The sequence below is a fragment of the Streptomyces sp. NPDC002911 genome (assembly GCF_053591835.1).
Genome location: NZ_JBSFUO010000031.1, coordinates 1 through 56042 on the forward strand (window position 1 = coordinate 1; position 56042 = coordinate 56042).

General features: G+C 70.8%; 55 protein-coding genes, 1 pseudogene and 1 riboswitch (1 of these 57 running past the window's edge). Of the genes and pseudogenes, 29 read left to right on the forward strand and 27 right to left on the reverse strand.

All coding sequences use genetic code 11. The annotated features are described in order from the left end of the window. Window positions 1-203 precede the first annotated feature (203 nt). Both ectA and ACWD04_RS29085 read right to left on the reverse strand, forming a co-directional pair. Complete coding sequence (gene ectA / locus ACWD04_RS29080) at window positions 204-728, reverse strand: diaminobutyrate acetyltransferase (RefSeq protein ID WP_451136715.1); 525 nt, start codon at window positions 726-728, stop codon at window positions 204-206. Window positions 729-1086: 358 nt separating this feature from the next. Then, on the reverse strand, window positions 1087-2193 hold the full coding sequence (locus ACWD04_RS29085; protein ID WP_451136716.1) for a pyridoxal-phosphate-dependent aminotransferase family protein: 1107 nt from the start codon (window positions 2191-2193) through the stop codon (window positions 1087-1089). Between the two features lie 101 nt (window positions 2194-2294). On the opposite strand from ACWD04_RS29085, the gene ACWD04_RS29090 reads away from it, so the two are divergent. Continuing rightward, a complete protein-coding gene (locus tag ACWD04_RS29090; RefSeq protein ID WP_451136717.1) occupies window positions 2295-3395 on the forward strand; it encodes an amidohydrolase family protein in 1101 nt (366 codons plus the stop codon). A gap of 320 nt (window positions 3396-3715) precedes the next feature. Next, window positions 3716-4717, forward strand: a complete 1002-nt coding sequence (locus tag ACWD04_RS29095; RefSeq protein WP_451136718.1) for an SCO1860 family LAETG-anchored protein — start codon at window positions 3716-3718, stop codon at window positions 4715-4717. Window positions 4718-4737: 20 nt separating this feature from the next. Here the strand turns inward: ACWD04_RS29095 and cobC are convergent, their stop codons facing one another. Further along, entirely contained in the window at window positions 4738-6249 is a 1512-nt protein-coding gene (gene cobC, locus ACWD04_RS29100; RefSeq protein WP_451136719.1) for an Rv2231c family pyridoxal phosphate-dependent protein CobC, read from the reverse strand. A 104-nt stretch (window positions 6250-6353) separates the two neighbouring features. Here cobC and ACWD04_RS29105 point away from each other — a divergent pair, with 104 nt between their 5' ends. After that, window positions 6354-7076 carry a ZIP family metal transporter gene (locus ACWD04_RS29105; protein ID WP_451136720.1) on the forward strand — a complete coding sequence of 241 codons (723 nt, stop codon included), beginning with the start codon at window positions 6354-6356 and terminating at the stop codon, window positions 7074-7076. A 2-nt stretch (window positions 7077-7078) separates the two neighbouring features. On the opposite strand, the gene ACWD04_RS29110 is transcribed toward ACWD04_RS29105, so the two are convergent. From ACWD04_RS29110 to ACWD04_RS29140, 7 genes are all read right to left on the reverse strand, one after another. Next, a complete protein-coding gene (locus ACWD04_RS29110; protein ID WP_451136721.1) occupies window positions 7079-8425 on the reverse strand; it encodes a cobyrinate a,c-diamide synthase in 1347 nt (448 codons plus the stop codon). Next, complete coding sequence (gene cobO / locus ACWD04_RS29115; protein ID WP_451136722.1) at window positions 8419-9027, reverse strand: cob(I)yrinic acid a,c-diamide adenosyltransferase; 609 nt, start codon at window positions 9025-9027, stop codon at window positions 8419-8421. Before cobO ends, ACWD04_RS29110 begins: the two co-directional genes overlap by 7 nt. Beyond that, window positions 9027-11057 carry a putative cobaltochelatase gene (locus ACWD04_RS29120; RefSeq protein WP_451136723.1) on the reverse strand — a complete coding sequence of 677 codons (2031 nt, stop codon included), beginning with the start codon at window positions 11055-11057 and terminating at the stop codon, window positions 9027-9029. Before ACWD04_RS29120 ends, cobO begins: the two co-directional genes overlap by 1 nt. After that, the gene (locus tag ACWD04_RS29125; RefSeq protein WP_451136724.1) at window positions 11054-12640 is read right to left on the reverse strand and encodes a cobyric acid synthase; all 1587 of its coding nucleotides are present in this window, start codon (window positions 12638-12640) and stop codon (window positions 11054-11056) included. The genes ACWD04_RS29120 and ACWD04_RS29125 overlap by 4 nt, the downstream gene beginning before the upstream one ends. Then, window positions 12637-13581: a cobalamin biosynthesis protein gene (locus ACWD04_RS29130; RefSeq protein ID WP_451136725.1), complete on the reverse strand. Its 945-nt coding sequence runs from the start codon at window positions 13579-13581 to the stop codon at window positions 12637-12639. The genes ACWD04_RS29125 and ACWD04_RS29130 overlap by 4 nt, the downstream gene beginning before the upstream one ends. A 128-nt stretch (window positions 13582-13709) precedes the next feature. Then, a riboswitch (cobalamin riboswitch) is annotated at window positions 13710-13838 on the reverse strand. Between the two features lie 148 nt (window positions 13839-13986). Further along, a complete protein-coding gene (locus ACWD04_RS29135) occupies window positions 13987-14211 on the reverse strand; it encodes a hypothetical protein (protein ID WP_451136726.1) in 225 nt (74 codons plus the stop codon). 12 nt (window positions 14212-14223) lie between these two features. Continuing rightward, the gene (locus ACWD04_RS29140; RefSeq protein WP_451136727.1) at window positions 14224-15486 is read right to left on the reverse strand and encodes an anion permease; all 1263 of its coding nucleotides are present in this window, start codon (window positions 15484-15486) and stop codon (window positions 14224-14226) included. A 244-nt stretch (window positions 15487-15730) separates the two neighbouring features. Between ACWD04_RS29140 and ACWD04_RS29145 the strand changes: the two genes are divergently transcribed. The 3 genes from ACWD04_RS29145 (at window position 15731) to ACWD04_RS29155 (ending at window position 19083) form a co-directional block, all read left to right on the forward strand. Then, a complete protein-coding gene (locus ACWD04_RS29145) occupies window positions 15731-16390 on the forward strand; it encodes a class II aldolase/adducin family protein (RefSeq protein WP_451136728.1) in 660 nt (219 codons plus the stop codon). 69 nt (window positions 16391-16459) lie between these two features. Beyond that, on the forward strand, window positions 16460-17599 hold the full coding sequence (locus tag ACWD04_RS29150; protein ID WP_451136729.1) for an alpha/beta hydrolase: 1140 nt from the start codon (window positions 16460-16462) through the stop codon (window positions 17597-17599). A gap of 185 nt (window positions 17600-17784) precedes the next feature. Then, window positions 17785-19083 (forward strand): hypothetical protein, encoded by a 1299-nt coding sequence (locus ACWD04_RS29155; RefSeq protein ID WP_451136779.1) that lies wholly within the window; start codon window positions 17785-17787, stop codon window positions 19081-19083. Between the two features lie 29 nt (window positions 19084-19112). On the opposite strand, the gene ACWD04_RS29160 is transcribed toward ACWD04_RS29155, so the two are convergent. After that, a complete protein-coding gene (locus ACWD04_RS29160; protein WP_451136730.1) occupies window positions 19113-19523 on the reverse strand; it encodes a VOC family protein in 411 nt (136 codons plus the stop codon). Between the two features lie 406 nt (window positions 19524-19929). Here ACWD04_RS29160 and ACWD04_RS29165 point away from each other — a divergent pair, with 406 nt between their 5' ends. The 3 genes from ACWD04_RS29165 (at window position 19930) to ACWD04_RS29175 (ending at window position 23051) form a co-directional block, all read left to right on the forward strand. Further along, entirely contained in the window at window positions 19930-21528 is a 1599-nt protein-coding gene (locus ACWD04_RS29165) for an ABC-F family ATP-binding cassette domain-containing protein (RefSeq protein WP_451136731.1), read from the forward strand. Between the two features lie 357 nt (window positions 21529-21885). Next, window positions 21886-22107, forward strand: a complete 222-nt coding sequence (locus ACWD04_RS29170; protein ID WP_006123601.1) for a helix-turn-helix domain-containing protein — start codon at window positions 21886-21888, stop codon at window positions 22105-22107. Window positions 22108-22259: 152 nt separating this feature from the next. Next, window positions 22260-23051, forward strand: a complete 792-nt coding sequence (locus ACWD04_RS29175; RefSeq protein WP_451136732.1) for an enoyl-CoA hydratase/isomerase family protein — start codon at window positions 22260-22262, stop codon at window positions 23049-23051. Between the two features lie 52 nt (window positions 23052-23103). On the opposite strand, the gene ACWD04_RS29180 is transcribed toward ACWD04_RS29175, so the two are convergent. Next, window positions 23104-23799, reverse strand: coding sequence for a hypothetical protein (locus ACWD04_RS29180; protein ID WP_451136733.1), 696 nt, complete (start codon window positions 23797-23799; stop codon window positions 23104-23106). A 94-nt stretch (window positions 23800-23893) separates the two neighbouring features. Here ACWD04_RS29180 and ACWD04_RS29185 point away from each other — a divergent pair, with 94 nt between their 5' ends. The 5 genes from ACWD04_RS29185 to amaP are packed head-to-tail and all read left to right on the forward strand — an operon-like array spanning window position 23894 to window position 26228. Beyond that, window positions 23894-24388 carry an Asp23/Gls24 family envelope stress response protein gene (locus ACWD04_RS29185; protein ID WP_451136734.1) on the forward strand — a complete coding sequence of 165 codons (495 nt, stop codon included), beginning with the start codon at window positions 23894-23896 and terminating at the stop codon, window positions 24386-24388. Window positions 24389-24420: 32 nt separating this feature from the next. Further along, window positions 24421-24612, forward strand: a complete 192-nt coding sequence (locus tag ACWD04_RS29190; RefSeq protein ID WP_451136735.1) for a hypothetical protein — start codon at window positions 24421-24423, stop codon at window positions 24610-24612. Continuing rightward, complete coding sequence (locus ACWD04_RS29195) at window positions 24609-24962, forward strand: hypothetical protein (protein ID WP_451136736.1); 354 nt, start codon at window positions 24609-24611, stop codon at window positions 24960-24962. The genes ACWD04_RS29190 and ACWD04_RS29195 overlap by 4 nt, the downstream gene beginning before the upstream one ends. Continuing rightward, window positions 24959-25645 carry a DUF6286 domain-containing protein gene (locus ACWD04_RS29200; protein ID WP_451136737.1) on the forward strand — a complete coding sequence of 229 codons (687 nt, stop codon included), beginning with the start codon at window positions 24959-24961 and terminating at the stop codon, window positions 25643-25645. The genes ACWD04_RS29195 and ACWD04_RS29200 overlap by 4 nt, the downstream gene beginning before the upstream one ends. Window positions 25646-25649: 4 nt before the next feature. After that, window positions 25650-26228: an alkaline shock response membrane anchor protein AmaP gene (amaP, locus tag ACWD04_RS29205; RefSeq protein WP_451136738.1), complete on the forward strand. Its 579-nt coding sequence runs from the start codon at window positions 25650-25652 to the stop codon at window positions 26226-26228. A 22-nt stretch (window positions 26229-26250) separates the two neighbouring features. Here the strand turns inward: amaP and ACWD04_RS29210 are convergent, their stop codons facing one another. The 5 genes from ACWD04_RS29210 to ACWD04_RS29230 form a co-directional block, all read right to left on the reverse strand. Beyond that, window positions 26251-27006 (reverse strand): SDR family oxidoreductase, encoded by a 756-nt coding sequence (locus ACWD04_RS29210; protein ID WP_451136739.1) that lies wholly within the window; start codon window positions 27004-27006, stop codon window positions 26251-26253. A gap of 4 nt (window positions 27007-27010) precedes the next feature. Beyond that, window positions 27011-28804 (reverse strand): glycoside hydrolase family 15 protein, encoded by a 1794-nt coding sequence (locus ACWD04_RS29215; RefSeq protein WP_451136740.1) that lies wholly within the window; start codon window positions 28802-28804, stop codon window positions 27011-27013. 63 nt (window positions 28805-28867) lie between these two features. Next, window positions 28868-29662 (reverse strand): SURF1 family cytochrome oxidase biogenesis protein, encoded by a 795-nt coding sequence (locus ACWD04_RS29220; RefSeq protein WP_451136741.1) that lies wholly within the window; start codon window positions 29660-29662, stop codon window positions 28868-28870. A 67-nt stretch (window positions 29663-29729) separates the two neighbouring features. After that, entirely contained in the window at window positions 29730-29963 is a 234-nt protein-coding gene (locus tag ACWD04_RS29225; protein ID WP_359476263.1) for a hypothetical protein, read from the reverse strand. A gap of 63 nt (window positions 29964-30026) precedes the next feature. After that, entirely contained in the window at window positions 30027-31034 is a 1008-nt protein-coding gene (locus ACWD04_RS29230) for a DEDDh family exonuclease (protein ID WP_451136742.1), read from the reverse strand. A gap of 142 nt (window positions 31035-31176) precedes the next feature. On the opposite strand from ACWD04_RS29230, the pseudogene ACWD04_RS29235 reads away from it, so the two are divergent. Next, window positions 31177-31811: pseudogene (locus ACWD04_RS29235) on the forward strand (VIT1/CCC1 transporter family protein). A 9-nt stretch (window positions 31812-31820) separates the two neighbouring features. On the opposite strand, the gene ACWD04_RS29240 reads toward ACWD04_RS29235, so the two are convergent. Continuing rightward, complete coding sequence (locus ACWD04_RS29240) at window positions 31821-31967, reverse strand: hypothetical protein (protein WP_451136743.1); 147 nt, start codon at window positions 31965-31967, stop codon at window positions 31821-31823. Between the two features lie 418 nt (window positions 31968-32385). After that, window positions 32386-33915 (reverse strand): S8 family peptidase, encoded by a 1530-nt coding sequence (locus tag ACWD04_RS29245; protein ID WP_451136744.1) that lies wholly within the window; start codon window positions 33913-33915, stop codon window positions 32386-32388. A 315-nt stretch (window positions 33916-34230) separates the two neighbouring features. Here ACWD04_RS29245 and ACWD04_RS29250 point away from each other — a divergent pair, with 315 nt between their 5' ends. The 3 genes from ACWD04_RS29250 (at window position 34231) to moaA (ending at window position 37382) form a co-directional block, all read left to right on the forward strand. Further along, a complete protein-coding gene (locus ACWD04_RS29250) occupies window positions 34231-34596 on the forward strand; it encodes a DUF485 domain-containing protein (protein ID WP_451136745.1) in 366 nt (121 codons plus the stop codon). Then, window positions 34593-36233, forward strand: a complete 1641-nt coding sequence (locus ACWD04_RS29255; protein WP_451136746.1) for a solute symporter family protein — start codon at window positions 34593-34595, stop codon at window positions 36231-36233. Before ACWD04_RS29250 ends, ACWD04_RS29255 begins: the two co-directional genes overlap by 4 nt. 159 nt (window positions 36234-36392) lie before the next feature. Next, window positions 36393-37382 (forward strand): GTP 3',8-cyclase MoaA, encoded by a 990-nt coding sequence (gene moaA / locus ACWD04_RS29260; RefSeq protein ID WP_451136747.1) that lies wholly within the window; start codon window positions 36393-36395, stop codon window positions 37380-37382. On the opposite strand, the gene ACWD04_RS29265 is transcribed toward moaA, so the two are convergent. Together ACWD04_RS29265 and ACWD04_RS29270 are read right to left on the reverse strand one after the other, a co-directional pair. Continuing rightward, complete coding sequence (locus ACWD04_RS29265) at window positions 37365-37613, reverse strand: hypothetical protein (RefSeq protein WP_451136748.1); 249 nt, start codon at window positions 37611-37613, stop codon at window positions 37365-37367. The genes moaA and ACWD04_RS29265 overlap by 18 nt on opposite strands. A gap of 234 nt (window positions 37614-37847) precedes the next feature. Then, on the reverse strand, window positions 37848-38225 hold the full coding sequence (locus ACWD04_RS29270) for a DUF3099 domain-containing protein (RefSeq protein ID WP_451136749.1): 378 nt from the start codon (window positions 38223-38225) through the stop codon (window positions 37848-37850). Between the two features lie 211 nt (window positions 38226-38436). Between ACWD04_RS29270 and ACWD04_RS29275 the strand changes: the two genes are divergently transcribed. Beyond that, window positions 38437-38721, forward strand: coding sequence for a GlsB/YeaQ/YmgE family stress response membrane protein (locus ACWD04_RS29275; RefSeq protein WP_451136750.1), 285 nt, complete (start codon window positions 38437-38439; stop codon window positions 38719-38721). Window positions 38722-38837: 116 nt separating this feature from the next. Here the strand turns inward: ACWD04_RS29275 and tyrS are convergent, their stop codons facing one another. Together tyrS and ACWD04_RS29285 are read right to left on the reverse strand one after the other, a co-directional pair. Next, window positions 38838-40106, reverse strand: a complete 1269-nt coding sequence (gene tyrS, locus ACWD04_RS29280) for a tyrosine--tRNA ligase (RefSeq protein WP_451136751.1) — start codon at window positions 40104-40106, stop codon at window positions 38838-38840. A gap of 53 nt (window positions 40107-40159) precedes the next feature. Then, window positions 40160-41557 (reverse strand): metallopeptidase TldD-related protein, encoded by a 1398-nt coding sequence (locus ACWD04_RS29285; RefSeq protein WP_451136752.1) that lies wholly within the window; start codon window positions 41555-41557, stop codon window positions 40160-40162. A gap of 556 nt (window positions 41558-42113) precedes the next feature. Between ACWD04_RS29285 and ACWD04_RS29290 the strand changes: the two genes are divergently transcribed. After that, window positions 42114-42923, forward strand: a complete 810-nt coding sequence (locus tag ACWD04_RS29290; protein ID WP_451136753.1) for a tyrosine-type recombinase/integrase — start codon at window positions 42114-42116, stop codon at window positions 42921-42923. Here ACWD04_RS29290 and ACWD04_RS29295 read toward each other — a convergent pair. Beyond that, window positions 42892-44418, reverse strand: coding sequence for a TldD/PmbA family protein (locus ACWD04_RS29295; RefSeq protein WP_451136754.1), 1527 nt, complete (start codon window positions 44416-44418; stop codon window positions 42892-42894). The two genes, ACWD04_RS29290 and ACWD04_RS29295, sit on opposite strands and share 32 nt — an antisense overlap. Before the next feature lie 571 nt (window positions 44419-44989). Between ACWD04_RS29295 and ACWD04_RS29300 the strand changes: the two genes are divergently transcribed. The 4 genes from ACWD04_RS29300 to ACWD04_RS29315 all read left to right on the forward strand — a co-directional run bounded on the left by ACWD04_RS29300 (window position 44990) and on the right by ACWD04_RS29315 (window position 48097). Beyond that, window positions 44990-45940, forward strand: a complete 951-nt coding sequence (locus tag ACWD04_RS29300) for a helix-turn-helix transcriptional regulator (protein ID WP_451136755.1) — start codon at window positions 44990-44992, stop codon at window positions 45938-45940. Window positions 45941-46071: 131 nt separating this feature from the next. Then, a complete protein-coding gene (gene fabG, locus ACWD04_RS29305; protein WP_451136756.1) occupies window positions 46072-46791 on the forward strand; it encodes a 3-oxoacyl-[acyl-carrier-protein] reductase in 720 nt (239 codons plus the stop codon). A 5-nt stretch (window positions 46792-46796) separates the two neighbouring features. Then, window positions 46797-47564, forward strand: a complete 768-nt coding sequence (gene fabI, locus ACWD04_RS29310; protein WP_451136757.1) for an enoyl-ACP reductase FabI — start codon at window positions 46797-46799, stop codon at window positions 47562-47564. A gap of 161 nt (window positions 47565-47725) precedes the next feature. Continuing rightward, window positions 47726-48097: a hypothetical protein gene (locus ACWD04_RS29315; RefSeq protein ID WP_451136758.1), complete on the forward strand. Its 372-nt coding sequence runs from the start codon at window positions 47726-47728 to the stop codon at window positions 48095-48097. 9 nt (window positions 48098-48106) lie between these two features. Here ACWD04_RS29315 and ACWD04_RS29320 read toward each other — a convergent pair whose 3' ends face one another. Next, the gene (locus tag ACWD04_RS29320; RefSeq protein WP_451136759.1) at window positions 48107-48781 is read right to left on the reverse strand and encodes a FadR/GntR family transcriptional regulator; all 675 of its coding nucleotides are present in this window, start codon (window positions 48779-48781) and stop codon (window positions 48107-48109) included. 142 nt (window positions 48782-48923) lie between these two features. Between ACWD04_RS29320 and ACWD04_RS29325 the strand changes: the two genes are divergently transcribed. The 4 genes from ACWD04_RS29325 to ACWD04_RS29340 all read left to right on the forward strand — a co-directional run bounded on the left by ACWD04_RS29325 (window position 48924) and on the right by ACWD04_RS29340 (window position 51282). Continuing rightward, window positions 48924-50186, forward strand: coding sequence for a CynX/NimT family MFS transporter (locus ACWD04_RS29325; protein ID WP_451136760.1), 1263 nt, complete (start codon window positions 48924-48926; stop codon window positions 50184-50186). 17 nt (window positions 50187-50203) lie between these two features. Next, window positions 50204-50320 carry an SGM_5486 family transporter-associated protein gene (locus tag ACWD04_RS29330; RefSeq protein WP_086010434.1) on the forward strand — a complete coding sequence of 39 codons (117 nt, stop codon included), beginning with the start codon at window positions 50204-50206 and terminating at the stop codon, window positions 50318-50320. A 137-nt stretch (window positions 50321-50457) separates the two neighbouring features. After that, a complete protein-coding gene (locus ACWD04_RS29335) occupies window positions 50458-50664 on the forward strand; it encodes a hypothetical protein (RefSeq protein ID WP_451136761.1) in 207 nt (68 codons plus the stop codon). 99 nt (window positions 50665-50763) lie between these two features. After that, window positions 50764-51282 carry a SixA phosphatase family protein gene (locus ACWD04_RS29340; RefSeq protein ID WP_451136762.1) on the forward strand — a complete coding sequence of 173 codons (519 nt, stop codon included), beginning with the start codon at window positions 50764-50766 and terminating at the stop codon, window positions 51280-51282. Between the two features lie 59 nt (window positions 51283-51341). Here ACWD04_RS29340 and serB read toward each other — a convergent pair whose 3' ends face one another. Then, window positions 51342-52598 carry a phosphoserine phosphatase SerB gene (serB, locus tag ACWD04_RS29345; RefSeq protein WP_451136763.1) on the reverse strand — a complete coding sequence of 419 codons (1257 nt, stop codon included), beginning with the start codon at window positions 52596-52598 and terminating at the stop codon, window positions 51342-51344. Window positions 52599-52876: 278 nt separating this feature from the next. Here serB and ACWD04_RS29350 point away from each other — a divergent pair, with 278 nt between their 5' ends. Further along, entirely contained in the window at window positions 52877-55447 is a 2571-nt protein-coding gene (locus ACWD04_RS29350) for an FHA domain-containing protein (RefSeq protein WP_451136764.1), read from the forward strand. A gap of 127 nt (window positions 55448-55574) precedes the next feature. Here ACWD04_RS29350 and ACWD04_RS29355 read toward each other — a convergent pair whose 3' ends face one another. Further along, window positions 55575-56042, reverse strand: the 3' portion of a protein-coding gene (locus tag ACWD04_RS29355) for a transglycosylase SLT domain-containing protein (RefSeq protein WP_451136765.1). Its footprint extends 246 nt past the window's final position; only the last 468 of its 714 coding nucleotides appear in the window; its start codon lies beyond the right edge, outside the window; it ends in the stop codon at window positions 55575-55577.

Consider the following 56042-nt stretch of genomic DNA (forward strand, 5'->3'; position numbering starts at 1 on the left):
GGGCACCCTGCGCACGGTCGAAGACCGCGGGCCAACCGCGGCAGTAGCTCCGTACTTCCGATTCCAGGCTCTCGAAGACACTCAGGGCGGGCGGGGTGATGGTCACAGCTGATCTCCTGCTCGAGGCGGGTTGTGACGGGCGGCGGGTCAGGCACGCCCAGGAAGTCGCGCCGGGGCGGGGCGCGGAAGGGTACCGAGGGGTCCTAGAACGGTCCTATGCGGTAGAGAACCTCCGGCAGATGCGTCCCGTCGGGGAACAGAGCACCGTCGAAGAGCACCTCGCGCTCCAGTGGCACGTCGTGGCGCTGCGCGAACGACGTGAACAGCCGGTCGGAGGCGGTGTTGTCCGGAGTGACGGTCGTCTCGACCGAGGCCAGTCCCTGGTCGGAGGCCACGCGGGTGGTCAGCGCGTCCAGCAGCGTGGCCGCCAGTCCCTTGCCACGGTGAGCCCGGTCGACGGCCACCTGCCAGACGACGAGCGTCTCGGGGCGGTCGGGGCGGATGTAGCCGGTCACGAAGGCGATCGGGTCGCCGTTCTCGTCGCGGGCGACCACGGAGGTCGCTGCGAAGTCACGGCACCACAGCAGGTAGCTGTACGAGGAGTTGAGGTCCAGGACCTCGGAGTCGCGGGCAATGCGCCAGATCGCGGCTCCGTCCTCCACTCGCGGGGTGTCGATTCTGAGGAATTCGCTTCGGGCACGTGCAAAATCTGCTGGTGCGGCGGTCATGCGAATTGAATTTACCTAGCAAAAATCAAAATTGCATCGTCGAAAGGGGTTGGGTGGACGAGTCTGCTGTGTTATCACGCGGGCGCGGGCTGAGCTCGATCGGGCGGATTATTGCCCCTGTATGTCCTGGATTTATCGGTCATAACGAACCGCGTGTGGGGTCGGTCACATCGCTGTAACTCCAGTGACGCTTGTTCGGATTACGTGGATCGGCCCAGCGGAAACTGGGGTGTTTAGGTCCGGAGGACGGGGGAAGAAGAATGTGGGGAGCTGCTCCCGATAAAGCAGCTCCCTTTTTCCCTTCGCTGGGCGTCGATTCGGCTCCGAATAAGTCGTCCCGCGTAGGGAAGCAATTAATTCAGGTGTTCAGCCAGGTTTCCGCGACGGCTGCACGGGCAGCATCGATATCGCTCTCCCGGCCCACCTCGGCCAGGGCCGCGCCCAGGGCGGCCAGCGAGGACAGCACCGCGCCTCGCGTCGCGTCCACGCCGTAGTGATTGACCCGGATCATCTCCGTGGACAGCGCCCCGCCGCCCGCGATCAGCGGCAGCGACGGGTCGGCCGCCAAGGCACGCGAGACCAGCGCGGCGGCGTCGACACCCGCCGGCGTACGCAGCGTCGTGGCGACCGGTGCCGCATCACGGGCGTCCCGGACGTACGGCTCCAGCCCGCCACCGAGCGCAGCGGCACCCGCCCGGGTCGCCGCGGCCGCCGACGCGTGCCGCGCCATGACGGTGTCCAGGCCGTCCGCCTGGATCCGCTCCAGACACGCGTCGAGCGCCAGCATCTCCAGCTGGGCGGGAGCGTGCGGCAGCGCCTTGCGCCCACCGTCGATCCAGCGGGCCTTCCAGTCCAGCAGGGAGAGGTACGACTGGCGCGGGGCCCGAGGGTTGGCGGCCATCCGCTCCCATGCCCGCGCGCTCACCGATACCGCGGACACCCCGGCAGGACCGCCCATGGCCTTCTGCGCGCCGATGACGCACAGGTCCACGCCCCAGGCGTCCACCAGCAGCGGCTCCGCGCCCACGGACGCGACGGCGTCCACCATGAACAGCGCACCGTGCGCCCGGACCACCTCGCCGATCTCCGCGACCGGGTTGGTGTTGCCGGTCGCCGCCTCCGCGTGCACGAGCGACACGAAGTCGATCTCGGGGTGTTCCGCCAGCACCCGCTCCACCTGCTCGGCGGTGACCGCCGAGTGGAACGGCACCGCGAGGTCGACGACCTCGGCGCCGCAGTCGCGCAGCCAGTTACCGAAGGTCTGGCCGTACGGCCCGGTGACGACGTTCAGCGCGGTCGAACCGGGCCGCGCGCCGCCCCGGATGCAGCCTTCGAGGGGCAGCAGCGCCTCGCCCTGCATGATGACGACGTCCTGCTCGGTGGTGAGGAGGCCGGCCACCCGCCGCTCGATCGCTGCGAAACGCGCGGCGGTGAGCGGGGCGAGGTCGAGGAACGGGTGCGTCACGGTGGTGCTCTCTTCGGGTCGGCGGGTGCGCGTCAGCGCCTGCGTCGAGGGTACTAAGCGCCTCCCCGGCCCCTGGGCGGACCGCCTCGTACAGTGCTGTCATGAGTGATCACGAGGTGGCGCCGGTGCTGCGGATCGAAGGGCGGGTGCTCGTGGGGCCCGACGAGGTGAGGGACGGACTCTGGGCGGCCGACGGGCGCATCACCTACGAGAGGCCGCCGGGCGCGGACGACGCCGTGACGCTCACCGGATGGGTGCTGCCCGGCCTCGTCGACGCGCACTGCCATGTAGGGCTCGGCCACCAGGGGCCCGTCGACGCGGCGACCAGCGAGAAGCAGGCCCTCACCGACCGGGAGGCCGGCACGCTGCTCATCCGGGATGCGGGGTCGCCCTCCGACACCAGGTGGGTGGACGAGCGTGAGGATCTGCCGAAGATCATCAGGGCCGGGCGGCACATCGCCAGGACTCGTCGTTACATCCGCGGCTTCGCCCATGAGATCGAGCCCGGCGACCTCGTCGCCTACGTCGCCCAGGAGGCGCGGCGTGGCGACGGCTGGGTGAAGCTGGTGGGCGACTGGATCGACCGGGACGCGGGAGACCTGACCGCCTGCTGGCCGCGCGGCGAGGTCGAGGCCGCGATCGCCGAGGCGCACCGGCTCGGCGCCCGGGTCACCGCCCACTGCTTCGCCGAGGACGCGCTGCGGGATCTGGTGGAGGCCGGTATCGACTGCGTCGAGCACGCGACGGGGCTGACCGAGGACACCATTCCGCTGTTCGCGGAGAGCGGCGTGGCGATCGTGCCGACCCTGGTCAACATCGCCACCTTCCCCGTCCTCGCGGCAGGCGGCGAGGCCAGGTTCCCCCGCTGGTCCGCCCATATGCGGCGGCTCCACGACGCCCGGTACGACACCGTGCGCGCGGCGTACGACGCGGGAATCCCGGTCTTCACCGGTACCGACGCGGGCGGGTCACTGGCCCACGGTCTGATCGCGGAGGAGGTCGCCGAGCTGGTGAAGGCGGGCATCCCGCGCCTCGACGCGCTCTCCGCGACGGCCTGGGGCGCGCGGCGATGGCTCGGCAGGCCGGTGCTCGAGGAGGGGGCCCCGGCGGACCTGGTGATGTACGACGAGGACCCGAGGGCGGACGTACGGGTGCTGGCGTCCCCGCGGAGGGTGGTGCTCAACGGGCGAGTGATGGGCTGATCACCGGTTGACCCCGCAGTGGGTGCCGTGTTGACCGGCGGTGACTCCGGGACCCACGTCTCGTTGACCACCTGGGTACGTCGTCGGGGGTGCCGTTATACGCGCCTCACGTGCAGTGAAACGGGTGATCCAGAGGAACTCCTGTACCGGTGGAATCGAATGCGCACACGAAAACCTCTCTTTGGGGTGAACTGGCGGAAGGTAGTCGCCAGTTCACTCCCTGTGCGTAAAGATGCACGGAGTCGAGGCCGCCGGCGCCCGCGATGTCCCCCATTGGACGGCGCCGGTGGCTCCATGTCTCTTGTGGGGGTTCCACCATCTTGAACAGCAACACCTTCCGTTCGGCCGCCCTGGCGTTCGCAGCCGCTCCCGTCGCTCTGCTCGTCGCTGTCCCCGCGCACGCAGCCACCGCGACGACCCCGGCCGCTCCGGCCGGTGGCCACGGAAAGGCGAGCGCGGCCGTGCTCCGCGCCGGGCTCGACGTCTCGCTCCTGGACAAGTCGGTCCAGGTGCCGCTCAAGGCCACGCTCAACGAGGTCAACGCTCCGGCGAGCGCGGAGAAGACCGCGCTCAGTGTGGAGCTCGACGGCGCGGAGCAGGGCCGTCCCATCCATGTGCTGAAGGCCGATGTGGCCACGGCGAACGCATCGGTGGACGAGCACAGGGCAGAGGGGTACACCAACCTCGCCGAGGCGCGGGTGCACGTGCCGGGGCTGCCGTTGCTCTCGCTGATCGAGGTCCAGAAGGTCACCTCCAAGGCAGTGTGCGAGGTGGGCCGCAAGCCGGTCGCGGAGTCGAACGTGCTCGGGCATGTGACGGTGCTCGGGAAGAAGACCACACTCACCTCGGGCGGCACGACGAAGGTCGAGGTGCCGGGCGTCGGTGACGTGACGCTCGACCTGTCGAAGACCGGGACGACCACGCGGACGGCAGCCGCGACGGCGCTGCAGCTGCGGGTGTCGGTGGACCCGCTGGACCTGGGTGTCGCCGGGGTGGAGGGCGAGGTCACGCTGGCCGAAGCGACGTGCGAGACGCCCGAGGGCGGCGGTTCCGAGAACGGCGGCTCCTCCGGAAACGGCGGATCGACGGGCGGCGACAGCGGCCCCGGCGACACGGGCGGATCCGACGACACCGGCGGCAAGGAGAAGCCCGTCGACGTGAAGCCCCAGACCGGATCCGACCCGGTCCAGGCCTCCGGCGAAGGCGACCTCGCCGAGACCGGATCCAACTCCTCCACCCCGTACATCGCGGGCGCCGCCGCTGTCCTGCTGGCGGCCGGTGCCGGCGCCACGGTCATCGCCCGCAGGCGCGCCCGGGGCTGATCACCTTCCCCGGAGAGCCGTCAGCCGACGGCTCTCCGGGGCAGTACCTGCAGGGCCAGGTCGAGCGCCTGAAGGAATCTGTTGGTCGTCACACGGTCGCGTACGGCAAGCCGCAGCCACTCGCTGCCCAGCCCCGGAAACGTGTCCCCTCTCCGCGCCGCGAAGCCGCGCGAGCGCAGCAGCTCCCGGACCTCGTCCGCCCGCTCCAGCCGCAGCAGCACGAACGGCCCGGCGGCCGGCTCCACCGCCCGTACCTCGCTGAACTCCGCCAGCCCGGCCAGCAGATGAGCCCGGTCCACCGCGACCCGGTCCGCCGCATCAGCCGCCTCGACCAGCGCGCGCGGCTCCATGCACGCTTCGGCCGCTGCCAGCGCGGGGGAGGAGACCGGCCACAGCGGCTGTGCCTCCTGCAGCACCGCGATCGTCGCCGGGTCGGCCAGTACGTAACCGATGCGCAGCCCTGCCAGCCCCCAGGTCTTGGTGAGGCTCCGCAGCACCACCAGACCGGGGACGTCCGTACGCCCGCACAGCGCCTCATGCTCACCTGGTACGGCGTCCATGAACGCCTCGTCGACCACCAGCGTCCTTCCGGGCCGCGCCAGTTGCTCCAGCACGCCTGCGGGATGCAGCACGGACGTCGGGTTGGTCGGGTTGCCGACCACCACCAGGTCCGCGTCCTCCGGCACCGTCGCCGGGTCGAGCCGGAAGCCGTCCTCCGGCCGCAGCACCACCCGCCCGACCTCGTGCCCCGCCGCGCGCAGGGCCGCCTCGGGCTCGGTGAACTGCGGATGCACGACGACCGGCCGCCGTGCGGGCAGCGCTCTCGCGATCAGTACGAACGCCTCGGCCGCGCCCGCTGTGAGCAGCACTCTTTCCTCGGGCAGCCCATGCCGTCCGGCGACCGCCGTCCGTGCGGGCCGCCCGTCCGGATAGGAGGCCAGCGATCCCAGCGATGCGGCTATCCGCTGCCGTAGCCAGTCCGGGGGTGTGTTGGTCCGTACGTTGACGGCGAGGTCGGTCAGGTCCAGGCCGCGTACTTCAGCGTCGCCGTGGTGCCGCAGATCGGGCCCGGCGCTCTCGATGTGCTTCGTGGGGGGCAGCATGGCAGCCATGGTGAACGGCTCGGCGCGATTCGTCGATGCCGAGGTGTCCGCCGGAAGGTTCCGGCGGGCCACCGCACAGGTCGCGGACGCCGACTTCCGCTTCGGAACCAGCAGTTCACCGGCGTCCACCAGCGCCGCTGCCTCCGCCACCGACCCGGTGGCCACAGCTTCACGGGGCGCCGCCGAGGGGTGGGGCACGGAGACCTGCGCCAGCGCCCCGGCCGTATACGACCGCACGGGCACCCCCAGACGCTCCGCGGCGCCGGCGATGCCCGGCTCGTCGGCCTTGGTGTCGAGCGTCGCCAGCTCCACGACGTCACCGGCCTCCGGTCCGGCCTCCTGAAGCGTTCTCCGGATCAGCCCGAGCACCTCCTCGGCCAGGACGCCGCGACGGGCACCGACACCGACGACGAGCGCGGCTCGGGTCATGGCGGGAAGTCCTTTCAGGGGGACGCGGAGGGGGATTCAGGCAGGGGGACACGCCAAGGCGGCGTGAGGTGCGGGAGGCGGGGTCAATCCGCTAGCAAGAGCCCATGGCGGTATTCGTCGCGCTCGGCGCGTTTCTGATGACCCTGGTGGGCGGCTGGGTCGCCCAGCGCGTAAGCGACCGCCGCCACCTCGTGCTCGGCCTCGCCGGCGGACTGATGCTGGGCGTCGTCGGTCTCGATCTGCTGCCCGAGGCGGTGGAGGCCGCGGGCGGCGTGGTCTTCGGCGTACCCGGGGCCCTGCTGCTTTTCGTGGGCGGCTTCCTGACGGCGCATCTCGTCGAGCGATCGCTGGCCGTACGCCAGGCGGCACACGGGGCCGGCGAGGAACGGGTACCGCAGGTCGGGATGACGGCGGCGGCCGCGATGGTGGGTCACAGCCTGATGGACGGCGTCGCGCTCGGCGCCGCGTTCCAGATCGGCGGCGGAATGGGAGCCGCCGTCGCGCTCGCCGTCATCACCCACGACTTCGCCGACGGCTTCAACACGTACACGATCACCAGCCTCTACGGAAACGCACGCCGCAAGGCGCTCCTGATGCTGTTCGCGGACGCCCTGGCCCCGATCGTCGGCGCGGCCACCACCCTGCTGTTCACCCTTCCGGAGGAACTGCTCGGCTGTTATCTCGGCTTCTTCGGCGGGGCGCTCCTCTATCTCGCCGCCGCCGAGATCCTCCCCGAGGCGCACCACGACCACCCGGCCCGCTCCACGCTTCTGTGCACCGTGGCGGGCGTGGGCTTCATCTGGCTGGTGGTCGGCATCGCGGAGTGACCTCACCCGCGGCACTGCTCCGTGAAACGGCGGGCCACTCCAGGCTCGGCCGCCCAGTGCGTGTGCAGATAACTCGCGTGCACGCCCCCCTGTACGAAGCCCTCCACCCGCCGCTCCGGCTGGTGCAGACCCCAGGCGGGTGTCGCACCGGCTCCGGGCTCCAGCACCGTCCGGTGGAACTCGTGCCCGCGCAGCCGGGTCCCGGCCACGGCCAGCACGCTGTCGGACACCGCCACCGCCTGCCGGTAGCCGAGCGTCAGCCGCTCGGACATCCGGGCCGAGGCGTCCAGCACCCCGCACATCGGCCGGCCGTCCAGCTCGCGGGCCAGATAGAGCAGCCCCGCGCACTCCGCCGCCACCGGGGCACCGGACAGGGCCAGTTCGGTCACCGCCCGGCGCAGCGGCTGGTTCGCGGACAGCTCCGGCGCGTACATCTCGGGGAAGCCGCCGCCGATGACCAGGCCCGCCGTGCCCGGGGGCAGCTTCTCGTCGCGCAGCGGGTCGAAGACGACCACCTCCGCGCCCGCCGCCGTCAGCAGCTCGGCGTGTTCCGCGTACGCGAAGGTGAACGCCGCGCCGCCCGCCACGGCCACCACCGGCCGGGCCCCCGGCTCGGGATGGTGCTCCGGCTCCCACGCCTCGTCGGCCAGGGCGGGCGCCGAACGGGCCAGCGCCAGCAGGGCGTCCAGATCACAGCCCTCCCGCACCCGCTCACCCATCGCCCGTACGGCGTCGAGGGCGTCGGCCTGGCGCTCGGCAACCGGGACCAGGCCCAGGTGGCGCGAAGGGGTCGCCACCTGCGGCGCCCGCCGCAGCACCCCGAGCACCGGCAGCCCGGACTCGTCGAGCGCTTCACGGAGCAGCGCCTCATGGCGGTCGGAGGCCACCTTGTTCAGGATCACTCCGCCGATCCGCACCTCCGGGTCCCAGGAGGCGAAACCGTGCACGAGGGCAGCGACCGAACGCGACTGCGAGGACGCGTCGACGACCAGCACGACGGGCGCCCGCAGCAGCTTGGACACCTGGGCGGTCGAGGCGAGTTCGCCCTGCCCCGAGGCCCCGTCGTACAGCCCCATCACCCCTTCGACGACGGCCAGGTCGCAGCCGCTCGCACCGTGCGCGAACAGCGGGGCGACGAGCCCGGGCCCGCACATGTACGCGTCGAGGTTGCGCCCCGGGCGGCCGGTGGCCAGCGCGTGGTACCCCGGATCGATGTAGTCGGGTCCCACCTTGTGCGGGGACACCGTGAGGCCACGCCCCGCGAAGGCCGCCATCAGGCCCGTGGCGACCGTGGTCTTGCCGCTGCCGGACGCCGGAGCGGCGATGACCAGACGAGGAACGCTCACCACTCGATGCCTCTCTGGCCCTTCTGGCCGGCGTCCATCGGGTGCTTGACCTTCGACATGTCGGTCACCAGGTCGGCGGCCTCGACGAGCTTCTCCGGAGCGTTCCGCCCCGTGATCACCACGTGCTGGGTGCCTGGACGGTCCCGCATGACCTGGACGACCTCGTCGGTGTCGATCCAGCCCCAGTGCATCGGGTAGGCGAACTCGTCGAGCACGTACAGCTTGTACGTCTCGGCGGCCAGGTCCCGCTTGACCTGCTCCCAGCCCTCGCGGGCCTTCTCCTCGTTGTCGGAGTTGTCACCGTGAATGCCCCGCTGGACCCACGACCACCCCTCGCCCATCTTGTGCCAGTCGACGGTGCCGCCCTCGCCGCTCGCCCCGAGCACCTTGAGCGCGTTCTCCTCGCCGACCTTCCACTTCGCGGACTTCACGAACTGGAACACCCCGATCGGCCAGCCCTGGTTCCAGGCGCGCAGCGCCAGCCCGAACGCCGCCGTCGACTTTCCCTTACCGATGCCCGTGTGCACGAACAGCAGCGGCCTGTTACGCCGCTGACGTGTCGTCAGTCCGTCGTCCGGTACCGATACCGGCTGTCCCTGTGGCATTAAGCGGCCCTCCCGGCAGCAGTGATGTCCTTGACCAGCCCGGCGATCGAGTCGGCGCGCAGCTCGTCGAGCGTGACCGCGCTGCCTCCCAGATCCCGGGCGAGCTGTGCGGCGAGACCGAGGCGTACGAACCCCGACTCGCAGTCCACGACGACGGAGGCGGTGCCCTCGGAGGCGTGCAGCCGCCCGGCCCGCGCCGCCAGCGCCACAGGGTCGACGCCCCCGGTGGCCCGGCCGTCCGTCACCACGACGAGCAGCGGCCGGCGCGACGGATCGCGCATCCGCTCCACCCGCAGCACGTCGTGCGCCTTGAGCAGTCCGGCGGCCAGCGGGGTGCGCCCGCCGGTCGGCAGCGACTCCAGCCGTGCGGCCGCCGCGTCCACCGACGAGGTGGGCGGCAGCGCCACCTCGGCGTCCTTGCCCCGGAAGGTGACCAGACCGACCTTGTCCCGGCGCTGGTACGCGTCCAGCAGCAGCGACATCACCGCCCCCTTGACCGCGCTCATCCGCTGCCGGGCCGCCATCGACCCGGAGGCGTCCACGACGAACAGCACGAGGTTGCCCTCGCGCCCCTCCCGGGTCGCCTGCCGCAGATCGTCACGCCGTACGACGAGGCCCCGCCCCGACCGCCCGCGCGTCCGCTGGTGCGGCGCCGCCGCCTGCACGGTCGCCGCCAGGTGCAGCTTCGTCAGCGCACCCTCGGGCCGCCGCGACCCGGTGGTCCGGCCGTGCTCGGTGCGCGCCCGGGACCGCCGCCCGGCCGCGCCCTCGCCCAGCCCGGGCACGCTCAGCATCTTCGTACGGAACGGCTCGCCGGCCCGCACGGGCTGCTGATCCCCGGCGCCGCCGCCCGGCGCGGGCGCGTCACCGCTCCCGGCCTCGTCCCGGCCGGGCGTGTCGGAACCGCCGGCGTCGGGACCGGTCGCGTCCGTACCACCGTCGTCGGGGCCGCCGCCCTGCGGGGGCACGCCGCCGCCGGGCCCGTCGGGGTCCGGATCGTCGTCGCCTCCGCCGTCCTCGTCCGCCGCGTCCTCGAGGGCCTCGTCCAGCTTGTCCTCGTCCAGCCCGGGCGCGTCGAACGGATTGCGCCGGCGCCGGTGGGGGAGTGCCAGGAGCGCGGCCTGGCGTACGTCGTCCGCGACGACCTCCTCGCGCCCCGCCCACGCGGCCAGGGCCGTCGCGGTGCGGGCCATGACGATGTCGGCACGCATGCCGTCGACCTCGAACGCCGCACACGTCGCCGCGATCTGCCGCAACACGCCGTCGCCGAGCACCACCTGGGGAAGCAGGGCGCGCGCGGCGACGATCCGCGCACGCAACGCGGCCTCCTCGTCGGCCCACCGTGCGGCGAAGGCGGCCGGATCGTCGTCGTAGGCGAGCCTCCGCCGTACGACCTCGACGCGCAGGTCCGTCTCACGCGAGGCGGCCACCTCGACGGTCAGCCCGAAGCGGTCCAGCAACTGCGGCCGGAGCTCGCCCTCTTCCGGGTTCATGGTCCCGACCAGCAGGAAACGTGCCGCGTGACGGACGGAGACGCCTTCGCGCTCGACGTACGAGGCGCCCATGGCCGCCGCGTCGAGCAGCAGGTCCACCAGGTGGTCGTGGAGGAGATTGACCTCGTCGACGTACAGAATCCCGCGATGGGCGTCGGCGAGGAGCCCCGGCTCGAAGGCCTTCACCCCCTCCGAGAGGGCCCGTTCGATGTCGAGCGCGCCGACCAGCCGGTCCTCCGACGCGCCGACCGGAAGCTCCACGGTCCGCGCCGGACGAGACACGCCCGTTCCCGTCTCATGGGGGCCGTCGGGACACGCCGGATCGGGCGCGCCCGGATCGCACGAGAAGCGGCAGCCCGCCACGACCGCGACCTCGGGCATGAGCGCGGCGAGCGCCCGCACGGCGGTGGATTTGGCGGTGCCCTTCTCACCCCGGACCAGGACCCCGCCGACGGCGGGACTGACCGCGTTGAGCAGGAGGCCGAGCCGCAGATCGTCCTGCCCGACGATGGCGGTGAAGGGATAGGGCGTATTCACTGAGCCTCCTCTGTAGCGACCACACCTGCATGGCCGGGTGCGCCCGGCATTCCTGGAGCGGGATCCGGTACGGGCACCGGCGGCGCACCCGGGGCGATGAACGGCAACCCCTCCGGCGCGCCGGTCTCGATCAGCCGCCACAAGGCGTCCGTATCGGCGTGTTCCTCGATCAGGTCCCCCAGCCGGTCCAGTTGTTCCTCCCGTAGCGCCCCGAAGCTCATGTCCGGCGCAGGAACGAACCGCCGTCCCGCGGCCCGCGCGACCTCGCCGAGGAACGCCCGCCGGAACGCGTCGCTCTCCAGCGACCCGTGCCAGTGCGTCCCCCAGACCGAGCCCACCCGGCACCCGTCCAGGAACGGTTCGCCGCCAGTCACCTCGGCGACCCCGTGATGGATCTCGTACCCCTCCACCGGCTCCCCGAGCGCTGACCCGACGGGCCGCCCCAGGACCTTCTCCAGGCCGAAGCGGATTCGCACGGGCAGCAGTCCGAGCCCTTCGACCAGACCGGCCCGCGACTCGACGTCGTCCTCGATGCGCTCGCCCAGCACCTGGAACCCGCCGCAGATCCCCAGCACCGGCCGCCCCTCGGCGGCCCGCCGCCGCAGCGCGTCGGCCAGCCCCCGTTCGCGCAGCCACGCCAGCGCCTTCACGGTGCCCCGCGTCCCGGGCACGATCACGAGGTCCGCGTCGGCGATCTCCTCCGCCCGGTCCGTGAACCGGACCACCACCCCCGGCTCGGCCGCCAGAGCGTCCACATCGGTGAAGTTCGACATCAGCGGTACGGCGCACACCGCGACCCGCAGCACGTCCTCGCCGTGCGGCGGCGCCACGACCGACTCCCGTACGGTGCCGCGCATCGATACCCGCAGCCCGTCCTCCTCGTCGATACCCAGCCCATGGGCGTACGGCAGCACCCCGTACGTCCGCCGGCCCGTGAGCCCGAGGAGCATGTCGAGACCGGGCTCCAGCAGCGACACGTCACCGCGGAACTTGTTGACGAGGTACCCGGCGATCAGCGACTGGTCCTCAGGGCTCAGCAGCGCCGTCGTACCGAAGAACGAGGCGAACACACCGCCCCGGTCGATGTCGCCGACCACCAGCACGGGAAAGCGCGCGGCCCGGGCGATGCCCATGTTCACGATGTCCGTACGCCGCAGATTGATCTCGGCCGGACTGCCCGCCCCCTCGCAGATCACGGCGTCATACGTGCCCCGCAACTGCTCCAGACAGTCCACGACCGTCCCCAGCAGCGCCTCCTGGCGCCCCCCGTGGTAGCCGCGCGCACTCATCTCGCCGACCGGCTTCCCCATCAGGACGACCTGGCTCGACCGGTCGCCGCCGGGTTTGAGCAGCACCGGGTTCATCAGAGCCGACGGCTCCACCCGGGCGGCCTGCGCCTGCATCGCCTGGGCCCGGCCGATCTCCGCGTTCTCCCGGGTGACGAACGAGTTCAGCGACATGTTCTGCGCCTTGAACGGTGCGACCTTGACTCCCTGACGCACCAGCCACCGGCAGATCCCGGCCGTGACGACGCTCTTGCCCGCGTCCGAAGTGGTACCCGCGACCAGCAGCCCGCCGCTCATGTGACTCTCCGTCCCATGGCCAGCCGCCCCGCCGCACACACGGCGAGGGCCAGCACACTCACCCGGCGCGACAGCCGCACCGCGCATTCGATGTCCGTGACCCGCACGTCCCGCCCGGCCTCGCCGTTGAGCACCGGCCGGTGCTCGACCCGCCCGCCGTAAGCGAGGGTGCCGCCCAGCCGTACGCCGAGCGCACCCGCGAACGCGGCCTCCACCGGGCCCGCGTTGGGACTGGGATGCCGGCCCGCGTCGGCCCGCCAGGCCCGGACCGCCTCGCGCGGGCGGCCCCCGGCGGCCACGGCGAGCACGGCGGTCAGCCGGGCCCCGGGCCAGCCGGCGACGTCGTCGAGCCGGGCCGACGCCCAGCCGTAGCGCCGGTAGCGGGGCGATGTGTGGCCGACCATGGCGTCGAGCGTGTTGACGGCCCGGAAGGCCACCAGCCCGGGCACCCCGCCGAGCGCGCCCCACACCAGGGCTCCCACGACGGCGTCCGAGGTGTTCTCGGCGACGGACTCCACCACCGCGCGGGCGATCTGCTGTTCGTCCAGCGACTGCGGATCACGGCCGCACAGATGCGGCAGCCGCTCCCGGGCCGGCTCGATGTCCCCCACGGCCAGCGCCCCGCCGATGGCGCGCGCCTCGCGGCCCAGCGAAGTGCCCCCGACGACGGCCCAGGTGGCGGCGGCGGTCAGCGCCACGGCGGCGGCGGGACGGTTCCGCACGGCACGGGCGGCCAGCGCGGCCGCTCCCGTGGCGCCCCCGGCACAGACGAGCGTGTGCAGGGCGCCCCAGCCGCGGTGATCGCGCCACAGCCGGCTCTCGGCACCCGCCGCTGCACGCCCGAAGGCGGCGACGGGGTGGCCCCGCCGGGGATCACCGAGCAGCAGGTCACCGATCAGACCGGCGGCGGCGCCGTACGCGAAGATGCGGTCGGCTCGCACCGCTCAGCCGGCCGTCGCGCCTCGAAGGGCCTTCACAGCGGGTGGTGCGGCGACCGACGCAGGGCAGCCAGACATGGCGTATGTCCTCACTCAGGGTCCGCGCCCTGGTTCGACGTGACCGGCGACGAGAGTCTCCTGGCTCCCGGATCCGCAGTTCCTCCGGCCTTCCAGCCCGCGGTGGCGGACCGTGACTTCCGTGTGGAGGCTGCTCCCCGGTGACAGTGGCGGGACCGCGCCGGATTCGCACCGGCTTCCTCTCCTGTCGCCGTAAACGGCTCCGGCAGTCCACCATGCGCCGCGAACGCCCGTCAACCTGCCGCTGACCTGCGAGGCTTCAATGTGCTCAGACGCACACCGGCCGGACACACACGTGGTGTGTCCGGCCGGTGCGCGCCCGCGCGGAGGTCAGGCGACGATCAGATAGATCCCGTACGCGACCGCCGCCAGGCACAGCCCGAAGCAGGCGTACGCGCCGGTGCGTGTCAGGACGCCGGCCCCGCCGCCGCCCTGAGCCGTCGGAGTCTGCTTGGCGAGGCCGATGATGCCGAGAGTGAAGAGGCCGACCAGTGCGACGGTGACCACGAGGCTGACGCCGAAGACGGAGGCGAGAGCTGCCCAGTCGATGTTCATGCGGATCTGTCCTTACACCGTGGCCGGCCGGGCCGGATCGGCCGGGGTCTCGGCCGTGGGGGCCGGAGCGTGGATGGTGGTCTTGAGCTCGGTGGAGGCCCCACCGACGGGCGGCGGGCTGACGGCCGCGATGGCGTCCGTGACGACGCCCGCGGGCTCGTCCTCGGTCGCGTTGACGTTGGTGTGGTCGACCGGCTTGCGGCGCGACAGCAGCCAGATGGCGGCGGAGCCCGCGACGAGGATCACTGCGACCACCGCGACGCCCCAGGGGCCCTGCTTGGTCAGGAACTCGGAGCCCGCACCGATCAGACCGGCGGCCGGCAGGGTCAGGCCCCACGCGACGAACATCCGGGTGGCGGTGGACCAGCGGACCGTGCCGCCCTTGCGTCCGAGGCCGGCGCCCATGACGGCGCCGGAGCAGGACTGCGTGGTGGAGAGCGAGAAGCCGAGGTGCGAGGAGGCCAGGATGACCGTGGCCGCGCTCGTCTGGGCCGCGAAGCCCTGCGGCGGACGCAGGTCCGTGAGGCCGCTGCCCATGGTGCGGATGATGCGCCAGCCACCGAGGTAGGTGCCCAGCGCGATGGCGATACCCGCGGAGGCGATGACCCAGACCGGCGGGTTGGAGCCGGGGGAGAGGACGCCGCCGGTGACCAGGGCCAGGGTGATGATGCCCATGGTCTTCTGCGCGTCGTTGGTGCCGTGGGCGAGCGAGACGAGACCGGCCGAGGCGATCTGACCGGCGCGGTACCCCTTGGCGGTCGACTTCAGCTGGGCCGGGTCCGTGATCTTCCGGTTCAGGCGGTACGTCAGCTTCGTGGCCAGCAGTGCGGCGAGACCGGCGACGACAGGCGCGGCGATCGCGGGCAGCAGGACCTTCGTGACGACGGTGCCGCCGTTGATCGAGGACCAGCCGGCCGACATCACCGCGGCGCCGATGAGGCCGCCGAAGAGTGCGTGGGAGGAACTTGAGGGCAGGCCGACCAGCCAGGTCAGCAGATTCCACAGGATGGCGCCGACGAGCGCCGCGAAGATGACCTCGGTTCTGAGGCCGTTCTCATTGATGATCCCGCCGGAGATCGTCTTGGCGACCTCCACCGACAGGAAGGCGCCGACGAGGTTGAGAACGGCGGACATGGCCACCGCTGTCTTGGGCTTGAGCGCGCCGGTCGAGATGGTGGTGGCCATCGCGTTGGCGGTGTCGTGGAAACCGTTCGTGAAATCGAACACGAGAGCTGTCACGATCACGATCGCGAGCAGCAGCGTGATGTGTTCCATTTACCCAGGCAATCGTTCGACGTCATTGGCACGTGGAACGTAGTCAACCAGGGTGAACGGAAGGTGAACTGGGCAGGGCGGCATGGTGACCCCAAGCGCGTACGTCGATTCCGCTTGTGTGCGACCGGGCGGCCGTACGCCCCGCGCCGGTGCGGGAACCGGTCCCGCCCCTGGCCGCCGCCCTCCTCATGCCCGATATCTCCCCTTGAGGAGACATCGATCACGTGACCCTAGAATCCCCCGCATGAGTGACGTGCGCACGGACGCGATCGAGCGGACATGGGGCGGGGTCGTCGAGACGGCCCGGCGGACGGCGGCGGACGGCCTGGTCGTCGGCACCTCGGGCAACGTGTCGGCCCGGGTCGGCGGCACCGTGCTGGTCACCCCCAGCGGGGTGCCCTACGACCGGCTCGGCCCCGGTGACGCGGTCGGCGTCGATCTCGAAGGGCGTCAGGTCCTGGGTGACCTGGTGCCGACCAGTGAGCTCCCGCTCCACCTGGCCGTCTACCGCGACACCGACGCCGCAGCCGTCGTCCACACCCACGCCGTGCACGCCACGGCTGTCTCCACCCTCGTGGCCGAGGTGCCGCTCGTGCACTACGCCGCCGCCATGCTCGGCGGCCCCGTCCGCACCGCCGCCTACGCGCGCTACGGGACGCGGGAGCTCGCCGACAACATGCTGGCAGCCCTGCGCGACCGCACGGCCTGCCTGCTGCGGAACCACGGCACCGTCACCTACGGGGCCACCCTCGACGAGGCCTACGACCGCACCGCCCAGCTCGAATGGATGTGCAGGCTCTGGCTCACCGCGAGCTCCGTGCCGGGCCACCGGCCGAGCCTCCTCACCCCGGCCCAGCTGCGCGACGTGCAGGACGCCCTGGAGGGGTACGGCCAGCCCGGCTGAGCCCGGCGCCCGGCACCGTACGGCCGATGCCCACTGGCAGCCCGCGCCGCAGCCCGGGACACTGGAGCCGTGCGCCCGGCAACAGCGGCGGCAGTGGCCGCAACCTCGATCCTCGGCATCGGCGCGGCAGCGGTCGCCGTCGGCCGCTACGCCGGCGACGTCGCCCTCGGGGCGCCCTCGCCACGCCCCTTCCCGGCCGACCGCCGGCTCACCGTGCACGCCACCGCGGCCGGGCAGATCACCCTGACCCGCTCCTTCACCGCGCTGCGCCCCGGTACGTACGGACTGACCGGCCGCGGCGTCCACGCGGTGGTCGGCCCGGTGGTCGAACAGCCGCCCGGCAGTACCGCGGCCTCCGCGGACACCGTCGTACGCCGGCTGGAACGCGTGACCCTCGGCAGCCTGAAGCCCGGCGCCAGGGTCCGCCTCACCCCGGAGCTCCACCGCGGCGACCCGCTCACCGCCCTCGGCCTCGCCTACAAGGAGGTCGAGGTCCCCGGCGAACTCGGCGCCCTGCCCGCCTGGTTCGTGCCCGGAGTCCGCGACACCTGGGTGATCACGGCGCACGGACTCGGCGCCACCAGGGACCACCCCATGAATGTGATGGGGTTCCTCCACGCCCAGCAGCTTCCCGTGCTCGACCTGGCCTACCGCGGTGACGAGGGCGCCCCGCGCTCCCCGGACGGCCTCGCCCACCTCGGTGAGTCCGAATGGCGCGACCTCGACGCGGCCATCCGCTACGCCGTGCGCTACGGCGCCGAGAACGTCATCCTCCACGGCTGGTCCTCGGGCGCCTCGATGGCCCTGCACGCGGCCGTCGACTCCGCCCTCCGCGATCGCATCAGCGGCCTCGTCCTGGACTCCCCGGTCCTGGACTGGAAGACCACCCTGCGCGCTCTCGCCTCGGCCCGGGGCGTGCCCTCCGCGCTGCTGCCGCTGGCCGTGCGGGCGGCCCAGGGCCAGACCGGGCTGCACGGCGCCCCGCTCCTGGACACCTCGGTGCCGACGGCCCTGCACGTGCCCACGCTCATCGTCCACGGCCCGGGGGACACCCTGGCCCCGTGGCAGGAGTCCCGGGAACTCGCCGCACGCCGCCCCGACCTGGTGACCCTGCACTCCGTGCCGCATGCTCCGCATGCCGCGATGTGGAATGCCGACCCGGCCGGCTACGAAGAGGCGCTCCGGCGCTTCCTCACGCCCCTGATGTGAGCTGATGAGGCGGAACCGCCCGGTTGGTGCCCCGGTCCCGGTGCCTCCCGTATCCGGGTGACACGGCTTCCGTTTGGGCTTTCGGCCCGTCAGAGGCAAGACTGCTCCTCGTGACGTCCCGTACCCCGCGCGACTCCAGGCTGCGACTTGTCCGCCCACGACCCCAGGCGACCGCCCGTAAGGCCGTGACGACCCGGCGCACCAGGCCGGCCCCCCGACCACCCGAGGGCACGCCGCCACCGGCGGAACTGGCACGGCAGGCCAGGGCCGTACTGGCCGACGCCGTGCGCATCGCCCACTGGGCGGCGGACGGCACGAGCCCGGGCTCCGTCCCGCTCGCCGCCCAGGCCCTGGAACGGGCAGCCGCCGCACTGGGACTGTCCCCGGATCAGGTGATGGCCGGCTGGGACCGGGCCAGGCTGGCCGGCCTCATCGAGATGCACGGCGACACCGCCCGCCCCGGCTGGCGCCTGCGAGCCTGGGACCGCGACGACTCCGCCGTGCTCCGCGGCTGGGTGGCGCTCTTCGACGCCTGGTCGCTCGTCCACGCCTCACCCGACGGCATCGAGGCCACCGCGGTGGCGGAAGCCGTAGAGGCCGTGCCCCAGGTGCTCTCCCTCCTCCAGCTCTCGGCGGGCGCCGTCACCGTGCCCGCGCTCCTCGACCTGCTGGGTCAGCGCGTCGCGGAACTCCACGAGGAGCGGTGCGAGGTGCCGTACGGGCCGGAGCAGCAGACCGCACCCGCCGGCGGGCAGTCCGCCGACCTGAACGCGATGCTGCTCGACTGGGCCCTCGAGGGTCTCGCCTCCGTCGGCGCACTCACGCTCGGCGCGGGCCACGCCACCCTCACCCCGCTGGGCAACTGGGCGGTCTGGGTCAAGCTGGAGCAGATCTGCGTAGCCGCCCAGAGCCCGGCCGGCAACATCGAGCAGCCCGCGGCCGACATGCTGCTCGGCTGTGCACGGCTCACCCCAGGCCCGGCCCGCGCCGAATACCGGGCCTGGCTGGCCGCCCGGCCCGTCGGCAGCGCCGTGGCCGAACTGCTGGCCGTCGCCCGTGGTGAGGACGCCCTGCTGCGCGGCCTCGCCTTCGAGGCGCTGCGCGTCGTCGGCGCCCCCGCCGAGCCCGTCGTCCGCTCCGTCGTCACCGAAGCGCCGCTGCGCCCGTACGCGCTGCTCTGGCTCGCCGAGTACGAGGGGACCGACCCGGACGACGCCCAGGACGTCCTCAGCCGCGAGGAAGCCACCTGGCTCTGGGTCGACACCGCCGCGGCCGTGGCCGACCACGGCGAGACCGGGCTGCTGGTCCGCCACCTCGACTCCGCCGTCCAGGGCACGGTCCCCGCACTGCTGGACGAGGTACGGGCCGTCGGCCACCCGCGGACCGTCCAGGTGCTGGTGGCCCTGGCCGCCGCCCACCCGGACCCGGCCCTCGCCAAAGCCGTACGCCGCGCCGCCTTCCAGGTGCACACCGGCGGGGTCTGACCGCCACCGCTCGCACTGCCCCGGGGCTCTCAGCCCGAGGACCCCGGGGCGTACGTCCCGAAGCTCCAGACGTTGCCCTCCGCGTCGCGCGCCATGTAGTCGCGGGAGCCGTAGTCCTGGTCCGTGGGCGGCATCAGGATCTCCACGCCCTGTTCCACGGCCCGCGCGTGGTGCTCGTCGACCTCGTCCACCACCACGTACACCCCGGCGGGCCCGGCGCCGGCCATCGCCTCGGCGAAGACACCCCCGCGCCCCTTTGAGCCGAGCATCACCCTGCCGTTGCCGCAGGACAGTTCGGCATGAAGCACACTGCCGTCCTCTCCCTCGTACACCGCCTCCTCGGTGAAGCCCAGGGCCTGGGTGAGCACCCGGATCGCGGCCTTCGCGTCGTCGTACAGAAGCGTCGGGAAGATCGTGGGAAAGCCGTTCGTCCCTGCCATCTCGCTCACCCTTTCCTGCTCAGGCGCACCAGTGTGATGTGATATACGTCTCAGTCTTTCACTGGTCACTGACAACCTCAGCCGGAGGTTCCGCGCCGACCGGCGTCCCCGGCGCTTCTGCCGGGTCCGGCCGACGCCGACGGCCGCCGCCGCGTCGAGGCAGGCCGACCGCTCCGGCCGCTCCGTGGAGGGTGTGTCGTCCTGTCAGGTGTGTCGGCCAGTTCGATGAGCTATGCCCGATTATGTGACGTATCACAGTGAGGCGGTGACGGGCCGGGAGCATGCGGAGAAGCAGGTGGACACCGCCAGTAGACTGAGTCGCATGGCAATTCTCCTTGTGCATTAGGCGGCGTCGAGTCGTGAGTCCGCTGTCCCTCCGCCGTCCATACCGCCCTGGAGTTTTTCCGTGATCACCGCTTCCGGCATCGAGCTGCGTGCCGGCGCCCGCATCCTCATCGAGTCCGCCTCCTTCCGTATCGCCAAGGGTGACCGCATCGGCCTGGTCGGCCGCAACGGCGCCGGCAAGACCACCCTCACCAAGTGCCTGGCGGGCGAGGGGACGCCGGCGGGCGGCACCATCACCAACAGCGGTGAGGTCGGCTACCTCCCGCAGGACCCGCGTACCGGCGACCTCGACGTCCTGGCCCGCGACCGCATCCTCTCGGCCCGCGGTCTCGACGAGATCCTGCGCAAGATGCGGGAGAACGAGGAGCGGATGGCGAACGGCAAGGGCGCCACCCGCGAGAAGGCGATGAAGCGCTACGAGCGCCTGGAGACGGAGTTCCTCACCAAGGGCGGATACGCCGCCGAGGCCGAGGCCGCCACCATCGCCGCCGCGCTCAGCCTGCCCGACCGGGTGCTCGGCCAGCCCCTGCATACCCTCTCCGGTGGTCAGCGCCGCCGTGTCGAGCTCGCCCGCATCCTTTTCTCGGACGCCGACACCCTGCTTCTCGACGAGCCCACCAACCACCTCGACGCGGACTCGATCGTCTGGCTGCGCGACTACCTCAAGACCTACCGCGGCGGCTTCATCGTGATCTCCCACGATGTCGAGCTCGTCGAGACGGTGGTCAACAAGGTGTTCTACCTCGACGCCAACCGCGCCCAGATCGACATCTACAACATGGGCTGGAAGCTCTACCAGCAGCAGCGGGAGGCCGACGAGAAGCGCCGCAAGCGCGAGCGCCAGAACGCGGAGAAGAAGGCCGCGTCACTGAACTCCCAGGCCGACAAGATGCGTGCCAAGGCGACCAAGACCGTCGCCGCCCAGAACATGGCCAAGCGGGCCGAGCGCCTGCTCTCGGGACTGGAGGCCGTGCGGGTCTCCGACAAGGTGGCGAAGCTGCGCTTCCCGGAGCCGTCCCCGTGCGGCAAGACCCCGCTGATGGCCGAGGGTCTCTCCAAGTCCTACGGATCGCTCGAGATCTTCACCGACGTGGACCTCGCCATCGACAAGGGCTCGCGCGTCGTCATCCTCGGCCTCAACGGCGCGGGCAAGACCACGCTGCTGCGGCTCCTCGGCGGCGCCGAGAAGGCCGACACCGGCCAGATCATCGAGGGCCACGGCCTCAAGCTCGGCTACTACGCCCAGGAGCACGAGACCCTGGACCCGGAGCGCACCGTCCTGGAGAACATGCGGAGCGCGGCGCCCGACCTCGATCTCGTCGAGGTCCGCAAGACGCTCGGTTCCTTCCTCTTCTCCGGTGACGACGTGGACAAGCCCGCCGGAGTGCTCTCCGGCGGTGAGAAGACCCGGCTCGCCCTGGCGACGCTCGTCGTCTCCTCCGCCAACGTCCTGCTGCTCGACGAGCCCACGAACAACCTCGACCCGGCCAGCCGCGAGGAGATCCTCGGGGCCCTGCGCACGTACAAGGGCGCCGTCGTCCTCGTCACCCACGACGAGGGCGCGGTCGAGGCGCTCCAGCCGGAGCGGATCATCCTGCTGCCCGACGGGGTCGAGGACCTCTGGGGCTCGGACTACCGGGACCTGGTCGCCCTCGCCTGACCCGCAAGGGTTCCCGGAACCGGCGGGAGGCCCGGTGATCCAACGCGTCTGGATCATTCGGCCCACCGGTGATCCATCATCTGGGTGAGCAGGTCTCATACCCCGGCGCGGCGCCCGGCAGATAGCTGCCGGGCGCACTCATTTCAGGTTGCCCTGCCCTGTAGGGCCCTGACCTGGCAGTTTTGCCAGCGGCCCGCCATGCAAGGCCTCTAGATCCCTTGGAATGTCTGATTCCGGTTGTGTCGGACCGCTTCAGGGTGCGGAAACCTGTCCTACAGACCTTGCCGAATGGGTGGCCAGGAAGCGCAGTAGGGGTGATCATGAGAGTCCAGAGCGCACTTCCTTGAGGAGGCACGGGTGGCCGAGACTCTGAAGAAGGGCAGCCGGGTAACCGGCGCCGCGCGCGACAAGCTCGCGGCAGACCTGAAGAAGAAGTACGACTCCGGTGCGAGCATCCGGGCGCTGGCCGAGGAAACGGGCCGCTCCTACGGATTCGTCCACCGGATGCTCAGCGAGTCGGGAGTCACGCTGCGGGGACGCGGCGGAGCGACTCGTGGCAAGAAGGCCGCTTCGGCCTGACAGCGGGCAGCGGTCAGGGGCCGGTCCATGTCGGCTCCGAGGGCTTACCGGAACATCGGGTGACCACCCGGGCCGGCCGTCAGGTCGTCCGGGTGGTTACTGTTCAGTTACTTGCCAGTAAGTACTGACAGCACCCGATCCGGAGGCACTCCATGACCTCGCTCGACTCTGTGCTCGACAAGGACGGCGTACGGCTCACCGTCGAAGATGCGGTTGCCACGGTGACGCTCACCAATCCGGCCAAGCGCAACGCTCAGTCTCCCGCTCTGTGGCGGGCGTTGGCAGAGGCCGGACGGGCACTCCCCGGCAGCGTGCGGGTCGTCGTGCTGCGTGGCGAGGGCAAGTCCTTCTCCGCAGGCCTCGACCGGCAGGCTTTCGCACCCGAAGGATTCGACGGCGAGCCGTCCTTTTCGGACATGGCGCGCGGCTCGGAGGCCGAGCTCGACGCGACCATCGCCGAGTACCAGGAGGCGTTCACCTGGTGGCGCCGCAATGACATCGTGTCGATCGCGGCCGTCCAGGGGCACGCGATCGGTGCAGGTTTCCAGCTCGCCCTCGCCTGCGATCTGCGGATCGTCGCCGAGGACGTGCAGTTCGCCATGCGTGAGACCAGCCTCGGTCTCGTTCCCGACCTCACGGGCACCCACCCCTTGGTGAACACGGTGGGATACGCCCGCGCGCTCGAGATCTGCGCCACGGGCCGCTTCGTACACGCCGAGGAGGCCGAGCGCACCGGTCTCGCCAACCTCGTTGTCGCCGCCGGCCAGCTCGACGCGGCAGCCCGCGATCTGGCCGCGGCGCTGCTCGCCGCTCCGCGCGACGCGGTCGTCGAGACCAAGGCCCTGCTGAGCGGCGCCGTCTCGCGTACGTACGAGGAGCAGCGCACCGCCGAGCGGGCCGCCCAGGGCCGCCGGCTGCGCGACCTCGCCGGCATCGCCGACTGAACAGCCGTAGCCCCGGCACACACCGCCCGCGCCGGACGGCGCGGGCGGTGTGTCAGTCGCGGTCCACGACGGCCGTGATCAGCACAGCGACCGTCGGACCGCCCTCCACGGCCCTGGCCACCGCCTCGCGCACCGCCCGCGCCACGTCGAGCGACCGATGGGTCCCGGCCGTCGCGAGTTCCACCCGGACATGACCCTCCGTGTGCTGCACCGCGCTGCCCAGCACCCGCGTCAGTGAGACGACGCCCGGCACCCCGGCCGCCGCGGTGCCTGCGGGCCCGTCAGGTTCCACCGCGCGGGTGTCGGGAGGCGGTTCCGCGGCTGGGCGGGGCTCCTCCTCCAGCAGCTCCGTCACCCGGAGGTCCACCCCGTCGACCACCAGGCCGAGCCGCTGGGCCGCCGCCGTCAGCAGAGCCTCACGCAAGGCGTCCGCGGTCGCAGTCAGGGGCCGCGCCGCCGTCGCGGAGCAACCGGCCTCGATCCGCAGAGGTCCGGGCGGCAGCGCGCTGGGAGGTCCGGGCACCACCGGGTCCGGGACGCCGTCCTCGTCCGACAGGGCGATCCTGAGCGTTCCCAGAACGGCCCCCGATCGAGCGGCGGCCTCCCGCAGCACCGCTGCCGCCGCTCTCTCCGCGATCCAGGAGCCGTCGGCGGGACCGCCCAGAGGGAGCAGTCTGCCCAGGGCGAGTCGTTGGCGTACGGCAGCGGTCCATCCGTCGGCCCCGTGCGTGCTGTCAGCCGTTGTCATTGCTCCACCCTGCCCCATCCACGGGGCGGAACGGGGCAAGCGCACTTACTGTGGGCCACGGAAGTTCACTCCCGCCCCGAAGGGAAGAGCGGCGATGACCGAGAGCCCACAGCGGAACCGGCCCGACAGCCCCACCAGCGTGCCCGGCGGGGACGACGGCAGACAGAGCCAGTTGAGCAAGCGCGGCGGGGGAGCCCCGGCGACCCGTGGCCGCACCACCATCGCCGACGGCGTGGTCGAGAAGATCGCCGGAATGGCGGCACGGGACGTCGTCGGTGTCCACGCGATGGGCAGTGGCATCTCCCGCACGTTCGGCGCCGTACGCGACCGGGTTCCCGGGGGCAGCAAGTCCGTGTCCCGCGGCGTCAAGGCGGAGGTCGGCGAATCGCAGGCCGCCCTCGATCTGGAGATCGTCGTCGACTACGGCGTGGCCATCAGTGAGGTGGCCCGCGACGTACGCGAGAACGTCATCGCGGCGGTCGAGCGCATGACCGGCCTGGAAGTCGTCGAGGTCAACATCGCCGTGAGCGACGTGAAACTGCCCGACGAGGAGGACGACGAGTCCGAGTCCGAGTCACGCGTCCAGTAGACCGCCCACGCCCGGCAGTTGAGGAGCACACGATGAGCATGGCTGTGGTCGGCCTGGTGGTCGGCATGGCGCTCGGTTTCGCCGGGTACTTCGGCGGGTTCGGGGCCTTTTTGCTGGTGGCCGCGCTGGGCGCGGTCGGCTTCATCGCCGGCCGCTTCCTGGACGGCGATCTGGAACCCGGCGACTTCTTCCGGAGTCGCGAGCGCGGCGGCCGGCGACGGTGACAGGGGTGACAGGCCGGGTCGACGCGGCCGGGCGTGGGCAGACCCGGATCGCCGACCGGGTCGTCGCGAAGATCGCCGCGCAGGCGGCGAAGGAGGCCGTCGACGAGCGGCCCGAGGACGCCGCCGCACCGCGCGCCACCGTCACCGTCCATCGCGACACCGCACGGGTGCGGGTCAGCCTCGACCTCGCCTACCCCTGTGACATCGGCCGTCAGTGCGGGGCGGTGCGTCGTCGGGTGGCCGAGCGGGTGAGAGCGCTGGCGGGGATGGAGGTGCCTGAAGTGGCGGTGCAGGTCGAACGGCTGCATCCGTCGGGAGCGGGCACCGCACCGGAGGGGAGCACCCGATGAGCGAACCCCACGGCCCGGAGAACGGTACGCAGCGCCTGCCCACCGTCGAGCCGGAGTCACCCGGCGGCGTGCTCGAGGTGGACCGGTCCGCGTCCGGTTCGACCTACGAGCCCGCCGCCGTGCCGGAACAGCCGGGCGGCAGGACGGGCCGGTTCTGGTCCGGGCGCAGAATCCCCGCGGCGCTGGTCGCCCTGATCGTCCTCGGCGGCGCCGGACTCCTGCTCTACGACATCGCGGCGGTGCGGGCCGACCGCCCGGCCATGCAGTGGCGGCGCTCCGTCGCCGACGACCTGGCGAGCCGTCACCTCGACGACGTATGGGTCCTCGCGGGATCCGCACTGGCGGCCGCGCTCGGCCTCTGGCTGCTTCTCCTGGCCCTCACCCCCGGGCTGCGCACCCTGCTCCCCATGAGCCGCCGGCACGTCGGTGTACGGGCCGGGCTCGACCGGAACGCCGCCGGCCTCGTCCTGCGCGACCGGGCCGTGAAGGTGGCCGGAGTGCAGTCCGTACGGGTGAAGATGAGCCGGCGCAAGGCGACCGTGCGGGCTGTCTCGCACTTCCGTGAACTCGACGACGTCAGGGCCGACCTGGACACCGCGCTGGGTACGGCCGTCAGCGAACTGAGCCTGGTGCGGCCGCCCGGCCTCTCCGTGCACGTGCGCCGCCCGGCGAAGAAGGGGTGACCCCGTGACCAAAACCGTCAACCGGGTCCTGCTCGGCCTGGCAGGGCTGATCCTCCTCGTCCTCGGAGGCGCCGTCCTCGCGACGGGGCTCGGCCTGTCCGTACCTTCCTGGTGGCCTTTCGGCGGCAGGAACGACGTGCTGCTCAGCACGGCCGACCGGACCAGGTGGCGGGACGAGGGCTGGTGGTGGCCCACCGTCATCGCGGTCCTCGCCGTCCTGGTGGTCCTCGCGCTGTGGTGGCTCCTCGCCCAGCTGCGCCGCGGGCGCCTCGCCGAGGTGCTGGTCGACAGCGGCGACGGCGAGGGCGCACTGCTGCGCGGCAGGGCCCTGGAGGGCGTGCTCGGTGACGAGGCGGGTTCCCTGGACGGGGTGTCCGACGCCAAGGTCACGCTGACCGGCCGACGCACCGCCCCGCGGGCCCGGCTCCGGCTGCTGATGGAACCGCACGCGGCCCCGAGCCTGGCGCTGCGTGGCCTCTCCGAGGGGGCGCTGGCTCACGCGCGGACCTCGGCCGGGCTGGACGAGCTGCCCGCCGAGGTCCGTCTGAAGGCGGTCAAGCACCGCGCGGGCCGGGTGAGCTGACGGCCCGCCGCAGGCGGGGCCGTCAGAACCCGTGCCTGGCGCCGCCGTCGACCGGCACCATGATGCCCGTCAGATAGGAGGCGGCCGGGGAGAGCAGGAAGGCCGCGGTCTTCCCGAATTCCGCCGGGGTGCCGTAGCGGCGCAGCGGGATGCGCGCCTCGTTGGCTGTGCGGGACGCCTCGGCGTCGCCGGACAGGGCGTCCAGTTCGCGCACCCGGTCCGTGTCGATCCGGGCAGGCAGCACCCCGACGACCCGGATGCCGCGCGGGCCCAGCTCGTCGGCGAGGGACTTGGCGAAGCCCGCGAGGCCGGGGCGCAGCCCGTTGGAGATCGTCAGGCCGGGGATCGGCTCGTGCACCGACCCCGACAGGACGAAGCCGATGACACCGCCCTCACCGAGTGCGTCCGCCGTCGTACGGGCCATACGGACGGCACCGAGGAAGACCGACTCGAAGGCCGACTGCCACTGATCGTCCGTGTTGTCGGCCAGGAAGCCCGGCGCGGGGCCGCCGACGCTGATGAGGATGCCGTCCAGCCGGCCGAAGTGTTCCTTCGCGGCGTCCACCAGGCGCCGGGCGGCCAGGGGGTCGGCGTTGTCCGCGGCGAGTCCGACCGCGTCGGGGCCCACTTCGGCGGCGGCGTCGGCGGCGCTCCTCGCATCACGGCCGGAGATGATCACCTTCGCGCCGTCGGCGGCGAGCGCGTGCGCGGTGGCGTTGCCCAGCCCGCGGGTCGCACCGGTGACGATGTAGACACGGTCCTTCAGTCCAAGATCCATGGCCCTATCCTGCCAAGTCCTCACCGGCGAGGTCGACCGCGCTGTTCACCAGGCCGATGTGGCTGAACGCCTGCGGGTAGTTACCGAGCTGGCGGCCGGCCACCGGGTCGTACTCCTCGGCCAGCAGCCCGACGTCGTTGCGCAGGTCCAGCAGCCGGTCGAACAGCACCTCCGCCTCGTCCCTCCGGCCCGTCCGCAGCAGGGCGTCGACCAGCCAGAACGAGCACGCGAGGAACGCCCCCTCGTCACCGGGGAGACCGTCCACCGACACGCCTTCGGTGCTGTAACGGCGGATCAGGCCGTCGTGGGCGAGCTCGTCGCGCACCGCGTCGACCGTCCCGATCACCCGGGGGTCGTCGGGCGGCAGGAAGCCGGCGCGCACGATGAGCAGCGTCGAGGCGTCCAGCTCCCGGGACCCGTAGTACTGGGTGAAGGTGTTACGCACGGGGTCGTAGCCCTTCTCGCAGACCTCCGCGTGCACGGCGTCCCGCATCACCCGCCACCGGTCGGCGTCGCCGGGCAGCTCCGGGCTCTCCTCCAGGGTGCGCACCGCACGGTCGGCCGCGACCCAGGCCATCACCTTGGAGTGCACGAAGTGGCGGCGCTGCCCGCGGACCTCCCACAAGCCCTCGTCCGGCTCGCGCCAGGTGGATTCCAGGAATCCGAGCAGACTGAGCTGCAGATTCCAGGCGTGCGGCTTGTCGTCGAGCCCGGCCTCGCGGGCCACCCTGAGCGAGTCGATGACCTCGCCGTACACGTCGAGCTGCCTCTGCCGCACCGCCGCGTTGCCCGTGCGGACCGGCAGCGAGTTCTCGTAGCCGCTCAGCCACGGCAGTTCCGTCTCAGGGAGCCTGCGCTCGCCGGCGAGCCCGTACATGATCTGGAGGTCCGCGGGGTCACCGGCCACAGCCCGCAGCAGCCAGTCCCGCCAGGCGGCCGCCTCCTCCACGTACCCGGCCGAGATCATGGCGCCCAGGGTGAGAGTGGAGTCCCGCAGCCAGCAGTAGCGGTAGTCCCAGTTCCGTACGCCCCCGATCTCCTCCGGCAGCGAGGTCGTGAGAGCCGCCACGATCCCGCCGGTGGGGGCGTAGGTGAGCGCCTTCAGGGTGATCAGGGAACGGAGTACCGCCTCCCGGTGCCTGCCTCGGTAGGTGCACCGGGCCGACCACTTCGCCCAGTCGGTGAGGGTGTGCTTCAGCGACTTGTGAGGGTCGATCAGCTTCGGGCGGGCGGAGTGCGAGGGGTGCCAGGTGACGACGAACGCCACGGACTCGCCCTCGGTGACCGTGAAGGAGGAGCACGTGCTGAACTGCTGGCCCCACGTCTTGACCGGCGGTTCGCTGCGCAGCCAGACGGAGTCGGGGCCCGCGACGGCCACCCGGTGACCGTGCGAGCGGCGCATCCACGGGACGACGGAGCCGAAGTCGAAGCGGAGCCGCAGGACGGAGCTCATGTCGACGCTGCCGCTGACGCCCTCGACGATCCGCATGACGTCGGGGGCCTTGTCGCGCTGCGGCATGAAGTCGATGACCTTGACGGTCCCCGTCCTGGTCTCCCAGAAGGTCTCCAGGACCAGGGAGTCGCCCACGTAGGCGCGCCGGGTGCAGGTGTCGGTGCTCTCCGTGCCTTGGGGGGCGATGCGCCAGTGGCCGTTCTCCTCGTCGCCGAGCAGGGCCGCGAAGCAGGCGCCCGAGTCGAAGCGGGGCAGGCACAGCCAGTCGACAGAACCGTTCCTGCCGACCAGGGCGGCCGTCTGGAGATCGCCGATGACGGCGTAGTCCTCGATACGTGGGGTCACGCTGTGGCGTCTTCCCGAACCTGGGCCCCGCTAAGCAGCGGAACCTGTGCGAAAGGACCGCCTTCAGGCGGTGGCCGGCTCCGGCTGCGCCGCGGTCTCGCCGCCCCTGGCGGCCTCTTCGCGGTCGCGCTTCTCACGGCGTACGAGAATGATCCAGCCGACAGGGACCCCTGCGGCGAAGAGCCACCACTGGACGGCGTACGCCATGTGCGGGCCGATGGAGCTGTCGTCGGGGGCGGCGATCGTCTCGGGGCTGCCGTCGGCGGGGTCGGGGCCGGTCAGCTCGAGGTACCCGCCCAGCACCGGGCGGTCGAGCAGGTGCGACTGCTGGGTGCTGTTGATCAGCATCACCTGGCGGTCCGGCAGCCCCTCGAGGTCCTTGATACCGCTGGCGCTGGTCGTCTCGTCCGCCTTGAGCCGGCCCGTGACGGTGATCTCGCCGCTCGGCGGGGCGGGGACCTCGGGGAAGGCCTTCTGGTCGTCCGCGGCCGGAACCCAGCCGCGGTTGACCAGGACGGTGCCGCCGCCCTTGAGGTTCAGTGGAGTCAGCACCAGTACGCCGATGCGCTCGTCCCGCGAGGTGCGGCGGCGCACGACCACCTCGTGTTCGGTGTCGAACGTCCCGGTGGCCGTCACGGCACGCCAGTAGTCGGAGCGGGGAATCGTGTGGCCGGGAGAGGTGAGGCGGGTGACGGGGGCGGGGTCCGCCTCGAGGTTCCGTGTGATCAGCGCATTCTGCTCGACCCGGTGTTCATGCCGGTGGAACTGCCAGAAACCCAGCTCCACCATCGTGGGAATCATGGCGAGGACGAGGAGGGTGAGAATCACCCACTGCCGGGTCAACAGGAAGCGGTACACCCCATGACCGTACAACTGAGGTCATGGGGTGCGGCACGGAGGGTCCCCGTGCGTACGGGAGGCCCCGTCATACTTTGTCCACGATGCCCGCCCTTCCCTCGGCGCGGGCGCAGTGGCCGCCGCAGTACCAGTGGCCGTCGACCTCGACGCCCTGGCCGATGACCTGGACCCGGCAGTGCTCACAGATGGGCGCCATGCGGTGAATGGCGCAGGAGAAGCAGTCGAAGACATGAATCGCGCCCTGCGCGTGCACCTCGAAGGACATCCCGTAGTCGTTTCCGCAAACCTCACAACGTGCCATGCGCCACAGGGTGGGACGCCGGGCGGCGGCGGGCGAGCCGGCGCGGGGCGAGTCGCCCCCGGTTCACTCCGATGACGGTGACGGCTTCGGTACGGCGACCGCCCTGGCCGGCGCCACATCCCTCAGCAGATGGGTGAAGGCGCTCTCCTCCAGGACCGGGGTGCCGAACGACTTCGCCTTCACCGTCTTGGACGTGGCCGAGTCCGGGTCATTGGTGACGAGCAGGCTCGTCAGCCGCGACACGCTGGTCGCCACATGCAGACCGGCCTCGACGGCTCGGTCCTCCAGGAGCTCCCGGTCGATCGAGGTGTCTCCGGAGAAGGCCACACGCATGCCCTGCATGAGCGGTTTGTCCGACTCGTAGCGTCCGGGATTCGGATACGGGCACGCGGGGCGCTTGCGGGAGGGCCGCCAACTGCCCTGCCCCTGCGACGGCCGGTAGCCCGCACGCGGGGCGACCGGGGAGTCGGACCACTCCGTCAGCGGCAGGCACTCCAGCAGCGGCAGCCGCACCCCGTCCCTGGCCGCCGCGTGCAGACTCGGCCGGAACGCCTCGGCCAGCACCCGGGCGTCGTCGAGCGCGTGGTGCGCGCGCTGCTGCACCACGCCGAAGTGCGCGGCCAGCGACGCCAGCTTGTGGTTGGGCAGGGGGAGCCGGAGCTCCTTGGCGAGCGCGATGGTGCACAGCCGCTGCTCGACGGGCACGGTGACCGCCGCACGCGCGTACTCCCGGGCGATCATCGACCAGTCGAACGCGGCGTTGTGGGCGACGAGCACCCGCCCGGCGAGCCGTTCGGACAACTGCGCCGCGACCTCCGGGAAGAGCGGCGCGCCCTCCAGGACATCGCTGGTCAGTCCGTGGATCCAGACGGGACCGGGATCCCGCTCGGGGTTCACCAGCGTGTACCAGTGGTCCTCGACGTCACCTCTCGCGTCCAGTCTGTACACGGCAGCGGAGATTATCCGGTCGTCGCGGGCGAGTCCGGTGGTCTCCACGTCGACGACCGCGTACCCCTGGGGATACGCGGCCGGCCACGGCGCTGCGGTCTGACGGTCGTCGAGCATGGTCACAGAGAATACGGGCCGGTACCGACAGCCACCTATCCGGGAGTCCGCGGCCGTGAACGCGACGACATCGTCCAGCAGTTGACCGCGACGCCGGAAACGCGGATCGCGGACGTCCCCGGGAAGGGCGCGGTGGGACGCTCCCCGGGTGACCGGGACAGAGGCGCAGGCTCACGACGAACCCCACCGGGGCGGGCTCGGCACCCGGCTCAACTGGCTGCGGGCCGCGGTGCTCGGTGCCAGCGACGGTGTGGTCTCCACCGCCGGTCTGGGGCGGCCGGCGAATACGTGTCGGTGTCCACCCAGGTGGCTCCGAGAAGGCCGCTCTGGCGACGGAGAAGCGGGAGCTCGAGGAGGCACCGGCGGCAGAGCTCGCCGAGCTGACCGGACTGCTGGAGGAGCAGGGGCTGAGCAGCCGGCTCGCCCGGGAGGCAGCCGTCCAGCTCACGCAGCGCGACGCGCTGCGCGCGCACGCCGAGGTCGAGCTGGGCTCGACCCGGACGAGCTGACCGATCCGTGGCATGCGGCGGGGGCGAGTTTCCTGGCCTTCACCGTGGGCGCGCTCCCGGTGATCGTGCTTTCGCCGTTTCTCGGCGCGGCTGCCCGTCCCCGTGGGTGCCGGTGCTCGCCGCGCTGGTCCTCACGGGGTGGTGGAGCGCGCGGCTGGGCGAGGCACCGGTGGGGCGGGCGGTGCTGAGGAACGTGGCCGGGGGAGCGGTGGCCATGGCGGTGACCTACGGGGCGGGGGTGCTGCTGGGGGCGGCGGGGGCGGCGGGGGCGTGAGGGCGGGCCCTACGTGTCCGGCAGAAGGCGCTCGGGCGGGAAGAGTTCGGTGCCGGTGGTCCTCGTCCCGAAGCCGATGTGGACGGTGAGGTTCTCAAGACCGGCCAGAGGAGCGAGATCCAGGGGATCATCAGCGGGCGTCCCGTACAGGTACACGTGTGTCAGGGCCGGCAGCTCCCGCAGAGGCTCCAGACGGGTCCGGAAGAGGCAGCGGTCGGGTTCGTGGCGAGCCGTCCCAGGTCGGGGCGGGTCGTCACCGTGCGCCGCAGCGCATCCTCGTAGACGTCGAGCTGCTCGCGCTGAATCCCGGACTGGCCGCAACCGGCCTGCGTACGACTTCTGGAACATGCTGACCTGCCTGGCCGCCGCTGTACCTGCTCCTTCGGGGCGCTCAGCGGGCCGTACCGGAACCGACGCGGGGTGAGGGCACCCACGGGGTGATCCAGGCGGACGCCCCCGAGCAGTCGACGCCCACGGCGCTTGGAGGTCCTCATCGAGCGGTAGCCGTAGCCGCAGCGCCGTACCTCGTACGAGAGGGGCCGGGGACAGCTGTGCCCGGCCCCTCTCCCACGCATTACCTGCGGACCGCGTCCAGCGCGTCCACGACACCGGCTCCGTAGAAGCCGTTGTACTGCTTACCGCCCTCGCAGACGGCGTCGACGGTGCCGTCACCGTCGATGTCGTACGGCGCGCCGCACGCGGTGGCGTCGGCCTGATGCGTCAGCAGTGACTTCACCCCGGCCGCCGAGGCGCGCGGGTGGGTCGACTTGATCAGGGCCGCTACACCCGCGACGTGCGGGGATGCCATCGACGTGCCGGCCTTGTAGCCGAATCCGCCGCCGGGCAGCGTGGACAGGATCAGACCGTTGTCGGCCGGCGCCTCGGGCGCCTGGTAGCGCGTCGAGTCACCGCCCGGGGCGGCGACGTCGACGACCCCGAGACCGTAGTTCGAGTACGAGGACTTGAGGGTCTTCGCGCCGGTCGCGGAGACCGTCACGACACCCGGCAGCATGGTCGGGATGTCGGGGCAGGCGCTCGGGTCGACCGTGCGCGTGACCGGCGTCGTGTCGTTGGGGCTCGTCGAGTCCTCGATGGCGTCGAGGGCCAGGTCGTGGTCGGAGTTGCCGGCCGCGGCGACGTTGACGACGCCCTTGCCCTCCGCGTAACGGGTGGCGCGGGTGACCGACTCGACCAGGGCGCCCTGGTCCGGGTCGTTCTTGCAGTTGAACAGCCACGGGTCGGTGTAATAACTGTTGTTGGTCACGTCGACGCCGTGCTCTGCGGCCCAGACGAAGCCGCAGACGACGGCCTCGGTGTAGAAGAATCCGGCCGGCGTGGACACCTTGATGCCGGAGACCTTCACACCGGGTGCGACGCCGGTGATGCCGGTGCCGTTCTTCGCCGCGGCTATGGTGCCGGCGACGTGTGTGCCGTGGTCGCTCTCACCGGCCGCGGGCCGCCAGGCGCCGTCCGTGGTGTCCGGGGCGCCGGACACACAGTTCACCGAGGCCTCGCGGTCGAAGTTCGCAGCGAGGTCCGGGTGCGTGTCGTCCACACCCGTGTCGATGACGGCGACCGTGACCTTGCTGCTGCCGAGCGACTTCTCGTGCGCCTTGTCCGCCTTGATGGCGGGCAGGTCCCACTGCAGGGGCTCCAGCGGGTCCTGGCCCGCCACCGCGTCCTCGGAAGCCGCCCGCGCCTGCGCGGCGGTCAGGGGCTGCTCGACCCCGATGTCCTTCGTCGCCTGCGGAACGATCGGGTTGGTGCGTGTGGCGCCGGCCGACTGGACGCCCTTGGCCTTGCGGATCGTCGCGCCGAAGTCCGGGTTCTGCGAGTGGACGACGATGACGCCGATCTTGTCGTACGACGTCACGACGGTTCCGCCGGCCGCGGATATCGCCTTCCGTACCTGCTTGACGGTGCCGTGACCCGCCCGCGTGTTCACGACGTACGACAGCTGGGGGCCGTCCGTGCGAACCGCCGCCGGCTCGTCCGCGGGTGCCGCGGCCGCGGTCCCGGTCGGGAGGAAGCCGAGCGAGGCCGTGAGCGCGAGTCCGACGGGCAGCGTGAGCACGCGAGTCCGTCTGGATGCCAGATGAGCCATGGGTTCTCCACATCATCCGTGCCGGTGGAGCCGGACACAGGCGTGTCCGGTCCGGTACATGACCAGTGAAGTTATCGCTGATCTTCCCGTCGCACCAACGGATACGAGCAAGTGAGTTCGAGGTGTGACCTCCCGGAGCCGCGTCCACATGACTCGGCCGGAGAAGACCGAACCTGCGGTGAACCGCCTCGTCACGCTCTCCGTGCCGTTGCACAGGGAGTCGTGCATGTACCCCCCCCCGCAACCCGACAGCGCAGAGGACTCCCCGTGAAATCCACCGTTCCCACTACCGCACCCGCGTCGCGAGGAGAATCCGTGGCCACCGAAGCACCGCCGCCCCAGAGCCCTGAGGACGGCAGTCCCGTCCAGCCCACGACCGAGGCGTTCCTCGAGGCGCAGAACAGCGCGGAGTTCGCCGAACTGCGCCGCTCCCACCGCTCCTTCGCCTTTCCGCTGACCGTCGGCTTCATCGCCTGGTACCTGCTGTACGTGCTGCTGTCCAGCTACGCCGACGACTTCATGAGCAAGATCGTCTTCGCGAACTTCAACGTCGCCTTCGTGTTCGGCCTCGCGCAGTTCGCCACCACGTTCCTCATCGCCTGGTTCTACTCGCGCCACGCCACGAACAGGCTCGACCCGCAGGCGGCGGCCATCAAGTCCCGTCTGGAGGCCGACGCATGAGCGCCGGGTACGCATCGCACACCGTGATCCAGTTCGCCGCGTCGTCGTCGACGACCGAGCACCGGCCGCTGATCATCAGCCTTTTCGCGGTCTTCGTCGCGGCGACCCTGGGCATCACCGTCTGGGCCGGCCGGCAGACCAAGAGCGCGTCGGACTTCTACGCGGGCGGGCGGCAGTTCACCGCCTTCCAGAACGGCCTCGCCGTCTCCGGCGACTACATGTCGGCGGCGTCCTTCCTCGGTATCGCCGGTGCCATCGCCCTCTTCGGCTACGACGGCTTCCTCTACTCCATCGGCTTCCTCGTCGCCTGGCTCGTCGCCCTGCTGCTCGTCGCCGAACCGCTGCGCAACTCGGGCCGGTACACCATGGGCGACGTCCTCGCCTACCGGATGCGGCAGCGGCCCGTACGCACCGCCGCGGGTGTCTCCACCATCGTCGTGTCGATCTTCTACCTGCTGGCCCAGATGGCGGGCGCGGGCGTCCTCGTCTCGCTGCTGCTCGGCATCACCAGCGACGCGGGCAAGATCCTCATCGTGGCGCTGGTCGGCGTCCTGATGATCGTCTACGTCACCATCGGCGGCATGAAGGGCACCACCTGGGTGCAGATGGTCAAGGCCGTGCTGCTCATCGCGGGCGCGCTGCTGATGACTCTCATGGTGCTCTGGAAGTTCGACTTCAACGTCTCCGACCTGCTGGGCACCGCGGCCGAGAAGAGCGGCCACGGCGCCGCGTTCCTGGAGCCGGGCCTCAAGTACGGCGTCACCGACATCTCGAAGCTGGACTTCATCTCCCTCGGCATCGCGCTCGTCCTGGGCACAGCGGGCCTGCCGCACATCCTGATCCGCTTCTACACCGTGCCGACCGCCAAGGCCGCACGTAAGTCGGTCAACTGGGCCATCGGCATCATCGGCGCCTTCTACCTGATGACGATCGCCCTCGGTTTCGGCGCCGCGGCCCTGATCGGCCCGGAGGAGATCAAGGCGAAGAACCCGGCAGGCAACGCGGCGGCACCGCAGCTGGCCGAATACCTCGGCGGCGTGGGCACCACGGGCGGCGCCATCATGCTCGCCGTCATCTCGGCCGTCGCCTTCGCCACGATCCTCGCCGTCGTAGCGGGCCTCACCCTCGCCTCCTCGTCCTCCTTCGCCCACGACATCTACGCCAACGTCATCCGCAAGGGGAAGGCCACGGAGAAGGAGGAGATGCGCGCCGCGAAGTGGGCCACCGTAGCCATCGGTGTCGTCTCCATCGCACTCGGCGCGATGGCGCGCGACCTGAACGTCGCGGGACTCGTGGCCCTGGCCTTCGCCGTCGCCGCGTCGGCCAACCTGCCGACCATCCTCTACAGCCTTTTCTGGAAGCGCTTCACCACCCAGGGCGCACTCTGGTCCATCTACGGCGGTCTCGCCACGTCCGTCTTCCTGGTGCTGTTCTCCCCGGTCGTCTCCGGGAAGGCCAGCTCGATGTTCCCGGATGTGGACTTCGCCTGGTTCCCCCTGGAGAACCCCGGCCTCATCTCCATCCCGTTGGGCTTCCTGCTCGGCTGGGTCGGCTCGGTCCTCTCCAAGGAGGTGCCGGACAAGGGCAAGTACGCCGAACTCGAGGTCAAGTCCCTCACCGGCACCGGAGCCCACTGACCCGCCTGCCGCACCTTGACGGGGACCCGTCGTAGAGACCTACGACGGGTCCCCGTGGCATCTCGTGACAACCGAGCCCCCTCGATGTCACAGGTCTCGCGTACTCTCGGAGACGTCAGACCGCAAACGCGGACATCACCGGGGAGGAGGGGGCCCACAGTGCTCATCGACACCTACGGCCGGGTCGCCACCGACCTGCGTGTTTCCCTGACCGACAAGTGCAATCTCCGCTGCACCTACTGCATGCCCGAAGAGGGCCTGCAGTGGCTCTCCAAAACCGAGCTGCTCAGCGACGACGAGATCGTCCGGCTCGTCCGTATCGCCGTCACCGGTCTCGGTATCAGAGAAGTCCGCTTCACCGGCGGCGAGCCGCTGCTGCGGCCCGGCCTCGTCTCCGTCGTCGAGCGGTGCGCCGCCCTGGAGCCCCGCCCCAGGATGTCGCTCACGACCAACGGCATCGGGCTCAAGCGCACCGCCGCCGCCCTGAAGGCCGCGGGCCTGGACCGGGTCAACGTATCCCTTGACACCCTGCGTCCCGACGTCTTCAAGACGCTCACCCGCCGCGACCGGCACAAGGACGTCCTGGAAGGACTCCAGGCCGCCCGCGAAGCGGGACTCACCCCCGTCAAGGTCAACTCCGTCCTCATGCCCGGACTCAACGAGGACGAGGCCCCGGACCTGCTCGCCTGGGCCGTGGAGAACGCCTACGAACTCCGCTTCATCGAACAGATGCCGCTCGACGCACAACACGGCTGGAAGCGCGACGGCATGATCACGGCAGGGGACATCCTCGCCTCCCTGCGCACCCGTTTCACCCTCACCGCGGAAGGGGACGAGGAGCGCGGATCGGCCCCCGCGGAGCGCTGGACCGTCGACGGCGGCCCGCACCGCGTCGGCGTCATCGCCTCAGTGACCAGGCCCTTCTGCGGAGCCTGCGACCGCACCCGGCTCACCGCCGACGGACAGGTCCGCACCTGTCTCTTCGCCCGTGAGGAGACGGACCTGCGCGGCGCCCTGCGCTCCGGTGCGCCGGACGAGGAGATCGCCAGGATCTGGAAGCTCGCGATGTGGGGAAAGAAGGCGGGCTCCGGCCTCGACGACCCCACCTTCCTGCAGCCCGACCGTCCGATGTCAGCGATCGGCGGCTGAGGAATCCCACTCCTCAAGCGTCACGACATCCTTGAGGAAACCGCGCACACCGAGGAACGAGGAGAGATGCTCCCGGTGCTCGTCGCAGGCCAGCCAGGTCTTGCGACGCTCCGGGGTGTGCAGCTTAGGGTTGTTCCAGGCGAGCACCCATACGGCGTCGGCACGGCAGCCCTTGGCGGAACAGACCGGTGCGCCGGTGGCGCTCTCGGCTGAGGTATCGGGGAAGTTCACGGCTTCAACCCTAACGGCCTCACCCGTAAGCGCTCCCGCCCGAGACCTCTGCGACGCATCCCCGCCGGAGAATGGCGACGCCGGGCAGCCACGGGGGGAGCTGCCCGGCGTCGGTCCGTCGCTCCGACGGGGGACGCGGAGCGCTCACGAAGTATGCCACGGAGGCCTGGGCCCGGTGCACCGGAACGTCATGATTGATCCGAGCTCATCTCGGGCTGTGCGGAGCGCCGGCGCTCAATCCCTGGAGCGCGGCTCGTCCGCGCGGCCGGCAGCGCCGGGCTCCGGCGCGGGCTCCGCCGGACCGGCCGCGGGGGGCGCGCCGAGAGCAGTGGGCCGCATCGGTGCGGGCACGAACGTCGAAGGCAGCGAAGGGGTGTTCTCCCGGCCGGCGTTGGCGATGACCACCGCGACATAGGGAAGCAGAACGCCCAACGCGAGCGCCACCACGGCCACATGTCTCTCAATATTCCACAGAGTCGCGGCCAGCACCACGGCGACGGTGCGCACGGACATCGAGATGATGTAGCGCCGCTGCCTGCCGCGCACGTCGTCGGCAAGGCCCTGCCGGGCGCCCGTGATCCGGAAGACCTCCGTGCCGCTCTGCTTCCGCATAGTGATTCCACCACCAGATCTCTGTGCCGGACTTTCCGGACGGCGCGGCTCCTACGGTACGCCCGGCGTTCGCCGCATTCGAGGCCGGGGCGAGCCCCATGGCGCGAGTCCGGACCGCGGTCCCACGTACGGCCGTGTCCGGCATGCGCCGTACGTCCGGCAGAACGAAACTGGGCGAACGTGCGCAGACCGCGCCGCACGAGGAGGCGACATGAGCTGGTTGTGGGCAATCATCGTAGGTCTGGTCCTGGGCCTGCTCGCCCGGGCGATCCTTCCGGGGAAACAGAGCATCCCCCTCTGGCTGACGGTGGTGTTCGGCATCCTGGGCAGCATCCTCGGTAACGCCGTAGCGACCTGGATCGGTGTCAACGACACCAAGGGGATCGACTGGATCCGCCACGTGCTGCAGCTGATCGGTGCCGTGGTCGTCGTCGGGATCGGAGACATGCTCTGGCAGTCCATCCGGGGCAATCGCGGCAAGAGCCAGAGAGCCTGAACCCGGTGTGGCACCCCGGTGTGACGCCCAGCCCAGGTGCGACACCTGCGTGCGACACAGCAACGCGGCCGGCCACGCGTCATGCGTGACCGGCCGCGTTGCTGAGTTCCCCGGCGTCAGCCGGCCGTGACCTCGACGGCGGCCAGGTTCTTCTTGCCCCGGCGCAGGACCAGCCAGCGCCCGTGCAGCAGCTCCTCGTGGGCCGGAGCGCTCTCGCCGTCCGCGACCTTCGCGTTGTTCACGTAGGCCCCGCCCTCCTTGACCGTGCGGCGGGCGGCGGACTTGCTGGCCGACAGCCCGACCTCGACCAGGAGATCCACCACCGGGCCCAGCTCGGTGACCTGGGCGTGCGGCACCTCGGACAGGGCGGCGCTCAGCGTCGCCTCGTCCAGCTCGCCGAGCTCACCCTGGCCGAACAGCGCCTTCGACGCCGCGATGACCGCAGCGCACTGCGCGCCGCCGTGCACCAGCGTCGTCAGTTCCTCGGCCAGCGACCGCTGCGCCGAACGCGCCTGCGGACGCTCCTCGGTGAGCTTCTCCAGTTCCTCGAGCTCCTCGCGGCTCTTGAAGCTGAGGATACGCATGTACGTCGAGACATCCCGGTCGTCCACATTCAGCCAGAACTGGTAGAACGCGTACGGTGTGGTCATCTCCGGGTCGAGCCAGACGGCTCCGCTCTCGGACTTGCCGAACTTGGTGCCGTCGGCCTTCACCATCAGCGGTGTCGCCAGCGCGTGCACGGCGGCGCCCGGCTCCAGGCGGTGGATCAGGTCGATCCCCGCCGTGAGATTGCCCCACTGGTCGCTGCCGCCCTGCTGGAGGGTGCAGCCGTAGCGCCGGTAGAGCTCCAGGTAGTCCATGCCCTGGAGGAGCTGGTAACTGAACTCGGTGTAGCTGATGCCTTCCTGGGACTCCAGCCGACGGGCCACCGAGTCCTTGGTGAGCATCTTGTTGACCCGGAAGTGCTTGCCGATGTCCCGGAGGAACTCGATCGCGGACAGGCCCGCTGTCCAGTCCAGGTTGTTCACCATCGTGGCGGCGTTCGGGCCCTCGAAGGTGAGGAAGGGCTCGATCTGCCCGCGCAGGCGCTGGACCCACGCGGCGATGGTCTCCGGGGCGTTCAGCGTGCGCTCCGCAGTCGGCCGCGGGTCACCGATCTGGCCGGTCGCCCCGCCGACCAGAGCGAGCGGCTTCAGCCCGGCGAGCTGGAGCCGGCGCATGGTGAGCACCTGCACCAGATGGCCGACGTGCAGACTCGCCGCGGTCGGGTCGAAGCCGCAATAGAAGGTGACCGGGCCGTCCGCGAGAGCCTTACGCAATGCGTCCTCGTCGGTGGACTGGGCGAACAGCCCGCGCCACTTCAGCTCGTCGACGATGTCCGTCACGGTCGTTTCTCTCCTTGAGGGGTTCGATTAATCGTCCGGTCAGTCTATGGGGGTCATACGCCCCGGCTGACCGAACTCATGTGGAAGTCCGGGATGCGCAGCGGGGGCATCGCGGCCCGGGTGAAGTAGTCACCCCACTCGCGCGGCAGCGTCTTCTCCGTACGGCCCGCTTCCGACGCCCGGGACAGCAGCCCGACCGGCGACTCGTTGAACCGGAAGTTGTTCACCTCGCCGAGGACCTCGCCGTCCTCCACCAGATAGACCCCGTCCCGGGTCAGACCCGTCAGCAGCAGGGTGGCCGGGTCCACCTCCCGGATGTACCAGAGACAGGTCAGCAGCAGGGCCCGCCCGGTCGTCGCGGCCACCATCTCCTCCAGGGACCGCTCACCGCCTCCGTCCAGGACGAGGTTGTCCATCGAGGGTGCCACCGGCAGGCCCGTCAGCCCGGCGGAGTGCCGGGTCGTGGTCAGTCGCTCCAGCCGGCCGTCCTTGATCCAGTCCGTCCGGGGCAGCGGCAGCCCGTTGTCGAAGACCGAGGAACCGTCCCCCGAGGCGTGCGCGATCACGAAGGGAGCGGCCTCCAGCCCCGGAGCGTGGGGATCGCTGCGCAGAGTCAGCGGCAGTTCCGAGAGAGTCTCGCCGATCCGCGTACCGCCACCCGGCCGGGAGAAGACCGTCCGGCCCTCCGCCGCGTCCCGGGCGCCCGCCGACCAGTACTGGTAGATCAGCAGGTCGGCCACCGCGGTCGGCGGCAGCAGCGTCTCGTAGCGCCCGGCCGGCAGCTCGATCCTGCGCTCCGCCCAGCCGAGACGCTGCGCCAGCTCGGCGTCCAGGGCCGCCGGGTCGACGTCCTTGAAGTCCCGGGTGGCCCTGCCCGCCCAGGCGGAACGGGTCCGGTCGGGGGACTTGGCGTTCAGCTCCAGCGTTCCGTTCGGCTGGTCGTGGCGCAGCCGCAGCCCCGTCGACGTGCCCAGATACGTCGAGTTCAGCTGGTGGTGGGCGAAGCCGTAGAGCTCACGGCCGCCCGAGCGGGCCCGCGCGAAGGCGTCGCCCAGCGCCGGTGCGAAGCCGGCGAAGACATCGGAGCCGGTCTCGGCCGGCGGCTCCGTGAAGTCGGCGGACACCGGGACCCCGGAGACGAGCGGCTGCGCGTCCTCGGCCGGCCCGGCACCGCGCGCTGCGGCCTCGGCGGCCCGCACCAGCGGTTCCAGGTCGTCGGCGGTGACGGCCGAGCGGGACACCACACCGGACGCCGTTCCCTCTGCACCGTCCACGGTCGCGATCACGGTCAGGGTCCGCCCCCGAGTCACCCCGTTCGTGGTGAGCGCGTTGCCGGCCCAGCGCAGATTGGCGGAGGAGCTCTCGTCCGCGATGACCACGCAGCCGTCCGCGGTGGACAGCTCGAGCGCCCGCTCGACGATCTCGTACGGCTTGCTGTTTCGCCTGCTCATCGACTGTCTCCAGGGGTGTGGACATGAGGATTACCGTGGCCGGGCCGTCGTGCTGCCGCAACAGGTCGACAGTTCTGGGGTGCGCCGTGTCGATGATGGCAAGGCTGCAGATGAGGGGAGCAGCTTATCCGCCGAAGACCCGGCGGTCTCGCTCTTTTGTTCGGGTGGATTCGACATCGCATGTCGCATTCATGTTCTCTGTCGAGTGGGGGCCGAGTTGGGTATTTGTTGTCGGGGCGCAAGGACTCGGGGGCGCGACTCGACCCCGCGGCGGGACGGAGGGCCTTCGCGGATGTCTGGGGCGAGTGGGTCGAGGCCGGGGCTCTTGAAGAGTCGGCAAGGCGGAACCATCAGAGCGTCTATGACAACCACTTCGCGCGGACATTCGGATCCATCGAGATGGCCGGCAACACCTGCGGATATCGAACGGTGGGAGGTGGAGCAGCAGAGACGTGGCTATGCGGAGAACGGCGTCCGCGGTCGCAAGAATGTGCTCTCGTCTGTATGGCACTACGCGGTAACGGCCGAGATCATTGGTCGGAACCCTTGCCGCAAGGTGAATCCTCACCGGCGCGCCGGGAGGCCACTGACCCCGATCGCCGACGCCGACATCCCCGCCATGGGGGAGGTGATGGGGATCATCGCAGAGGCCCCGAAGCTGATCCGCGCCGTTCTCTGGGCGATGGCTGGATGCGGGATGCGCCCGGGTGAGGTCCTGGCGGTGTCGGATGCCTCGATGGCTTGGGACAGCGGCATCATCGCGGTGGACCACCAGGTGTCGGCGTACGAGTGCCAGGAGATCTCCGGATCTTGCCGCGGTGTGAAGCGTGGCACCAGGAGCCGCGCTTCGGGCGAGGTGCGAAGGGCCCCTGTCCCTCACTCGATCCGCCAGGTCTTCAACGACCATGTCGACGCGTACGGGGTGTGGGGGGACGGGGGACGGTTCTTCGAATCTCCGCATCTGAATGATCGGCACCCGTCGTACGACTGGTTCCTGGCCCAGTTCAAGGATGCCGCCACGGCTGCGGGGACCTCGCAGTACACCCCCAAGAGTTTCCGGCACTTCTTCGTCTCCCAGGCGATTCACTCCGGTATCCCACTTTTCGAAATTGCCGCGTGGGTCGGACACGGGACCACTCGCACGACTGGACTGATCTATGGACATCTGGTGCGAAGGCCGATGCACCAGGGGGCGCTCGTCATGCACAACCGCCTCGGGCTGGCTCTCGCGTCTCTGCGGGGGAGCGTCCCGTTGCCGATGCCGGGGGCGCCCGTCGATGACGCCAACGCCGATGTGTGGGGTGACGCCGTGCAGATGCGCATCGCGCCGCCGGTCAGGAGCGCCCGGACTCGTCCGAGGTGTTGAGGATGTTCACGCCCCGGAACACTGCTGTCGGGCATCCGTGAGAGACGGCTGCAACCTGGCCGGGCTGAGCCTTCCCACAGTTGAACGCTCCGCCGAGGACGTACGTCTGAGGTCCGCCGACTGCCGTCATCGACCCCCAGAAATCCGGGGTCGTCCCCTGGTAGGCAACATCCCGGATCTGGCCGGCGAGACGGCCGTCCTGGATCGCATACGCCCGTTGCTGAGTGAACTGGAAGTTGTACCTCTGCATGTCGATCGACCAGGACCGGTCACCTACCACGTAGATCCCGCGCTCCACCCCGCCGATAAGGTCCTCCGTGGAGAGCCCGCCCGGATCCGGCTGCAGCGACACGTTCGCCATGCGCTGCACCGGGACGTGTTCCGGCGAGTCGGCGTACGCGCAGCCGTTGGACCGGCCCAGGCCCGTCAGTTTCGCGATCCGCCGGTCCGTCTGGTAGCCCACCAGCGTCCCGTCCTTGACCAGGTCCCAGGACTGCGCCGCGACACCCTCGTCGTCGTATCCGATGGTCGCCAGCCCGTGTTCGGCGGTTCGGTCACCGGTCACGTTCATCACGGGGGAGCCGTACGTCAGCTTTCCCAGTTGGTCGAACGTGGCGAACGAGGTCCCCGCGTACGCCGCCTCGTAGCCCAGCGCCCGGTCCAGCTCGGTCGCGTGGCCGATCGACTCGTGGATGGTCAGCCACAGATTGGAGGGGTCGACGACCAGGTCGTACGTCCCCGCCTCGACGCTCGGCGCCCGCATCTTCTCGGCCAGCAGCTCCGGGATGCGCTCGAGTTCGGCGTCCCAGTCCCAGCCGGTGCCCGTGAGGTACTCCCAGCCCCGGCCCACCGGCGGAGCGATCGTCCGCATCGAGTCGAACTCACCGGTCGCGGAGTCCACGGCCACGGCGGTCAGCTGCGGATGCACCCGCACCCGCTGCTGGGTGGTGACGGTGCCGGCGGTGTCGGCGTAGAACTTGTTCTCGTGAACGGTCGTCAGAGAGGCGTCCACGTGTTCGACCCCGTCGGCCGCCAGCAGCCGGGTACTCCACTCGGCGAGCAGCCCCGCCTTCTCCGCGTCCGGTACGTCGAAGGGGTCGACCTCGTACGCCGACACCCAGGTCCGCTCGCCGTGCACCGGCTCGTCCGCCAGTTCGACGCGCTCGTCGGAACCGGCCGCCGCGATCACCTTCGCGGACAGCTTGGCCATGGCGACGGCTTGCGAGGCCACCTTCGCCGCCGCGTCCATCGTCAGGTCCACCCCGGACGCGAACCCCCAGGCCCCGCCGTGCACCACCCGGACCGCGTATCCGGTGTCGGTGGTGTCCGACGTCCCGGAGGGCCGAGCGTCCCGCAGCCGCCAGGAGGCGCCGCGCACCCGCTCGAACCGGAAGTCCGCGTGTACGGCGCCGAGCGCACGGGCGCGGGCGAGCGCCGCGTCGGCGAGGGCACGCAGCGGCAGGGCCAGGAACGATCGATCTACCTCATGGGCCACGAACGGCTCCCCTTCTCTTTGTGTACCTCGGAGTGAACCACGCAATGGAACGGCTTTGGTCGGCTACACGTTTCCCGGGCCGGCCGTCGGCGAGCAGGTTCGCCGCCCGCTGTCAGACAGTCGTCATTGATCGAACACCCTGGCAATTGCCGTATTGACGTGCGATTTCGCCGGTTGTCGGTCTCTGGGGGTAGTCTCTCGGTCACGCCGAGTTGACGTCCAACTGTGTTGCCGGCGCCGAGGGTTGGGGAGACGGTGCATGGTCGGGCGCGAGTTGTCACCGGCGGACCACCAGGACAAAGAGATGCGCGTAGTCCTCAAGCGGCTCGTTGCTGACGGCTGGGCACTGCACAAGGAAGGGCACTGGGGGCGGCTGTACTGCCCCTGTGCCGGAGGCGGCTGCCTCACCGTTCCGGTCCCGGGGACGCCGGCGAACCCGGGGCGCACGGCGCGCAACCTCGCGCGGCGCGCGAAACTCTGCCCGCTCCCCGAAGATGACCCGCGCCGTGCCCCTTGAGGAGCGTTGTCGTTTGACAACGTATGGGTACTGGGTAAGTCTGCCCTCGCAGGGGTGGCGAACCCTGGCGCGGAGGCATGTGACAGCACGGCCAAGGGGGTCAAGGGCGAGATGGAGTACGAGTTCCTGTTTGTCGTGGACGGCATCAGCGTGGACGACGACCTGGCGGTCGGCGTCATCTTCGACGAGTTCGAAGGTCTGCTCACCCAGCACAGGGACAAGCACCTGCTGGATCTGTCCGAATCGGGGGACAGCGCCATCGACGCAGCGCACCGCCTGGTCGTGCGGCTGAGGCGCGCACTTCCTCAGCTGCGGCTGCTGCGACTCGATCCCGATCTGGTCGGCGTGCCGGACATCGCCGAGCGGACGGGCCGCAGCCGGCAGAACGTCCTCCAATGGGTGCACGGCGAGCGCCGGGCGGAGGCGGGGCCGTTCCCGGACCCCGAAGGCACGGTCGGGCGCTCACTCGTCTGGCGCTGGGCCGAGATCAACGCCTGGCTGACCGGCATGGGTGAGCGTGTCGGCGACGCGGGAGCGACCCGGGAGGACGCCCTTCACATCGACTTCATGCTTCCCCGCTGGCAACAGGTGCTCGACGACGGCTTGCCGATCGTGCGGTTCGTGCACGCGCAGGAGGGCGAGCGGCAGGGCGACCGGGAAGGCGTGGCGCGCCTGCTGGAAGGAACCCTCTCCGCCCCCGGCCTGCTGCAGATGATCTCCGCCTTCCCCCGGGCCGAACGCCAACGGCTGACCGTGGTCTGCGCGGTGCTGCCGGACCGGCTCAGCGCTGTGGCGTCGAAGATCCGCGAAGACGAGACCTACGTCGTACTCGCGTTCCAGGGAGACAAGAACGAACTCCATCTCATGCCGGTCGCGACACGGGAGATTCCGGGGGCGCGGCCCGTAGCGGAACTGGGCCTCGGGGGCGACGCGACCGTCGGCGATCTGCTGCTGGTCACTGTGAACGGTGCCGTGGAGCCGACCACCCCCGTCGCCCTCGATTGAACACCTCCCGGCCGCGACTGTGGGAACCCGACAGTCGCGGCCCGGCGGCGCTGTCAGAGGCCGATTCCTTGGATGAGCAGTGGTACCGATAGGTTTTCGATGTACCAGACCGCCAAGGAAAGGGTGATCCGATGAGCCGCTCGGTTCTCGTCACCGGAGGAAACCGGGGCATCGGCCTCGCCATCGCCCGCGCCTTCGCCGACAACGGCGACAAGGTCGCCGTCACCCACCGCTCGGGGGAGCCGCCGCAGGCGCTCACCGAGGCGGGCGTTCTCGCGGTCCGGTGCGACATCACCGACACCGAGCAGGTGGAGCAGGCCTACAAGGAGATCGAGGAGAAGCACGGTCCCGTGGAGGTGCTGGTCGCCAACGCCGGTATCACCAAGGACCAGTTGCTCATGCGGATGTCCGAGGACGACTTCACGTCCGTGCTCGACACCAATCTCACCGGCACCTTCCGCGTCGTCAAGCGGGCCAACCGCGCGATGCTGCGCGCCAAGAAGGGCCGTGTCGTCCTGATCTCCTCCGTCGTCGGCCTCCTCGGCTCGGCCGGACAGGCCAACTACGCGGCGTCCAAGGCGGGCCTGGTCGGCTTCGCCCGGTCGCTGGCCCGTGAGCTCGGCTCACGGAACATCACGTTCAACGTCGTCGCACCCGGGTTCGTCGACACCGACATGACCCAGGTGCTCACGGACGAGCAGCGCAAGGACATCGTGTCGCAGGTGCCGCTCGGGCGCTACGCGCAGCCCGCCGAGATCGCTGCCGCGGTGCGCTTCCTCGCGTCCGACGACGCGTCGTACATCACTGGAGCCGTCATTCCCGTTGACGGCGGATTGGGCATGGGTCACTGATCACCATGAGCGGAATTCTCGACGGCAAGCGCATCCTCATCACGGGTGTGCTGATGGAGTCGTCCATCGCATTCCACGCCGCGAAGGTGGCCCAGGAGCAGGGCGCCGAGGTCATCCTGACGGCGTTTCCCCGGCCGACGCTGACCGAGCGCATCGCCAGGAAGCTCCCGAAGCCCGTCAAGGTCCTCGAGCTGGACGTCACCAACGACGAGCACCTGGAGCGGCTCGCCGGCCTGGTCAAGGACGAGCTCGGCTCGCTGGACGGCGTCGTGCACTCCATCGGCTTCGCGCCGCAGGACGCGCTCGGCGGTAACTTCCTGAACACCCCGTTCGAGTCGGTCGCCACCGCGATGCACGTCTCGGCGTTCTCCCTGAAGTCGCTCGCCATGGCCTGCAAGCCTCTGATGAACGACGGCGGCTCGATCGTCGGCCTCACCTTCGACGCGCAGTTCGCCTGGCCGCAGTACGACTGGATGGGCCCGGCCAAGGCCGCGCTGGAGGCCACCTCCCGCTACCTCGCCCGTGACCTGGGCAAGGACAGCATCCGCTGCAACCTGATCTCGGCCGGACCGATCGGCTCCATGGCCGCCAAGTCCATCCCGGGCTTCGGCGAGCTCGCGGACGTCTGGAACCACCGCTCCCCGCTGGAGTGGGACATGGCCGACCCGGAGCCGGCCGGCCGCGGCATCGTGGCCCTGCTGTCGGACTTCTTCCCGAAGACCACGGGCGAGATCATCCACGTCGACGGTGGCGTGCACATGATGGGCGCCTGACCGCGCACGGCTCACCGACGGCCGCGTACCCCCTCGCTCGGGGTACGCGGCCGTCGCGCGTGTCCTGCGGCCCCCCTGGCGCTCGAGTCGAAAAGATGGCGGTTCCACCGCAGAATGTGGTGGAACCGGACTTTCGGTCAGGCTGTGGGGAGGAGGACGCCGTGCGCTCCACACGTCGCCGAACCTGGGCCCTGCTCGCAGCGGCGGCCGTCGTCGCGGGGTTTCTGGCCCCGGTGGCCGTGAGCGCGGCCAACCGGGCGGGGAGCGGAGCGGCGGCGCCCCTCGCACCGGAACCGGAGCCCTCGGGCTCCGAATGCCGTACGTCGGTCGAGGGCTCCAAGGTGATCGCCTACTGCCACAACCCGTACCCCACGACCGATCTCGTGCGGCTCCACACCGAGTGTGCGCGCTGGTGGGACGTCGACGCCGACAGCGGTGCGGTCGCGGTGCAGCCGGGCCGGACGGTCAAGCTCGAGGACCGCTGCTGGAAGGAGGTCGGCTCGGCCTGGGTCAGCCACTCGGTGACTTCCTGAGCTGGTCGGTCAGACCCGCTCCCGCAGACAGTCCAGCGCGTGGGCCGCGGCCTCGGCGGCGGCCGTCTCCGCATCGCCCGCGCGGATCGCCTCGACGAGCCGCCCATGGTCCATGAGTTCCTGCGGCCCGAGCTTCGAGCCCACGTCGTCGCGCAGGTAGTCGCGGAGCAGGTCGTTGAGGTCGGCGTAGAGCTCGGTCAGTACGTCGTTGTGCGAGGCGGCGACCACGGCGAGGTGCAGGGTCGCGTCGGCGGCCACGAAGGCCTCCGCGTCACCCGACGCCCAGGTCTCCTCGCGCCGCACCATCAGCGTGTCCAGTTGCCGCAGGTCCCGGTCCGTACGCCGCAGGGCGGCGAGCCTGGCCGCCGAGGACTCCAGCGTGGAGCGCAGCTCGGCGACGTGACGGGGGTCGGCGTCCGCGAAACGGCGCTGCATCACCCCGGCCAGCTCGCTGGTGGCCACCACGTACGTGCCGGAGCCCTGGCGGATGTCCAGCAGCCCGTTGTGCGCCAGCGCACGCACCGCCTCACGCACCGTGTTGCGGGCGACCCCGAGCTGCTCGACCAGCTCGGGCTCGGTGGGGATACGTGAGCCCACCGGCCACTCGCCCGCGGTGATCTGGTTCCTCAGCTGGGCAATCACCTGATCGGCGAGAGCCGAACGCCGCGTGGACGTCAGCGCCATGGTGCTCCTTGCTCGTGTTCCGGAGGGATGGTCCGGAAGAGGTGGTCCGGGAGGTGCGGGCCCGTCGGATCGGCATGCCGATTGTCTCAGGGAGAGAGCGGGAGTGGACAGTCAATCATCCCATGATTCTATGATGGGTCTCATGCGCCACGACGAGACCCCGACCCTGAGCCCTCCCGCCGCTCCCGGCACCACCCCGGTGCCCGGCACGTCCGCGCCCGGCCCTTCCCCCTGGGTGCTGCGGATCGTCACCCTCGGCCTGGTCCTCGCCGCGCTCAACCTCCGGCCCGCCATCACCAGTCTCGGCCCCCTGCTCGAAGAGGTCCGGGACGGACTGCACATGAGCGGCAGCGTCGCCGGTGTCCTCACCTCCGTGCCGCCGCTCTGCTTCGCGCTGTTCGGCTTCATGGCGCCCCGGCTGGCCCGCCGGTTCGGTACCGGCGCCGTCGTCTGCACGGGCATGGTGGCCATTGCTGTGGGCCTGCTGCTGCGCCCCTTCGTGGGCGGTACCGCCGGGTTCCTCGCCGCCAGCGCCCTCGCCCTGATGGGCATCGCGGTCAGCAACGTCCTGATGCCCGTCATCGTCAAGCGCTGGTTCCCCGACCGGGTAGGCACCGTGACCGGCCTCTACTCCATGGCCCTGGCCCTCGGCACCGCCCTCGCGGCCGCCCTCACCGTGCCCCTGACGGACGCGCTGGGCGGGAGCTGGAAGACGGGGCTGGCCGTCTGGGCGGCCCTGGCCGTGGTCGCGATCCTGCCGTGGGTCCCGTTCGTGAAGGACCGCGGGGACGCGTCCGGACAGTCCGTCGGTCCGGCTCCCCCCGCGCTCCGGATCACCCGCAGCCGTACGTCCTGGGCGCTCGCCTGCTTCTTCGGGCTCCAGGCCACGGCCGCGTACATCACGATGGGCTGGATGCCGCAGATCTTCCGTGACGCGGGGATCTCCGCGGGCACCGCGGGTGTCCTGCTCGCCGTGACCATGGCCATGGGAGTGCCCCTGGCCTTCGTCATCCCCCGGGTCGCCTCCCGGCTGCGGACCCAGGGCCCGATCGTCCTGGTGCTCAGCGGGTGCGGTCTCCTCGGCTACGCCGGCCTCTACCTCGCCCCGGCCGGCGGCGCCTGGCTCTGGGCGCTGCTGCTGGGGGTCGCCAACTGCGCCTTCCCGCTCGCCCTCACCATGATCGGGATGCGTTCGCGCACCGGCGCGGGGGTCGTCAGGCTCTCCGCCTTCGCACAGTGCACCGGCTACCTGATCTCGATCCCCGGCCCCCTGCTCGTCGGCGTGCTCTACCAGCACAGCGGCGGCTGGGGTCTGCCCCTCGCCCTCATGGCGTGTCTCCTCGTGCCCCAGGCCGTCGCGGGAATGCTCGCCGGGCGGGACCGGACGATCGAGGACGAGTGCTGAGATGCGAGAATGTGCGCATGCCAGTGCTCGATCCGAATCCCCAGAACGGCCAGAAGAAGCTTCTCCTCGTGTTCGGGACCATGCTTCTCATCTCCGTGGTCATCGGCGTGATCGCCACGATCGCCTCCCCCTGATCCCCGGGGGGTGGGGCAGGCCCCCCTGTCCCCTAGGGGGCCAGGTTCAGGGTCGCGTGGGTGGGTCACCGGATGGGACCGCCGCCGGCCGGCCCGTAGGTTCTGGGTAACACAGCCGAGGACCAACGGAGGCGGACATGTCGGCCCGTACGAACACCCGGATCCACCGCCCCGCCCCGGCCACCGCCGACGCCCGGCTGCCGTGGTGGGCCGTCGTGCTGCCCGCCCTCGCCTTCGCCGCGCTCCTCCTGCTGATCGTGGGACCCGGCCAGGCGCAGGCGGCGACCGGCGACCCCGCGATCGGGCGGCTGCTCGGGCACATCCTGGGCCTGATGCCCGCCTGACCAGCCCGGTACACACCCCGCAGCCCGTCATCCGCCCCCAGCGGGCGAGCACGTCAACACCCTGCGCCCGGAGGCGCATTTCGTGCGAAGCTGAGGTGTATGAGCGCCGATACACCTCGCAGGATCGTTTTTCTCAGGCATGCAAAGGCGGAATGGTCGCAGCAGTCCGACCATGAACGGCCACTGGCGGAACGAGGCAGGAAGGACGCCCCCGTCGCCGGCCGCAAGCTGGCCGACTCGGGAACCGTCTTCGATCTGGCTCTGTGCTCGACCGCCACCCGGACCCGCGAGACCTGGAAGCTCGCGGTCCACGAATTCGCACAGCGCCCCAGGACCGTGTACGAGGAGAGGCTGTACGAGGCCTCCCTCGGCGAACTGATCGCCCTGTTCGACGAGACCCCCGACGACGTGCGGAATCTGCTGGTCGTCGGCCACAATCCCGGCATGCACGGTGCCGCGGACGCGCTCTCCGGCAGGGCCGAGGGCGATGCGCTCGCCCGAATGACCAGGGACGGCTTCCCGACCGCGGCCTACGCCGTCGTCGAGTTCTCCGGCCCCTGGAAGAGCCTGGAACACGGCGTGGGCAAACTCGTCGAGTACTGGACGCCTAACGACTGACCGACGACGTGTGAAGGGGCGCCGGCACAGCATCTGTGCCGGCGCCCCTTCGCGTGCGGTCAGTCCACGAGGCCGTCGGCGGCCTCCACCTCTTCGCGGGTGATCCCGAGCAGATACAGCACGGTGTCCAGGAACGGGACGTTCACCGCCGTGTGGGCGGCCTGACGGACGACCGGCTTGGCGTTGAAAGCGACACCCAGCCCCGCCGTGTTCAGCATGTCCAGATCGTTCGCGCCGTCGCCGATCGCCACCGTCTGCGAAAGCGGTACCCCCGCCTGCTCCGCGAAGCTGCGCAGCAGGCGGGCCTTGCCCGCCCGGTCCACTATGTCGCCCACGACCCGGCCGGTGAGCTTGCCGTCGACGACCTCGAGCGTGTTGGCGGAGGCGAAGTCGAGCCCGAGACGCTCCTTGAGGTCGTCCGTGACCTGGGTGAAGCCTCCCGAGACCACGCCGACTTGGTAGCCGAGCCGCTTCAGCGTCCGGATCAGGGTGCGGGCACCGGGGGTCAGCCGGACTTCCGCCCGCACCTTCTCCACCACCGACACGTCGAGCCCGGCCAGCAGCGCGACGCGTGCGTGCAGGGACTGCTCGAAGTCCAGCTCGCCGCGCATCGCCTGGTCGGTCACCGCGGCGACCTCGTCCTCGCAGCCGGCATGGGCCGCGAAAAGCTCGATGACCTCGTCCTGGATGAGCGTCGAGTCCACGTCCATGACGACCAGCCGCTGCGCCCGGCGGCTCAGCCCGGCCGACACGACGGCGATGTCGACGCCGATACCGGCGGCCTCCGTCGCCAGCGCGGTCCGCAGCTCCTCGGTCCCGGTGCCGGACACCGCGAACTCCACGGCGGTGACGGGATACTTCGCCAGGCGGAAGATCCGGTCGATGTTGCCGCCGGTGGAAGTGATCCTGGCCGCTATGGCCGCCGTGGACTCCGCGGTCAGCGGGTGCCCCAGCACGGTCACATGGGAGCGGCCGTAGCCACGCGGACGGTTGTCGCCCGTACCCGAGATGATCTCGGCCTGCAGCTTCAGGGACTCCGCCCAGCTGTGCACGGTCGCCCGGAGGTCGCCCTCGGCCGTGCCGCCCGGGGCCGGCGAGGTCACCAGGGCGCACAGGACGATGCGGCCACGGGTGACGACCTGCTCGATGTCCACGACATCGACGGCGTAGGCGGCGAGGGTGTCGAAGAGTCCGGCGGTGATACCAGGCCGGTCCTTCCCGAAGATCTTGACGAGAAGCGTGGGGGCGTCCGCGCCCCGAGGGGAATCGGGAGGCTCAGGAGACCGGGGTGACCGAGGTGGCTGAGGTGCGCTCATGGTGGTCCCACCGTATAGGGCCGCGGGGCGGGCCCAGAAGCCGTCCCGAGTGGCGGACAGCCCTCGGCCGGGCCCCGGCGGGGCCGACGGACAGGGAACGGGGCGCCTCGGATGGGATGCTCCGGCCCCATTCCTCCCGAGTCGGGGAAGGGGATCGGAGCTTCCCCGCCGTCTTCACGCCGCCCGGCTTTCCGTTACGTGACGGCTCCTGGAATAGTTCCCCACGATGTTCAGCATCCCTAGGCCTCCTGCGACGGGGGCGACTCGGGGGACAACTAGTGGGGCGCGGAGTGCCGGAACTCGTACTGGAATTGAATGGAAGGACCTGGGCGCTCGATCCGTCCAGGTCGTACACCCTCGGACGTGATCCGCAGGGCGACCTGATGATCGACGACGCCAGGGTGTCGTGGCGGCATGCCACGATCAGCTGGAACGGCCGCGGCTGGTTCATCGAGGACCACGGCAGCACGAACGGCACCTATGTGCAGGGCCGCCGTATCCAGCAGATGGAGATCCCCCCGGGTACCTCGGTCCACCTGGGCAACGCCACCGACGGACCGCGGCTGGGCCTCAGCGCCGCGGCGGGCGCCGGAGTCCACGGCGGGCAGGCGGCGGGAGTGCAGAAGGCGCCCGCACCTCCCGTGCAGCAAGCCCCGGTGCAACAGCCCCAGCAGCAGCCGCAGGGCGCCGCCGGCTGGCCCGGCGGTCCCGCGCAGCAGCAGGCGGGCTGGCAACAGGCGCCGCAGGCCCCCCAGACGCAGCATCCTCCGGTCCCGCACCAGCAGGGCCACGGGGCGAGTGGTCCCGGTGGCGCGGCGGGGGCGCCGCCGGTCCATGGCGAGCGAAGCCCCACGACGTTCCACCAGCTGGATCTCGGCCGCGTCATGCGCATCGGCCGTGCGCTGGAGAACGAGCTGGTCGTCTCCGACCTGCAGGTCTCGCGCCTGCACGCCGAATTCCGGGCGACGCCCGACGGCCGCTTCGAGATCCGTGACCTCGGCTCGCACAACGGCACGTACGTCAACGGCCAGCCGCTCAGCAAGTCCGGTACCGCTCTCATCGGTCCGAACGACATCGTCGGTGTCGGTCACTCGACCTTCCGGCTGGTCGGGGACCGGCTGGAAGAGTTCGTCGACACCGGTGAGGTCTCCTTCTCGGCCCGCCACCTCACGGTGACGGTCGACGGCGGAAAGGACATCCTCAAGGACGTCTCGTTCGGCGTCCCGGAGAAGTCACTGATCGCCGTCATCGGCCCGTCGGGCTCCGGCAAGTCCACCCTGCTCAAGGCGCTCACCGGCTACCGGCCCGCCAACCAGGGCGACGTCCTCTACGACAACCGGAACCTGTACAAGCAGTTCGCCGAGCTGCGCCAGCGCATCGGCCTGGTCCCGCAGGACGACATCCTGCACAAGGAACTCACGGTAACCAAGGCACTCAAGTACGCGGCCAAGCTCCGCTTCCCGGCGGACACCACCGAGGCCGAGCGCACCGCCCGGATCCACGAGGTCCTCGCCGAGCTCAAGCTGGACATCCACAAGGACAAGAAGGTCACCTCGCTCTCCGGCGGCCAGCGCAAGCGCGTGTCGGTCGCCCTGGAGCTGCTGACCAAGCCGTCGCTGATCTTCCTGGACGAACCGACCTCGGGCCTCGACCCGGGCATGGACCGCGACGTCATGCAGCTGCTGCGCGGCCTCGCCGACGACGGCCGCACGGTCCTCGTGGTCACGCACTCCGTGGCCGAGCTGGCCATCTGCGACAAGCTCCTGGTGATGGCGCCCGGAGGTTCCGTCGCCTACTTCGGCCCGCCCGAGGAGGCGCTGAACTTCTTCGGCTACACCAACTGGGCCGACGTCTTCTCCGCGTTCGAGAACTACCGCGACTACGACTGGGCGGGACGCTGGCGCGGTTCCCAGCACTACCAGATGTACGCCGCGGACATCGACGCCGTCGCCGCACAGTCCGTACACATGCCGCCGCCGCAGCGGATGCGTCCGCCCAAGCCGTCGGGCTGGCTGGCCCAGCTGTGGACGCTGATGCGCCGGTACGTCTCGGTGATCGTGTCCGACAAGGGCTTCCTGCTCCTGATGGTGCTCCTGCCGGCCGTTCTCGGCGTCGTCAGCGTGGTCATTCCTGCCGAGTTCGGCCTGGCGGAACCCGATCCGCCGTCCCGCTTCAACGGCAAGGCCGGGACCATCATGCTGATCCTCGCGGTCGGCATGTGCTTCGCCGCAGCGGCCAATTCCGTACGAGAACTGATCAAGGAGCGGGTGATCTACGAGCGGGAACGGGCCACCGGCCTCTCCCGTTCCGCCTATCTGCTGTCCAAGGTGATCGTCCTCGGTGTGATCACCGCGTTCCAGGGCGTGATCATCTGCGGGATCGGCTTCTCCACCCGCGAGCTGCCGGAGGAGGGCCTCTTCATGCCCCCCGCCGTGGAGGTCTGCCTGTCGATCATCGTGCTCGGCTTCGCCTCGATGATGTTCGGCCTGATGATCTCCGCGCTGGTGAAGACCGCCGAGAAGACCATGCCGCTGCTCGTCATGTTCGCCATCGTCCAGGTCGTCTTCACCGGCGTGCTCTTCCAGGTCTACGGATCCCCGGGCCTGGAGCAGTTCGCCTGGCTGATGCCGTCGCGCTGGGCGGTGGCCGCGGCGGGCACGACGCTGGACCTCGCGCACCTCATGCCGCCGTGGGACCCGGAGAACCCGACCGACCTGGACCCGCTCTGGGAGCACTCGGCCGGGCAGTGGGGGATCAACATCGCGGTCATGCTCTTCATGAGCGCCGTGCTCTTCTTCGCGGTCTCGCGGATGCTGCGCCGCCACGAGCCCGAGGTGATGCGCAAGTAGGGCGCGCCGGGTCCGGAAACGCCCGAGGGCGGCACCCCATGGGGTGCCGCCCTTCGGCATGTGCCGGCCGGTCACGCGACGCTGCGTGCCGGCGGCCGGCTCTGCCAGGCCTTGCTCGGTTTGTGGCTCAGTACGCGCTGTCGACGTTGTCGATCGAGCCGTACTTGTCCGCGGCGTAGTTGGCGGCCGCGGTGATGTTGGCGACCGGGTCGTACTGGTCGTGCTTGGTGCCCTTGACGTGGTAGAAGTCGAACGTCGGCTTGATGACCTGCAGCAGGCCCTTCGACGGGACGCCGTTGATCGCGTTGATGTCCCAGTCGTTGATGGCACGGGGGTTACCGCTGGACTCGCGGATGATGTTGCGGTGCAGGCCCTCGTAGGTGCCGGGGATGTTCTTCTTGTCCATGATGGCGAGAGCCTCACGGATCCAGCCGTCCAGGTTGTTCTTGTAGACCGGCTTGCGGTCGGCGGCGCGGCTGGCCTTCTTGGCTGAACGCTTCTTCGCGTCGGCCTCGGCCTTCGCCGCAGCCTTGGCGGCAGCCTTCTTCTTCGCGTCGGCTTCCTTGGCCTTGGCCGCGTCGGCAGCCTTCACCAG

Excerpts from the sequence above, each read along its gene's own strand:
- ACWD04_RS29335 (WP_451136761.1), top strand. The coding sequence starts at position 50,458 with ATGTCGGCCCGTACGAACACCCGGATCCACCGCCCCGCCCCGGCCACC.
- ACWD04_RS29320 (WP_451136759.1), bottom strand. The coding sequence starts at position 48,781 with ATGGCGCTGACGTCCACGCGGCGTTCGGCTCTCGCCGATCAGGTGATT.
- ACWD04_RS29330 (WP_086010434.1), top strand. The coding sequence starts at position 50,204 with ATGCCAGTGCTCGATCCGAATCCCCAGAACGGCCAGAAGAAGCTTCTC.
- ACWD04_RS29090 (WP_451136717.1), top strand. The coding sequence starts at position 2,295 with ATGAGTGATCACGAGGTGGCGCCGGTGCTGCGGATCGAAGGGCGGGTG.
- fabI (WP_451136757.1), top strand. The coding sequence starts at position 46,797 with ATGAGCGGAATTCTCGACGGCAAGCGCATCCTCATCACGGGTGTGCTG.
- ACWD04_RS29135 (WP_451136726.1), bottom strand. The coding sequence starts at position 14,211 with ATGAACATCGACTGGGCAGCTCTCGCCTCCGTCTTCGGCGTCAGCCTC.
- ACWD04_RS29145 (WP_451136728.1), top strand. The coding sequence starts at position 15,731 with ATGAGTGACGTGCGCACGGACGCGATCGAGCGGACATGGGGCGGGGTC.
- ACWD04_RS29225 (WP_359476263.1), bottom strand. The coding sequence starts at position 29,963 with ATGGCACGTTGTGAGGTTTGCGGAAACGACTACGGGATGTCCTTCGAG.
- cobC (WP_451136719.1), bottom strand. The coding sequence starts at position 6,249 with ATGACCCGAGCCGCGCTCGTCGTCGGTGTCGGTGCCCGTCGCGGCGTC.
- ACWD04_RS29140 (WP_451136727.1), bottom strand. The coding sequence starts at position 15,486 with ATGGAACACATCACGCTGCTGCTCGCGATCGTGATCGTGACAGCTCTC.
- ACWD04_RS29160 (WP_451136730.1), bottom strand. The coding sequence starts at position 19,523 with ATGGCAGGGACGAACGGCTTTCCCACGATCTTCCCGACGCTTCTGTAC.
- ACWD04_RS29275 (WP_451136750.1), top strand. The coding sequence starts at position 38,437 with ATGAGCTGGTTGTGGGCAATCATCGTAGGTCTGGTCCTGGGCCTGCTC.
- ACWD04_RS29325 (WP_451136760.1), top strand. The coding sequence starts at position 48,924 with ATGCGCCACGACGAGACCCCGACCCTGAGCCCTCCCGCCGCTCCCGGC.
- ACWD04_RS29210 (WP_451136739.1), bottom strand. The coding sequence starts at position 27,006 with ATGGATCTTGGACTGAAGGACCGTGTCTACATCGTCACCGGTGCGACC.
- ACWD04_RS29245 (WP_451136744.1), bottom strand. The coding sequence starts at position 33,915 with ATGGCTCATCTGGCATCCAGACGGACTCGCGTGCTCACGCTGCCCGTC.
- ACWD04_RS29340 (WP_451136762.1), top strand. The coding sequence starts at position 50,764 with ATGAGCGCCGATACACCTCGCAGGATCGTTTTTCTCAGGCATGCAAAG.
- ACWD04_RS29180 (WP_451136733.1), bottom strand. The coding sequence starts at position 23,799 with ATGACAACGGCTGACAGCACGCACGGGGCCGACGGATGGACCGCTGCC.
- ACWD04_RS29285 (WP_451136752.1), bottom strand. The coding sequence starts at position 41,557 with ATGAGCAGGCGAAACAGCAAGCCGTACGAGATCGTCGAGCGGGCGCTC.
- serB (WP_451136763.1), bottom strand. The coding sequence starts at position 52,598 with ATGAGCGCACCTCAGCCACCTCGGTCACCCCGGTCTCCTGAGCCTCCC.
- ACWD04_RS29255 (WP_451136746.1), top strand. The coding sequence starts at position 34,593 with ATGAGCGCCGGGTACGCATCGCACACCGTGATCCAGTTCGCCGCGTCG.
- ACWD04_RS29200 (WP_451136737.1), top strand. The coding sequence starts at position 24,959 with ATGAGCGAACCCCACGGCCCGGAGAACGGTACGCAGCGCCTGCCCACC.
- ACWD04_RS29190 (WP_451136735.1), top strand. The coding sequence starts at position 24,421 with ATGAGCATGGCTGTGGTCGGCCTGGTGGTCGGCATGGCGCTCGGTTTC.
- ACWD04_RS29270 (WP_451136749.1), bottom strand. The coding sequence starts at position 38,225 with ATGCGGAAGCAGAGCGGCACGGAGGTCTTCCGGATCACGGGCGCCCGG.
- ACWD04_RS29125 (WP_451136724.1), bottom strand. The coding sequence starts at position 12,640 with ATGAGCGGCGGGCTGCTGGTCGCGGGTACCACTTCGGACGCGGGCAAG.
- ACWD04_RS29105 (WP_451136720.1), top strand. The coding sequence starts at position 6,354 with ATGGCGGTATTCGTCGCGCTCGGCGCGTTTCTGATGACCCTGGTGGGC.
- ACWD04_RS29175 (WP_451136732.1), top strand. The coding sequence starts at position 22,260 with ATGACCTCGCTCGACTCTGTGCTCGACAAGGACGGCGTACGGCTCACC.
- ectA (WP_451136715.1), bottom strand. The coding sequence starts at position 728 with ATGACCGCCGCACCAGCAGATTTTGCACGTGCCCGAAGCGAATTCCTC.
- ACWD04_RS29185 (WP_451136734.1), top strand. The coding sequence starts at position 23,894 with ATGACCGAGAGCCCACAGCGGAACCGGCCCGACAGCCCCACCAGCGTG.
- fabG (WP_451136756.1), top strand. The coding sequence starts at position 46,072 with ATGAGCCGCTCGGTTCTCGTCACCGGAGGAAACCGGGGCATCGGCCTC.
- cobO (WP_451136722.1), bottom strand. The coding sequence starts at position 9,027 with ATGCCACAGGGACAGCCGGTATCGGTACCGGACGACGGACTGACGACA.